This is a genomic window from Proteus faecis, assembly GCF_003144395.1.
GTDB classification, from domain to species: domain Bacteria; phylum Pseudomonadota; class Gammaproteobacteria; order Enterobacterales; family Enterobacteriaceae; genus Proteus; species Proteus faecis.
In genome coordinates, this window is record NZ_PENZ01000051.1 from 57,672 (window position 1) to 115,342 (window position 57,671).

The following is a 57,671-nucleotide window of genomic DNA, read 5'->3' on the forward strand; positions in this document are numbered from 1 at the left end:
CGCCTTTACTGAACAGAACCAAGGCATCACCATTATTGTTGATGATGATGGCCCTGGCGTTAGTCCTGAAGATAGAGAGCATATTTTCCGACCATTCTATCGCACTGATGAAGCTAGAGATCGTGAATCCGGTGGTACAGGCTTAGGATTAGCGATTGTTGAAACTGCCGTCAGTCAACACAGAGGCCATGTTAAAGCCGATGACAGTCCATTAGGTGGTTTAAGAGTAGAGATTTGGTTGCCAAGAGCGGGTGCAAGTAATAAATCACCAACGGCTTAATAGAGTAATTAAACTGTTGTATCAAAATATACTGCCATCTATTGAAGAATAGGTGGCATATTCTTTTTGCTAGCATCTAACGATGCAATTCAGAATGATCTGGCTGAATCGACCGCTATTCCGATATTTATATATCTACAATCAATGCTAAAATACCCAGCTATTACTTGACCGTCTGGTTTGAAGAGTCTACTCTCAGTGCGGTTTTTCGCATATTGTTTAAATATGCTTATATAACAAAACTCTTATATTACATATAGATAAGAGTTTTTCGAGATAAATTTTGGCGCTCTGGGGGCCGTAAACCCAGTGCGGTAGCTTTGTAATAAATATATTTTTCCTCCCTACATTAATAATTAATTTGTTCTTATTAAAGGATAAGTAATGCCTAGAAATATTGCAGTGATCTTAGCTTCAGGAACAGGTTCTCGCTTCGAATCCAAAATTCCAAAGCAGTTTGTAAAATTAGCAGGGAAGCCCGTCATTCAATATACTATCGAAGCTTTTGAGAATTGTTCAGCTATAGATGAAATTTATGTTGTCACTAAAGAAGATTATATCGACTTGGTTTATGAAATTACTAATAAAAACGAATTAAAGAAAATATCTAAAGTAATTTCAGGTGGTAAAGAACGTTATGATTCAACATGGGCTGCAATTAACGCTACACCTGAAGAAAATTGCAATTTAATTATTCATGATGCAGTTAGACCATTTATTTCAGAAAAAATTATTAATGACTGTATAGCGGCCTTAGTAAAATATAACGCTGTAGACGTTGTTGTAGATGCTGTAGACACAATTGTTGAAGTTGATGGTAATTTTATTTCTAATATTCCTGACAGAAGAAAATTAAAACGCGGACAAACTCCCCAAGCTTTTAAAAGAGATACATTAAAAGATGCCTACAATAAATTCTTTTTAGATCCACAAAAAGCAGCATCAGATGATTGTGGCATTGTACTAAAATACTTAAAAGAAGAAAAAATATATACAGTCAATGGCGCGGAGTCTAACTTCAAGTTAACACATCAACAAGATTTATATTTAGCTGATAATATTATAAAAGATGGCTTATATACTCGATTAAATGCTGATAGTAACTTAATAAAAGAGAAAATAGACAATAAAGTTGTAGTCGTTATTGGGGGTAGTAGTGGTATTGGGGAAGATATTGTCACTCAATGTAAAAAACTAAATAGCAGAGTTTACTCTTGTAGCCGAAGTCAAAATAACGTAGATGTAACAGATAAAAAAAGTATTGATTTATTTCTCCATGAAATTTTTCTTAAAGAAAATAGAATAGACTTTGTTATTAATACAACAGGTCTATTAATAAAAAAACCTCTTTTATCAATGAGTAATACAGAGATTACTGATAGCTATATGATTAATTATACTGGTGTAATTAATGTAGCACTTGCATCTTATAAATATCTAAAAGAATCTCAAGGCATGCTTATTAACTTTACTTCCAGCTCATTTACTAGAGGAAGACCTAATTATAGTATTTATTCATCAACAAAAGCTGCGATTGTTAATTTTACTCAAGCAATTGCAGAAGAATGGCTACCATTAGGTATTAAAGTAAACTGCATTAATCCTGAGAGAACAGATACGCCGATGAGACGGAGTAATTTTGGGATTGAGCCAGCTAATTCATTACTTAGTGCAGAAGCTGTTGCCAAATTTACGCTATCTGCGATGTCATTTGAACATACTGGACAAGTTTTTAGTATAAAGAATGATTTATAGCTAAATTATAAGGGCTTTTTAAAAGCCCTTATAATTAAAGATGATCAAATATCTTTAAATATTTTCTATAATAAAAAAATCTCAGATTAAATAGGGCATTTCCGTCTATCAAGATTCCATTTTTCTTAAGAAAGTAACACTTTGTTTTACTAAAAAAAATCTTCTTTTTGTAAGGTAACCTATTTATTAGTGGTATTATATTTTCAATATCACCATCGCGATCGCATAATTTAACAATTATATTTTCAACACCAAATTTATCTATGTAATTTTTAAGTCTATCTTTCCTTCTATTCCATTTTTCAACACATTCATTTATTGAATGATAATGCAAGAAATGAATTTCACAATCATGGAATTTTGCAATTGGATATAAATCACTTTCTTTAAAATCACTCATTTCTAAGTCATCATTGATAAATGAGTCTAAATTATTTAAAATAAAAAGGAAATCATTTGGTTTTATAAACAACCCAACAAATGGAGTGTTATAACTTTTATTTAAAATATTATATAATCTAAATCCCCAACAGTTATTAGAAATTATACATATCTCTTTATTTTTCAATAATATACTATCAATAAAATCACTTAAAAATAATTTAGATAAAATCGAACTTAAAGACATAAATACTCCTAATAAAGAAATAAAAAAGCACGACATATTATCATAAAAAAAAACAACAAATATAGATACGATTATATTATGAGCTTAAAAAAAAATATAGTAAACCTCTTTGGCACTCAGCTGATTAGTTATGTCATTCCTTTGCTTCAACTTCCGTATCTCAGTAGAGTATTAGATACAGATAATTTTGGTTTATACATTTTTTCATTATCATTATTATCCATATGTAATATTATTAGTAACTATGGATTTGAGCTATCCATCCCCAAAAGAATAGCCTCTGAGAAAATTAACATTAAAAAATTAAGTGTTTTTATTTCAGCAATAAATTATATAAAAACATTTCTAATCATATTTCTAATCTTAACGACCATACTAATTAACTTTCACAATAATTATTTTGATAAACTAACTTTATTTTTTATAATCATTAGTATTATATCTAATGGGTATAATTTAATTTGGCTTTATTTAGGAATAGAGAAAATATATATATATAGTAGAATAATTTTTCTTTCCAGACTAATAGCCTTAATTTCTATTTTTTTATTTATCAAAGAAAATTCAGACAGTAACATATTGTATATTATAATTGCCATGCAAAATTTTCTAAGTACGTTTATTTGTTACTATTATCTTAAAAAATGGAAATTAAAATACCTATCATTTAATTTAAAAAGAATAAAAGAACTAGCCAAAGAATCGACAGAGTACTTTATTTCTAGACTAGGAGTTTCATTATATTCAACATGTGGTAGCTTCTTTATCGGTATAATGAGTGGTTCAATGCACCAAGTTGCCATATATGGTGCAGCAGAGCAGCTATATAAAGCGGGAGTAATGGTTATATCTTCAATATCAACACCATTAACCCCATATATGGCTAGAACTAAGAATTTCAGTATCTTTTTTAAGGTTACATTCCTAAGTATATGTATGACAATTATAGGTGCAAGTATTGGTTTCTTTTGGGGTGATAAAATCATTTCTATTATTTATGGTGATGAACTTATAGATGCATTTCCTATTTTAAAAATATTTATGATTACAATCATTGTAAGTATACTAGGTATCCATTTTGGATATCCAGCATTAATACCACTAAATAAAGAAAAATGTGCAAATTACAGTGTTTTATATGCAGGTTTATTCCAATTACTTGCTATTTCCGTCTTCTACCTGTTAAATATGAATATAACAGCCGTATTAATAGCCATATCATATCTATTATGTGATAGTTTAATGTTTATATATAGAATAAGTATATTTTATGTTAATTATAAAAAAAGATAACTCTTTATTAAGAAGTGCTCAATTAAAAATGTTAACTGCATTAATTGAAATAGATAGATTATGCTCCCTGCATAATATAGAGTATTGGATTGATGCAGGGACATTACTTGGTGCAGTCCGGCATAATGGTTTTATACCCTGGGATGATGATATTGATATATGTATGACTAGAAATGATTTTAACAAATTCATTAATGTCGCCTCAAAAAGCTTAAATAATGATTTATTCTTTTTACAAACAACCCAAACAGATAAAAACTATTATACATACAATATTCCTTGCAAAATGAGAGTAAATAATACTGAAATCATAGAAGAAACTGAATTAAAATATGGGTATTATAATTCAAAATCTCATCATGGCTTATTTGTAGATATTTTCCCTTATGATAAATACTCTACTAACCCCTTTATAAGAACTAATATAGAGCGTTTCTTATCAAAGATATATCAACTAAAATCAATAAGTAAATTCAAAAAGATAAGCTTAAATAAAAAAATAATTGTATTTTTATTATCACCTATAATTCCTAAGATAATGTTAAATAAAATAAAAGAAGCTCAGCTTCGTATAATGAATAATAGAAAAACTAATTACGTATATAGTGCAGGTATTGAAACTCCCTTTCATAGAGCAATTTTTACTGAAGAAGAAATTTTTCCATTAAAAAAAATTAGCTTTGAAGGCTATTTTTTTAGTTGTCCTAATAATATAGAACAATATCTTACTAAAATGTTTGGCGCTAATTATATGTCATTACCATCAATAGAGAATAGAGTTTCTCATTATCATTCAATAAAGCTTTAATATTATGAATAACTTAACAATAATTATCCCAACATTTAATAGGCCAGATAAATTAAATAGAACATTAAATCTTCTAAATAAAAAAAATTATAAATTTAATATCATAGTCGTTGATGATGGCTCATCTTCAACAAACAGGAATAAAAATAAAAAAATTTGTCAAAACTTTATTAATGTTGCCTATTATTGGCAAAATAACTCTGGACCATCACAAGCCAGGCTATTAGGCTTATTAAAGTCTCAAACTAAATATATTTCTTTTCTTGACTGTGATGACTATATTTCTATCGATTGTATTAAGGAAGTATGTTTTCTTCTTGAAAAAGAAAATAAATATGACTATGTAACAATTCAAAGTCAGTATGTTACTGATATTGAAAAAAGTTTGTTATTAACATGTACTCAGGAAAAAACAATTTCAAGAAAAATTAAAAATAATTTATTAAATACAATAATTGAACTGATCGGTTTTCCTATTAATTTCATATCTGGATGGAATCAATCAAATAGCATATATAAAAGAGAAAAAATATTAAAAATTTATAAAGTAAGAAATTTATCTTGGGCTGAGGATATTCCATTAAAAATCATGGTTAATAGATTTTTAAATGGATTAAGTATTAAAAAAAACAATGCATCATTAATCGAAGTTTCACATGGCAGGGGCTATCAATATTCCTTTAAACAAATCATCAACCTAGCTAAAGAAATAAACAATAATGAAGACAAAAAGATTGTTAATTTAATTTTATCTATCATAACCATACTTAGATATATACCATCCATGCTAATAAAAAAACTAAAAGGGTAAATTAATGAATATTTCCGATATTGATATTTGTATAATCTCATTGGAATCTGACATAGCGAGAAGAGAAAAACTTCTGGACAATCTTTCTCATTATAAACTTAATCCAAGAGTAAGCATCGCAATTAATGGAAAAAAGCTTTCTGCAGAAGATTACTTCCTCAATGCTAAAGCCAAAACATCTAAATTTAACGGGAGAACGATGTTAACCCCATCTGAATTAGGATGCTTTCTTAGCCACAAAAAAGCCATCTATGAATTTTTAGAAAGTAAAAAAAAGTATTTGCTTATTCTCGAAGATGACGTAGCTATAGAACACGATATATTACACCTATTTTCTAATATTAACTCCTTAGAAGAAAACTCTATTTATATTTTAGGTGGCCAGGATGGTTTAAACAGCTTCAATCGAGTAATTTTATCTAAAAAAAATAAAATAGGCTTTAGCAAGGTTCGATTCAATACTCATAGATGGATTTATAGAACTTGTTGTTATTTAATTACACAAGAAACAGCCAAAAAAATATATAATTTTATGAAAGATAATACTTACATGGCTGATGACTGGAAACTTATTATAAAAAATACTTCTATTAAAAGTATTTACTATTCATACTTTTTTTCACATCCGATTGATTTAAACAATAGTCATATAGAAAAAGAAAGAGAGTATTTAAAATAAATGATATATTTGATTAGTAACTTTCTATCACTAACTTACTTCTATATATATAGTAAATTCAATTATTCTATTCACAATAGAATATTTTTATCTATTATATTAATAATATTAATGTCATTAATTCCAGGTTTACAATATAAAGTTGGAACAGACTATTTAAGTTATGAAAACATATTTAACAGTCCATCCACACTAGAATACTATTTTAATATAAAAGAATACTTATTTTATTATTTAACAAAATTAATATACAATCTTGAGTTAAGTAGCAAAGCTTATTTTTTTATTATAGCAATAATACAATCATTTCTTATTTTTTCTTTATTAACACTTTCTAAAACAAAAAACACTTCACTTCCTATTTTGTTTTTTTGTTTTTTTACAATAACTAATTTAATGCATACTCAAATGAATATAATTAGAGTATCATTTTCTTTTTATCTTTTCTCTATATCACTGTTACTTCATTTAAATAGAAAAAATATTCTATCGCTTATTATTTTTATACTTGCATTCTTTTTCCACAAGTCATCAATAATTGTTTTTCCATTATTATTAATTCCTAATAAAGTTTATTTGTTTTTTTATAGACATATTCTTTTTATTTACATTTCCACCTTTATTCTATTTCTATTCAATCCTTTTCATAATATTGTAAATACTATTATTATTGATTATTTCCCTCATTATTCTTCTTATCTTGAAGATGGTAATTTTGAAAAACATAGCATAGTAAATATACTTAGCAAATTATATTACATTCCGATACAGCTTCTATTTATCTATATTGTACGCAATGGGAAAATTATATTTTCTCTCATTGAGAAAAAAATGATTGGATTATGGGTTATTGTTTCAAATAGTTATTTATTAATTCTTCACTTTGATTTTTTCGCCCGCGTAAATGTTTTCTTAATCTTTTTTTATATTATACCTGCAATTTACTTATTATTTTTATATAGAAAAAACACTATACTTTTTACATTAATTTCAGCTTATTTAATATTTGCTTATTCATTAAAAGTATTATTTTTCCCTAATGCTGAGTTTTTATATAACACATATTTATTTAACTAAAAATGCATAAAATATCGATTATAATGCCTGCCTTTAATTCTGATTCTGTTATAACACAATCAATTGAATCGGTTTTAAATCAAACTTACGCTAATTTCGAGCTAATTATTTGTGATGATTTATCCACTGATAACACTAAAGAAATCATTAAAAAATATGTAGAAAAAGATTCAAGAATAAAATTAATAGGTAATGCAAATAAAAAAGGGGCAGCAGGAGCTAGAAATAGCTGTATACAAGCATCAACATCTAGATATATTTGTTTTTTAGATAGTGATGATTTATGGGCGCCTGAAAAGTTAGAAAAGCAAATAGATTTCATGAGAGAACATAATATTGCAATGTCACATAGTGATTATATTATGTTTGATATTGGAAAAAATAAAAAAATAATACACTCCCCTCAGGTAATTAGCTTTTCAAATATTATAAAAAAATGTGATATTGGTTGCCTAACTGTAATGCTAGATAAAAAACTAATTCCTTGTGATATTTTATTTCCTTATACACCAAAGGAAGACTATGCATTATGGGTATACTTAATGAAAAATGGCATCAAATCTTATAATTTTGGTGAATGCAGTTCATTTTATAGAAAGCAAAAACAATCATTATCATCGTCTAAATATAAAGAAATAAAAAAACAGTGGTTTGTTCTAAAACACATTGCTCAATTAAATTTCATAAATAGGATAAAATGTATTTCTTTTTATTCAATAAATGGATTTATAAAACATTTTTTATAAAACTAGTTTTTTAATTTAGATAAAATATTAAGCTAACCCTAATCAATTCTAGCATTCCTTAATGATATGCTACAACAAAGATCATATTATATAATTATTCTCATCTATAGCTGAATTTTATTTTTAAATTTACTACAAAATTTTAGATAAGAGAAACCATGAAAATCACCATCTCCGGTACCGGCTATGTCGGTCTATCTAACGGAATACTTCTTTCCCAACACAACAAAGTTGTTGCGTTAGATATCAATAAAGAAAAAGTTGAATTACTTAACAAAAAAATCTCGCCAATTACAGACAAAGAAATTGAAGAGTTTTTAGCAACCAAAACGCTCGACTTTACAGCAACATTAGATAAAGAATTCGCTTATAAAGATGCCGAATTCGTTATCATTGCTACACCAACCGATTATGATCCTAAAACGAACTATTTCAACACCTCTTCTGTAGAGTCTGTCATTCGTGATGTTTTAGAATATAATCCAAATACCACAATGATTATTAAATCAACTATTCCTGTTGGTTTTACTAAAGAGATGAGAGAGAAATATAATACGAACAATATTATTTTCTCCCCTGAGTTCTTACGTGAAGGTCGTGCGCTTTACGATAACTTATACCCTTCTCGTATTGTGATTGGCGAACAATCAGAAAGAGCACAAAAATTTGCTGATCTTTTACAACAAGGCGCATTAAAGAAAGATATTGATGTTCTTTTTACTGATTCCACAGAAGCCGAAGCAATTAAATTATTTGCTAATACTTATCTAGCACTGCGTGTTGCTTACTTTAATGAGCTAGATAGCTATGCCGAATCTTATGGACTGAACTCAAGACAAATCATTGAAGGTGTCTGTTTAGATCCGCGTATTGGTAATCACTATAACAATCCGTCATTCGGTTACGGCGGTTACTGCTTACCAAAAGATACTAAGCAACTCTTAGCAAACTACGACTCGGTGCCTAATAATATTATTAGTGCAATCGTGGAAGCAAACCGCACTCGTAAAGACTTTATTGCAGACTCTATTATTGCAAAATCGCCAAAAATCGTGGGTGTTTATCGCTTAATTATGAAATCAGGCTCTGATAATTTCCGCTCATCATCAATCCAAGGCATTATGAAACGCATTAAAGCCAAAGGAATTGAAGTGGTGATTTATGAGCCAGAAATGAAAGAAGAAACCTTCTTTAACTCAAAATTAGTTCGTGATTTAAATGAGTTTAAAGCGATGTCTGATGTCATTATTACCAATAGAATGTCATCAGCACTAAACGATGTTGAAGAAAAAGTTTATACTCGTGACCTCTTTGGTAACGATTAAATCGATTTTATATGCTCAATATAGTCTTATTTGAACCCGAAATTCCACCGAATACGGGTAATATTATCCGCCTGTGTGCCAACACAGGCTTTCATCTCCATTTGATCCAACCATTGGGTTTTACTTGGGATGATAAACGTCTACGTCGTGCAGGGCTTGATTATCGTGAGTTTGCTGATATTAAACAGCATCATGATTACTACGCTTTTTTAGAAAGTGAAGGTTTAAACCCTGATAATGCACAATCACCATCAGGTGCGCGTGTATTTGCCTTAACCACAAAAGGCACTCCAGCACATAGCAATGTCAGTTATCAGGATGGTGATTATCTCCTTTTTGGACCTGAAACACGTGGTTTGCCACCCTATGTATTAGATAATATGCCAACGCAACAGAAAATCAGAGTCCCAATGCTTGCAGATAGTCGCAGTATGAATCTGTCAAATACTGTTGCCGTTGTGGTTTTTGAGGCATGGCGCCAACTTGGTTATCCTGGTGCGTTATTAAGAGACTGAAATGCAAAAAGCGCTGATCATAAATAATGAGCCAGCGCTTTTTTAATTTCAAATGACTAAAAACTTAATTTATTACTCTATTTATTACTCTGGCGCCTGTCTAATTTCGGCAACCACTTTTGTAATATACCGACACCCTTTCCCCACATCCTTTAATACTAATGCGTGAGCACCAATTACCGCATTATCACCAATCTCTATCTCTCCGCCGATAATCGATGAGTTACAACCGATATAAACGTTATTTCCAACTCGAATATCCGCTTTGCCATTTTTTTCTTTTACTCCAATAGTCACACCTTGCATTAACGTCACATTCTCACCTAATTGACAGTAATTAGTCAGTACGATCCCTATGGGATGAGGTAATGAAAGGCCTTTACCGATACGAGTTCTTAGTGAGATATCGTTGCAATATTTACGGTTATTTTTAGAACCAATGCGAGTGCCTAATTTGTTAAGGAAACGATTTTTAGAGAAATAAAAGAATTGGGCGACACGCCACCAAAATAGATAACGAGAACGCTGGCAGAAAAAAACTCGGTGAAAAAGTCTTACCCAACTAAAAGGCTTGTTATCACCAATATACTCGGCGTGCAAACAAGCCTTTAGTTCAGAAAGAGTGACTTCAGTTAATGCCATTAAATGCCATCACCACATTCAAAACCGGGTACTACACCATTAAAGTGTTGATCCATATCGAGTGAAGGCTTATCACTAGTTGGTTTACCCACAATACGAGCAGGAACGCCCGCAACAGTGGTATGTGCAGGAACCTCATGTAATACCACAGAGCCGGCACCAATTTTAGCACCGCGACCAATCTCAATATTGCCGAGTATTTTAGCACCTGCACCAATCATGACGCCTTCACGAACTTTAGGATGGCGATCACCGCAAGTTTTACCTGTTCCCCCTAAGGTGACAGATTGTAAAATAGAGACATCGTTCTCTACGATAGCGGTTTCACCAATTACAATGCCTGTTGCGTGATCAAGCATAATACCGTGGCCAATACGGGCAGCTGGATGGATATCAACACCAAAAGTCACAGAAATCTGGTTTTGCAGATACACCGCTAACGCTTTGCGATCTTGATTCCATAACCAATGCGCGATGCGATAAGCCTGTAAGGCATGGAAACCTTTTAAATAAAGCAGTGGTGTAGAGTATTTATCAACGGCAGGATCACGTAAACGCACGGCCGAAATATCATAAGCAGCCGATTCAATCATAGAATTATCACTACGGTATGCCTCTTCAACAATCTCACGAACTGCAATCGCGGGCATTGTTTGAGTTGCTAGCTTATTTGCCAACATATAACTTAAAGCACTACCTAAGTTTTCATGTTTGAGTAATGTCGCATGGAAAAAACTCGCCAAAATAGGCTCGCAATCTGCCAAACATCTTGCTTCATCTTTAATATGATCCCAGACTCTTTTTAGTTCTTCTAGCGACATACTCACTCTCATTCTTTTTACATTGAAGCCTAAGTAAATACTTAGGCTTCTTATGTTTAAAACCGAAACAGATACCTTAAACTAATATCTTAAACCAAAACATTAAATGCATGGCGATAGCTAAAATAGACTTAGAATAGATTGCTGTCTATCTCATCTTTTGTTGCACGGCCTAATAAAGATAATGCCGCTTCTTTGGCATCTTTATGTTGATATAAAATCTGGTAGATCTGTTCAGTGATAGGCATTTCAACACCAACTTGTTCGGCTAATGCACGAACTTCTTTGGTATTACGATAACCTTCAACCACCTGCCCGATTTTCTCTTGGGCAGTATCCACATCAAGGCCTTGACCTAACATCATACCAAAGCGACGATTACGAGATTGGTTATCGGTACAGGTTAAAACTAAATCACCCAAACCTGCCATTCCCATAAAGGTTGCAGCATCTGCACCTAATGCCTTACCTAGACGACTCATCTCAGCAAGACCGCGAGTGATCAGTGCGGTACGCGCATTAGCACCAAATCCCATACCATCAGACATACCGGCACCAATAGCAATCACGTTTTTTACCGCGCCACCCAGTTGTACTCCGATAAAATCAGGGTTTTTATATACTCGGAAACTTTTGCCACAATGGAAAAGTTGCTGAAGCTCCTCAGAAAACGCATTATCTGTTGAAGCCACAGAAATCGCGGTAGGTAAACCAGCAGCAAGCTCTTTAGCAAAAGTAGGACCTGATAAAACTGCGAGCGGGATTTCATTACCTAATACTTCACGCGCTACATCTTGCAATAAGCGACCAGTATGAGCCTCAAGTCCTTTTGTCGCCCAAACAACACGTGCATCCTGACGTAAAAAGGGTTTGATCTGTTGCAATACGTCACCAAAAACATGACTTGGGATAACAACCAGAATATTACGGCTAGCTTCGATGGCTTTTTGTAAAGAAGCTTCCATGTATAAACTATCAGGAAAGGAAACATCGGGCAGAAAAGCCTGATTACAGCGAGCTTGCTCTAACGCAGCAACATGTTCAGGATCATGACCCCAAAGTACGACATCATGACCATTGCGCGCTAAAGTAATCGCTAAAGCGGTGCCGTATGAACCGGCACCGATAACTGTCATAGAAGCGTTCATTAAGCTTCTTCAGCCCCTTCATTAGCGGCATCAGTTTGTTGCTGTTGTAAATAGTTCATAAACAACGCATCAAAGTTAACTGGTGCTAAGTTCAGTTGTGGGAAAGTACCACGGCTAACTAAGTTAGTGATACATTCGCGAGCGTAAGGGAACAGAACGTTAGGGCAGTATGCACCTAAGCAATGTGCTAATTGAGTGCCTTCAATACCTTCAACGGTGAAGATACCTGCTTGTTGAACTTCACACAGGAATGCAGTTTCGTTATCCATTGTTGCGGTTACAGTAACACGCAAAATAACTTCATAGACGTTTTCAGCTAAAGTATTAGAAGAAGTATCCAGATCTAATTTAACTTCTGGTTGCCACTCTTTTTGGAAAACTTGTGGAGCATTAGGCGCTTCAAAAGAGATATCTTTTGTATAGATACGTTGAATTTGAAAAGTCATCTCTTGGTTTTGCTGTTCTGACATAATAATCTTACCTTTTTATATCCTTATTAATTGAATAGCAGTAAGTATAGAACTCAATCTGCCCGCTCGTTATTTTTTACCTTTAGCCAGTGGTAAATTCTCACCACTCCAGCCTGAAAGACCATCTTTTAAAATAAAGACTTTTTCAAAACCGAGTTTAATTAGGCTTTCTGCCGGTTTTGCACCTTCAATACCTGATGGTGACACAACAATAACTGGCTGTGATTTATATTTCTCCAGCTCAGCAATATTATTATTTTTGATTTCAGAAGGCGTTAAATTGATAGAATCAATGATGTGTCCTTTACGGAACTCATCACGGCTACGGATATCAACACACACCGCATTCTCTTTGTTTATCAAAGAAATCGCTTCTGTACGGGAAATATTTTTCGTCTTAGAAAAAAGCCCTTTAAAGGTCAATACAATGACCGCCACCAGCAACGCGACCCAAATAAAGCTTAACAGGGTGTGCCGGTTGAAAAATTGCATTACTTCTTGCAGCATAGGATGCAATCACTCTCGTTGGTTAAAAATAGTATCAAAGAGCCAAAGTATACCTTTGTCATGGCGCAATTACAGCCTATTCCTGCTTTTCTCTTTCTATTTTTGCGGAAAGTTTCTCAACAATCATTTTTTTTATTGACGGATTTATGTACCATTAGTGCCGGTTCCGTGAAAAATGATGAATTGAAAAGGCCTTACCTTTTTACTCTACAGGATCCCTCTTCAGGCAAGCTATTAATAAATCAACATCCCTAATAGTGGCTACTTACGTATAAAATCGCCCATATTACGTAAGATTTATACCTGTCTGAGATACAACAACTATCTGTTATTTATTTAAAAGTATTGAGAACACGAGCATGTCGCAAACAAATCAAGTGCCTAAAATTGGATTCGTTTCATTAGGTTGTCCTAAAAATTTAGTGGACTCTGAGCGTATCCTAACCGAACTGCGTACAGAAGGTTATCAAGTTGTTCCTACCTATAATGATGCTGATTTAGTCATCGTCAATACCTGTGGGTTTATTGACAGCGCAGTACAAGAATCGCTAGAAGCGATTGGTGAAGCACTCGATGAAAACGGTAAAGTTATTGTCACTGGTTGTTTAGGTGCAAAAGAGAACCAAATCCGTGAAGTGCACCCTAAAGTACTCGAGATCACAGGGCCTCATAGTTATGAACAAGTTTTATCTCATATTCATCACTATGTGCCCAAACCTGATCACAACCCTTTTCTCAGCCTTGTTCCTGAACAGGGTGTAAAATTAACGCCTCGTCATTATGCGTATTTAAAAATTTCTGAAGGCTGTAATCACCGTTGTACTTTCTGCATTATCCCATCAATGCGAGGCGATTTAGATAGCCGTCCAATCGGTGAAGTTTTAAGTGAAGCGAAAAGATTGGTTAATGCGGGCGTAAAAGAGTTACTGGTTATCTCTCAAGATACCTCAGCTTATGGTGTTGATACTAAACATCAAACAGGCTTTTGGGATGGAATGCCTGTCAAAACCAGTATGGTTAGTTTATGTGAACAACTGGCAAAATTAGGTATTTGGGTTCGCTTACATTATGTTTATCCATATCCACATGTTGATGATGTCATTCCTTTAATGGCTGAAGGTAAAATTTTGCCTTATTTGGATATTCCATTACAGCATGCCAGCCCTAAGATTTTAAAACTAATGAAACGCCCAGGTTCCGTTGAACGTACATTAGAGCGCGTAAAACGCTGGCGTGAAATTTGCCCAGAATTAACTTTACGTTCTACCTTTATTGTCGGTTTTCCGGGTGAAACAGAAGAAGATTTCCAAATGTTATTGGATTTCCTCACCGAAGCGCGTTTAGATCGCGTAGGTTGCTTTAAATACAGCCCTGTAGAGGGTGCAAAAGCAAATGAACTGGCAGATCAAGTGCCTGAAGAAGTGAAAGAAGAACGCTATCATCGCTTTATGCAATTACAGCAACAAATTTCGACTGAACGCCTGCAAGAGAAAATTGGCAAAGTGTTGCTTGTTATGATTGATGAAGTTGATGAAGAGGGGGCGATTGGTCGTAGTATGGCTGATGCACCTGAAATTGATGGTGCGGTTTATCTCAATGAGCAATTTGATGTAGAACCGGGGCAAATTGTTCGTGTTCTTATTGAGCATGCAGACGAATATGACCTTTGGGGTACTATCGTCGAATAATCTCACTCGTGGACAGCGTGATATTCTATTGCGCTGTCACACAGAATACCTCTTTTTTCCTCTCTCCGATTATTATTGCTTTATAATCTCTTATTAATTGAATAGATTACCTGTTAGGTATTATCTGAAATTTTGGCTTTATTTCGTGTTAGCTGGTCAGTTGTTTTATGGCATGGAATAATCTTACAAACTGTTATGAAAGGTACGTTGGTCAGATGGCAAAGAAAATGGATCTTCAAAAAAAAACACATCCGTCTTATCGTGTATTTTCTTTACCGTTAATCACGTTGCTCATTAGCACCTCTCTGTTTTCTGCATCCCCTGTTTTCGCTAACACATTAACGGATAACCGCAATCAGCTAAAAGATCTGCAAACCACGATTGCAGAAAAAGAAAAACAGGTTCAAGAACAACAAAAACAACGTACCGCCCTTCTTAATCAATTAAAAACACAAGAAACCCAAATTTCTAATGCGGGTCGCTCGGTGCATGAAACCCAAAACCGCTTACAAACATTAGGTAAAGAGATAAAAACCATTACCGCAAATATTGCACGCTTACAAAAACAGTATCAGTCTCAACAAGAATTATTAGCTCGCCAAATGGATGCGGCTTACCGCCAAGGTAAACATCAAGGTATAGAGCTTCTATTTCGTGGTGAAGAAGGTCAGCGTGAAGAGCGTATCTTAGCGTATTACAGCTATATTAATGATGCACGCAAAGAAACAATGGCAGAGCTTGCTCAAACCTCAAAAGAACTTGAGGCAGAAAAAGCCACACAACAAGCAAAACAGAATGAACAAAAACAGGTTCTCACCAAACAACAGCAAGAAAAACAAAAACTTGATAATGCCTTAGCCGCTCGACAAAAAACGCTGACTCAACTTGAATCAACCTTAAAAGCGGATCAGAAAAACTTAGCGACTATGCGAGCTAATGAAGCGCGATTAAGAAATAAAATTGCTCAAGCAGAGCGAGAAGCCAAAGCTCGTGCAGAACGTGAAGCCCGAGAAGCAGCACGCATTGCAGCCAAACAACGAGAAGCGCAACAGCGCGGTTCAACCTATAAACCAACAGCCGAAGAGCAATCATTGATGTCACGTACCGGTGGATTAGGAAAACCCGCTGGGCAAGCAATTTGGCCTATCAGAGGCTCTTTATTACACCGTTTTGGTGAATCAATTTCTGGCTCTGGTGAATTACGTTGGAAAGGTATTGTCATACCAGCTGCACAAGGCACAGAAGTAAAAGCTATTGCTGATGGGCGAGTGTTATTAGCCGATTGGCTTCAAGGCTATGGTTTAGTGGTTGTGGTTGAACACGGTAAAGGTGATATGAGCCTTTACGGTTATAACCAAAGTGCTTTAGTGAATGTTGGTCAACAGGTTAAAGCAGGCCAGCCTATTGCTTTAGTTGGTAACAGTGGTGGGCAAGAGCGTTCAGCACTCTATTTTGAAATCAGACGTCAAGGAAAAGCAGTGAACCCTGTTCCTTGGCTTGGGAGGTAGGCTTGAAATTACTTGGCACATTACAACGCAAGCGTCCGGTTTTACTTAGTTTAATGTTGCTAAGTCTGGTTGTAAGTACGCCTGCATTTGCAGCCAAATTAGCCATTGTGATTGATGACTTTGGTTATCGAAAAAAAGAAGATAACCAAATTTTACAACTTCCTACTGCGGTTTCTATCGCTATTTTGCCTGATTCTCCTCATGGAAAAGAAATCGCGACAAAAGCACATTCACAAGGGCGTGAAATTCTGATCCATATGCCAATGGCTCCCATTAGCAAACAACCTTTAGAGCGCGATACTCTAAAACCGTCCATGGATCAGGCTGAAATTAATCGCATTATTCAACATGCGATCAATAATGTGCCTTACGCTGTCGGTATGAATAACCATATGGGTAGTGCTATGACATCAGATAGGCAAGCAATGGATAGAGTCATTAAAGCGCTTAATCACTCAAACCTCTATTTTTTAGATAGTGTGACCATTGGTAATACACAAGCCGCTATTGCTGCCAAAGCCGCCGGTGTTCCCTCTTTGCGTCGCCATGTTTTTCTCGATAACGTACAAACAGAAGCAGAAACAAGACAACAACTCGCTCGCGCGATTGCTTTAGCGCGCAAAAATGGCGTAGCAATTGCTATCGGCCATCCTCATCCCTCGACTGTTAGAGCATTACAGCAACAGTTACCTTTATTACCTGCTGATATTCAACTGGTTGCACCAAGTACGCTATTAAAGCCACAGACAGAAAAACCAATACAACCTGAACCACCTAAAGTTGTCCCACCCACAGAACAACCGAAAGAGCCAAAACCTGCATCTTGGTTAAAACCCGCGCAAAAAGCGATTATTTCGATGAAAAAAAGTACACTGATTAATACGTTATCCAATGGATTTAGTTCATCAGAAAAAAAGAAAATACCGAATACGCCAACTCCGAACGAAATCGGTGAAGTTGAAAAATAACGTATAAAAACACAATAAAAAAGAGCCTTAAAAGGCTCTTTTTTAGCTTAATAATCACATATCACTGCCAATCTAAAATCACTTTACCTGATTGACCTGAACGCATGATATCAAAGCCTTTTTGGAATTCATCAATAGAAAATTGATGTGTAATAATAGGCGAGAGATCAAGGCCAGACTGGATAAGAGCTGCCATTTTATACCATGTTTCAAACATCTCACGGCCATAGATACCTTTAATAAACAGTCCCTTAAAGATAACTTGTCCCCAATCAATTGCCATATCAGAAGGTGGAATACCCAACAGCGCAATACGACCGCCATGATTCATGGTGTTAAGCATGGTACGAAATGCAGGAGGTGCCCCCGACATTTCTAGACCGACATCAAAACCTTCAGTCATACCTAACTCTTTCATCACATCAATTAAGTTTTCTTTGCTGACATTGACGGCTCGGGTAACCCCCATTTTTTTCGCAAGTTCAAGACGATATTCATTAACATCAGTGATCACCACATGACGAGCACCAACATGCTTACAAATTGCAGCCGCCATGATCCCAATAGGGCCTGCGCCGGAAACCAGCACATCTTCCCCCACTAAATCAAAAGATAATGCGGTATGTACAGCATTGCCAAATGGATCAAAAATAGCCGCTAATTCATCAGGAATATTGTCTGGAATTTTAAATGCATTAAAGGCAGGGATAACCAAATATTCAGCAAAACAGCCTGGGCGGTTTACACCCACACCAATAGTATTACGACATAAATGCGTACGACCACCGCGACAATTACGACAATGGCCACAAGTGATATGCCCTTCACCCGAGACACGATCACCAATATTAAAGCCTTTAACTTCTTGCCCTATCGCCACAATTTCACCGATATATTCATGACCGACAACCATAGGAACAGGAATTGTTTTTTGTGACCATTCATCCCAGTTATAAATATGAACATCAGTGCCACAAATTGCTGTTTTGCGAATTTTGATCATCACATCGTTATGACCAAGCTCAGGCACTGGAACATCGGTCATCCAGATACCTTCTTGTGCTTTTAATTTTGACAATGCTTTCATAGAGTAACCTTATGCAATCACATTAAGTTCTTTGCCAATTTTGATAAATGCCGCCACTGCACGCTCAATTTGTTCAGTAGTGTGTGCTGCTGACATTTGTGTACGAATACGTGCTTGCCCTTGAGGTACAACAGGATAGAAAAATCCTGTGACATAAATCCCTTCATCAAGTAAGCGTGTTGCAAATTCTTGGGCTAATTTAGCCTCTCCTAACATAACTGGAATAATGGCATGATCTGCGCCCGCCAATGTAAAACCCGCCACACTCATTTTTTCACGGAAAAGTGAAGCGTTACGCCATAAACGAGCACGAATTTCATCACCTGATTTCAGCATATCTAAAACAGCAATAGAGGCCGAAACAATCGCAGGCGCTAACGAGTTAGAGAATAAATAAGGGCGAGAACGTTGACGTAACCATTCAACCACTTCTTTACGGGCAGCAGTATAACCACCTGATGCACCACCTAATGCTTTACCTAACGTGCCCGTGATAATGTCAACTCTACCCATCACATCACAATATTCATGGGTTCCGCGACCTTGCGCTCCCACAAAACCCACGGCATGCGAATCATCGACCATCACTAATGCACCGAATTCATCCGCTAAATCACAGATAGATTTTAGGTCGGCAATCACGCCATCCATTGAAAATACACCGTCAGTGGCGATCATAATGTGGCGAGCATTATCTGCTTTAGCTTTTTCAAGTTGTGTGCGCAGTTCTGCCATATCGTTGTTCGCGTAGCGATAGCGTTTTGCTTTACATAAACGCACACCATCGATAATAGAAGCATGATTTAAGGCATCAGAAATAATGGCATCTTCAGGGCCCATTAATGTTTCAAATAATCCACCATTCGCATCAAAGCAAGATGAATACAGAATGGCATCTTCCATTCCTAAAAATTCAGCGATTTTATTTTCTAATATTTTATGTGAATCTTGTGTACCACAAATAAAACGCACAGAAGCCATACCAAATCCGTGGCTGTCCATACCTGCTTTTGCAGCTTCAATTAATTTTGGATGATTAGCCAAACCTAAATAGTTATTAGCACAAAAATTAATAACATGGCTTCCGTCAGCAACAGCGATATCTGCATTTTGTGAAGAAGTGATGATGCGCTCATTTTTAAACAGGCCATCTTGACGAGTTTGTTCGAGTTGTTGATTAATTTGTTGATAGAAAGAGTGGCTAGACATACTTTCTCCTGAACAGAGACAAAAAGAGACTATGGTTATAATTGATTTTAATACAATTACGCTGTTTCTTATTTTATGCCTTTATTCTATTAAAAACGACAAATGTAAATAAATAATGTTATTTGTGTAATTAAGATCACTAATACACACTGTGTTTTTCGAGAATTTCAGCCTGTTATTCCGTGATGAATACTACCGTTAACGCTGTTCAGTGTTATTATAGACCCAGAGCTAATTTTTAGATTTTTATATGAAGGGGTAGCCACATGATTATCGTCACGGGCGGTGCAGGTTTTATCGGCAGCAATATTGTTAAAGCATTAAATGATGAAGGTTATACCGATATATTGGTTGTTGATAACCTTAAAGATGGCACCAAGTTCGTGAATTTGGTTGATTTGAATATCACTGATTACATGGATAAAGAAGATTTTATTGCAAGCGTTGTTGCAGGTGATGATTTCGGTGATATTGATGCCGTTTTCCATGAGGGTGCTTGCTCATCTACCACAGAATGGGATGGCAAATATATGATGGATAATAACTATCAATATTCTAAAGAGCTACTCCACTACTGTTTAGATCGCCAAATTCCTTTCTTATATGCCTCTTCAGCTGCTACTTATGGTGGTCGCACAGATAACTTTATTGAAGAGAGAAAATACGAAGCACCTTTAAATGTCTACGGTTATTCAAAATTCTTATTCGATGAATATGTGCGTCAGATTTTACCTGAAGCAGAATCAATGATTTGTGGCTTCCGTTATTTTAATGTTTATGGCCCTCGTGAAGGACATAAAGGTGGCATGGCAAGTGTTGCATTCCATTTAAATAACCAAGTCAATGCAGGCCAGAATCCAAAACTATTTGAAGGTAGCGAAACCTTCCAACGCGACTTTATTTATGTAGGTGATGTGGCTGCGGTTAATTTATGGTTCTGGCGCAATAATGTATCCGGTATTTTTAACTGTGGTACAGGCCGTGCTGAATCATTCCAAGCTGTTGCAGATGCCGTTATTGCTCATCATAAAGATAAAGATCTTTCTATCGAACATATCGAGTTCCCAGAAAAATTAAAAGGTCGTTATCAAGCTTTTACTCAAGCCGATCTGACAAATTTACGTAAAGCAGGTTATACCGCACCATTTAAAACGGTTGCCGAAGGTGTCGAGCTTTATATGCAATGGTTAAATCAAGGTAAGTAATCGCTGTTTATGAAAATCTTTGTGGTAGGGCCTTCATGGGTCGGGGACATGATGATGTCCCAAAGTCTTTATCGTACATTGAAAGCATTACATCCTGCGGCAACGATTGATGTGATGGCACCAGCGTGGTGCCGTCCATTATTAGAAAAAATGCCGGAAGTTGATAACGCAATTCCAATGCCGTTAGGTCATGGAGCTTTAGCCATTGGTGAACGCCGTCGTTTAGGAAAACAACTAAGAGCGAATGGTTACACTCACGCTTATGTCTTACCTAACTCGTTTAAATCTGCCTTAGTCCCTTTCTTTGCAGATATTCCTAAGCGCACAGGCTGGCGTGGAGAGATGCGCTATGGATTATTAAATGATTTACGCCCTTTAGATAAAGACGCCTTCCCGCTGATGGTTGAGCGTTATGTGGCGCTGGCTTATGACAAACAGAAAGTCCAAAAAGCGACAGATTTACCTCAGCCTTTGTTATGGCCTAAGTTATCAGTGACTGAAAATGATATCTCTACTACATTGACCCAATTTTCATTATCTACCCAACGCCCTGCAATTGGTTTTTGCCCCGGTGCTGAATTTGGTCCTGCAAAACGTTGGCCTCATTATCATTATGCTACGTTGGCACAGAAACTCATTACAAAACAAGGGTATCAAATCTTCTTATTTGGCTCTCAAAAAGATAACGAAGCCGGTGAAGAGATAAAACAAGCTTTAACGCCAGAAGCCCGTGAAGCCTGTTTTAATCTTGCAGGTGAAACCAGCCTTGAACAAGCGGTGAATTTGATTGCATCTTGTAAAGCTGTCGTCAGTAATGACTCTGGTTTAATGCATGTGGCGGCGGCATTAGAGCGCCCGTTAGTTGCCCTTTATGGCCCAAGTAGCCCTGACTTTACGCCACCCTTATCCCATAAAGCGCGCGTGATCCGTTTGATTACGGGCTATCACAAAATACGTAAAGGGGATGCAGAACAAGGCTATCACCAAAGCTTAATAGATATTCAGCCAGAGAAGGTTTTTGCTGAATTAGAAAATTTACTGTCAACGGAGCCATCAGCGTGAAGCGGGTATTAATCGTTAAAACCTCTTCCATGGGCGATGTGTTACATACATTGCCCGCATTAACTGATGCAATCAATGCGTATCCTGATATTTGTTTTGATTGGGTAGTCGAAGAAGGTTTTGCACAGATCCCAAGCTGGCATCAAGCCGTTGATACCGTTATTCCAGTGGCAATACGTCGTTGGCGAAAAAACTGGTTTAGTGCACCTATTCGTGCTGAACGTACGCAATTTCGTCGCGCTATTCAAGCCCATCATTATGATGCTGTTATTGATGCGCAAGGTTTACTGAAAAGTGCATTTTTAGTGACTCGATACGCCAAAGGCACTAAACACGGCTATTCTCGTCAATGTGCCCGAGAGCCTTTAGCCAGTTTCTTTTACGATATTCGCCACGATGTTAGTAGAAAAATGCATGCGGTTGAACGTATTCGCCAACTATTTGCCTTAAGCTTAAATTACCCCATTCCACAATCTCAAGGTGATTATGGGATTGCACAGCATTTCCTCTCACTGCCATCCTTTGATAAACGCCCTTATTTAGTCTTTTTACACGCAACAACTCGTGATGAAAAACACTGGCCAGAATCCCATTGGCGAGAATTAATCGCCCTACTTGCTGATTCAGGGTTGCGCATTAAGTTACCTTGGGGTGCAGAGCATGAACATCAACGTGCCATTCGCTTAGCTGCAGATTTCGACTATGTTGATGTATTACCCAAAATGTCGCTAGCACAAGTAGCTCAGGTTATTGCAGGAGCGAAAAGTGTTGTATCTGTCGATACAGGGTTAAGCCACTTAACTGCAGCGCTGGATAAACCCAATATCACCCTCTTTGGCCCTACCGATCCCGGTTTAATCGGCGGTTATGGTAAGGCTCAAATGTCAGTGAAAGCAGAAGGTGGGGATATTGGTGAGATAAAGCCACAGCAAATATTCGACCTTCTTGATATCTAGTTTAATAAGCCTTAAAAGCGATTAGTCTTTTAGGGTTTTATTGACGGCATCAAAAACTTCATCAACTGTAATAAGATCCATTGATGCCGATATTCCCTCATTTGGACTAGGCTTCTTATTAATAATGGTATGTAAATGAAGATCTTGATAAGGCCCCGTCCATTTAGGATCTGCAGTCGCAAATAAACTTACAGTTGGACGCTGTAATGTAATTGCTAAATGCAGAGGCCCAGTATCTCCTGTGACTAATACATCCATTATTTTGATCTGACTTAGTAAATCAGGTAATGAAGTTTTACCTACTAAATTTTCAATATTTTTATGATATTGTTGTGGCAACAATACAAAAAATGCTTCTGGTAATTCTAGCTCTCTTGATGAGCCAATTAACTTAATCTGTAAAGATGAGTCTCTATCAATAAGTTTTTGAGCTAACTCTACAAAGTATTTAATAGGCCACCTACGCTCTTGCGTTGATGCCCCCATCTGAAATCCAACAATATGATAGTGTCCTTTATCTAATTGTTCTATTTCACAAGGAATTTCCATTCTTGTATCAGAACTATCTATTCCTAAATAACGAATAATATTAAGTTTACTTTGGACAACATGACAATTAGGAGGTTGATACTCAGCAATAATCCATTTCTGAAACCATTTAGGAATAACATGAAAAGTATTACGCAATATATACTGACAACCTGCCACCACTGCAAATAGCACATCATAAGGAAGATGAGAATGGAGAATAACCGCTAATTCAGGTTTATATTTTTTAGCCTGTAAAGCAATCGGTAGTAGATTTTTTATCTTATTATCCCAATAAACTACGCTATCTATTTGGTCATAGTTTTCAACTAATAACCTATTCTTCTCACTTGAAACCAATGTGATATGCGCATCAGGATAGTGAGCTCGGATCGCTCTTATTGCTGGGGTATTAAACATAAAATCTCCCAGCGCGGTCGTAGAAAAAATAAGAATACTGTTAAATTGAATATCAGATGAAAATGTATCCGTTTTTTTCATCTTGCCAAAAAGTGGGTTATAAATATTTAGGAAGTTATGTACCCATTTTAATTTCTTTAACTTCATCTTATTTTGCCTGCACCTTACTTTGATAATACTCAGCTAACGTCATTCCCTGCACTTTATCTGATAAGAAGCTAAATAAGGTTTCTAAGTCGTTATATAACCCTTCAATATCTTTTTCAGTACGAAATGTCGGGCTCCCCCCCGGCATAAATTCAGACGAGTGCAACATAAATTCAATATGAGAGTGGCCTTGAGCTAACGATTTTTCTGCTACTTCAATCATTTGCTGCGCATTGCCACCTTTAGGACGTAACCAATTTACAGAAGGGGCTCGCTGTTTGCCTCTTAATTTATCGTAACCCTGCTTAATTTTATTCATTAAAGGCGAGTGTTTATATTGAATACTCATCGGCACTTCTAGCAACGTAGAATTACCCGGTTTAGTGATATCCTCTAGATCCATAAAATAAGCATGACTTGGAAAATCAGTATAATTAGTGCCTCCTGATTGTTCAGGATCACCTTTAGTAAATCGCCAATCTACTTTAGGCGTAACAGAACAATCAACTTGATAACCAAATTCAACTAAAAGTTGAGCATAAACCTCATTGAAGGCCCAACGACCAGCACGATGACTTAACATTTTAGTTTGTAGTTTATCTTCAAGTAAGTCTGTCATTAATGCGATTTTTTCTCGCATTTGCGCTTTGGGGTATTCAATTAGATAAGGCTGATAATGTAAATCATCATTTGTTAAAGGCACTATTGGTGGGCTATTCCACGCATGTAAGTGCATACCAATTTCACCTGTATTACGGGCAATTACATCACGAGCAAACTCAATATAAGCTTCATCCATCACCATTTCATAGTTTGTTAGCCAAACGGGTTTAAAATAAAAGCGCTCACAAAGTTGCTGAAAACGGGGTAAAAAATGCGTATTTTGTGTAGTAATATCACGTTCATTTTCCCAAAGATTATCGCCTTCGGTATCTAATGTGATAATAAATGCTGGTTTAGTCATGCATTCCCCGCCAACTTATGGATTATAGGTTCATAATTGAATGAATTGTTCTATGTTACGCAGTAGAAAACGGCAATTCAATCAATATAAATGCAGTATGGTAGATGCATTCTGTGGATTTGTTTACAATTAGGGTATCTCACTAAAGCTAAAGTAATTATGACTAATATAAATCAATCATTTAATAGAATACTGGTTATTAAACTCCAACATCATGGAGATATGTTATTAACGACACCCGTTATATGCTCATTAAAATCAGCTTATCCTAATGCAACGATTGATGTTTTATTATACAAAGAAACATTACCTATGCTTGAGCACAACCCATTAATCAATAATATTTTTTATCTTGATCGTAATTGGAAACATCAAGGTAAGTTGACTCGATTAAAAAAAGAGTGGGAACTTGGCCGAACATTACAAAAACAGCAATACGACTTAGTGGTAAACTTAGCTGATCAATGGAAAGCAGCCATTTTTGCTTTACTTACCAAAGCAAAAACACGTTTAGGCTTTGAATTTGAAAAGCGTAAAGACAGCCAATTTTGGCAAACGTGCCATAACATCATTATTTCTACAGCAGATCATGGACAACTTCACACTGTTGAACAAAATCTGAGTATTCTGGCGCCACTTAATATTCCTATTATCTCGGATGTTATGATGGCTTATAGCGAAGCAGACAAACAGTGGTTAACTGAGACTATTGAAAAATATCATCTCCCTAAAAACTATATCGTTATACAACCAACATCTCGCTGGTTTTTCAAATGCTGGGATGAAGATAAAATAGCGACTTTAATTACAAAGCTTCAGCAAAGCCATTATTCCGTAGTTTTAACTTCAGGCCCAGAAGCAAAAGAATTAGAGATGATAGAAACTATTTTGACACAATGCCCTAACAAAGAAATGATAACGGTTTTAGCTGGGCAAACATCTTTATCTCAACTTGCTGTATTAATTGATAATGCAGGACTTTTTATTGGTGTTGATTCTGTTGCAATGCATATGGCTGCGGCATTAAAAACCCCTTTAGTTGCTCTTTTTGGTCCTTCTAAACTTGAGCATTGGCATCCTTGGCAAGCGATAGGCGAAACAATATGGGCTGGTGATTATGACGATATTCCACACCCAGATCATATAAAAACAGACACTCAACAACGCTATCTTTCCGCTATTCCTGTTGATGTAGTTTACAACACAGCTATAAGGCACTTATCTTAATGAATCACCCATTACGACTCGCCATTGTTCGACAAAAGTATCGCCCTGATGGTGGTGCTGAGCGCTTTATTGCCCGCGCATTAGATGCATTATCAAACGATGATCTTGAACTCAATGTGATCACGCGAGAATGGCAAGGTGAAACTAACCCAGATTGGCATATTCACTTATGTAACCCTCGAAAATTAGGCAGAATTAGCCGGGAATCGGGTTTCGCTAAAGCAGCCAGAGCATGTTGGCAAGAACATCATTTTGATATTGTTCAAAGTCATGAACGTATCGCAGGTTGTGATATTTTTCGTGCTGGCGATGGTGTGCATCGCCGATGGCTATTACAACGTCAAAGAATATTACCGAATTGGAAAGGTCGTTGGTTATTTTATGATAGATACCATCGCTATGTTATGAATGCAGAAAAGCAGATGTATGCTGATCCTGCTTTAAAACAAGTTATCTGTAATTCACAGATGGTAAAAAATGAAATTATTGAGGATTTTGGTGTCTCTGCCGATAAAATAACTGTCATTTATAATGCAATTGACCATAATGTTTTCGTACCTGCGACGAAGTCTCAAAAACAGAGATTAAAGACTCAATATGATATTCCACAAGATGTACCTTGTTTTATTTATGTGGGATCTGGTTTTGAACGCAAAGGATTAGCTGCTGCTATTTCAGCAATAGCAAAGACATCAGCTATATTGTTAGTTGTTGGAAGTGATAAAAATCAGCGAAAATACGAACAACTCGCAACACAATTAGGTTGTAAACAGCGTATTTTCTTTTTAGGTATGCAGAAAAAAACGCTCGATTTTTATCAAATGGCGGACGCATTGCTTCTTCCAACCCTTTACGATCCTTTCCCTAATGTTATTCTTGAGGCATTATCGTGCGGTTTACCCGTGATCACCTCAACAACTTGTGGTGGCGCGGAATTTATTCAAAATGGTAAAAATGGATTTGTTTGTGATGCATTAGATATTTCAGCATTAACTGATGCAATTGTGCAGATCCCCCAAAATACAGCGTGGACTGAAATGTCACAAGTGGCGAGAGAGACTATCCTTCCCTATACGCCGCAACGATTATCAGGCGAGCTTATTTCACTTTATAAACGGATATTAGCCTTGTGAGTCAACAACATATACTTTTTATTATTGATGGATTACCGGGCGGTGGTGCTGAAAATGTCACGCTCAGGCTAGCTAATGGTTTTCATCAAGCAGGATATCAAGTCACATTGCTATCCTTACATAATAAATTAGCGTATGAACTACCTGATTTTATTGATTATATTGTTGATCATGATAACTATCGTGGTATCTTCAGGAAATTGACTGAAATATCGCGTAGAGCAAAATCCCTTGATAAGGTACTAATACAACTTTTTGCAAAGAAAGGACGCCCTGCGCTTGTTCTTTCTAACTTACATAAAACAGACCGTATTGTTTGCCGATCCAAACAACTAAAAAGCTGTAATGTTTGGTACTGTATTCATGGCATTTACTCTCAATCTTATCTTGGGAATAAATCTGGCTTTTCATATTGGTTGAAAAAAACCAAAATTCAGCGAGTTTATAAAGATAAAAATCTCGTCTGTGTATCCAATGCAGTTAAAGATGATCTAATCAACGCCATTGGTATTCATGCTCGTCAATTAAAAACTATCTATAACCCTTTTAATATTGAAGAAATACAACAAAAAGCGACACAACCTAATGTATTTACTCAACAAGAGTATATTTTACATGTAGGTCGATTACATGAAGTAAAAAGACAAGATAGATTAATTGAAGCCTTTGCTAAAGCGGATTTACCTTGCCAACTCATTATATTAGGTGAAGGCACTCCCTCCGTTAAACAACGATTAGAAGCTCAAATTAAACAACTTAACTTAATAGAAAAAGTCACCCTTGCGGGTTTTACCCCAAACCCTCTCCCAGCAATCAAAGGTGCTAAAGTAGTTGCATTAAGCTCTGATAGTGAAGGGCTTCCTACTGTATTAATTGAAGCATTAATCTGTGGCGTACCTATCGTCAGTACTCGATGCCCTGGTGGGGTCAGCGAAATTATGACAGACGAACTTTCTGATTACCTTTCTACAATGGATAGTGACTCTCTCGCAGAAAAGCTTCGCCTTGCATATTATTCACCACCTCAAATATTGCCATCATCCTATGCAAAATTTGAACTAAACCATATTTTAAAGCAGTATATCGCTTTAATTCCTTAATCCGCGCTTACTTGTTTTACACACTTTATCCCACACAGTGTGATACTATAAGCGTTCGTCCAGATAAGTGAATTTGATAGCATGTTGTTGCGTTTATATCAGGTACTTCTTTACCTTATTCAACCTCTGATTTGGTTGCGTCTTTTATTACGTAGCCGTAAAGCACCCGCCTACCGTAAACGGTGGGGAGAACGCTATGGCTTTTGCAAAGGCAAAGTCGTACCTCAAGGGATATTATTGCATTCCGTTTCTGTCGGTGAAACACTTGCCGCAGTGCCACTTGTTCGTGCCCTTCGTCATCACTATCCTGATTTGCCTATTACTGTCACAACCATGACACCAACTGGCTCAGAACGGGTTCGCTCTGCATTTGGTGATGATGTTTACCATGTCTATCTTCCTTATGATTTACCCGGTTCAGTTAATCGTTTTCTTAAAACAGTTGACCCGAAATTGGTGATCATTATGGAAACCGAACTATGGCCTAACCTAATTTCAAAACTTCACCAACGAAAAATCCCATTGATTATCGCCAATGCCCGTTTATCAGAACGCTCTGCGGCCGGTTATCAGAAATTAGGCAGTTTCGTTAAAACAATGCTCCAAAAGATCACCTTAATTGCCGCGCAAAATCAGGAAGATGGTGAGCGTTTTATCGAACTTGGTTTAAAACGTTCACATTTACATGTCACGGGTAGCCTAAAATTTGATATCTCTGTTACCCCAGAATTAGCCGCCAGAGCTGTTGCTTTACGTCGTCAATGGGCTGCTCACCGCCCCGTTTGGATTGCAACAAGCACTCATGAAGGCGAAGAAACCATTATTTTAGAAACACATAAAAAGCTATTAACACAATTTCCTCAACTTTTGTTGATCTTAGTGCCTCGACACCCAGAACGTTTTCCTAAAGCAGAACAGTTAACTCGCGAAGCTGGGTTAAAATATACCTTACGAAGCACAGATGCTGTGCCTGATGCACAAACTCAGGTGGTTATTGGCGATACAATGGGCGAGCTAATGTTACTCTATGGTATTGCTGATCTGGCTTTTGTGGGGGGAAGTTTAGTTGAGCGTGGTGGTCATAATCCTTTAGAAGCCGCAGCGCACGCTATCCCTGTGATTATGGGACCACATACTTTTAATTTTAAAAATATCTGTGCCAAGCTTGATCAAGCTGAAGGATTAATTACCGTTACAGACAGTGAATCAATGGCAACCGCGATTGCCTCACTGCTTAATGATGAAGATTATCGCCGTTACTATGGTCGCCATGCCGTTGAAGTGCTTCATGAAAATCAAGGAGCGTTACTGCGTTTACTTACCTTACTTTCACCTTATCTTCCTCCTCGGAGTCACTAATGAGCCAAAGTAAGCGCCTTTCTGTGGTGATGATCAGTAAAAATGTTGCTGATGTTATTGGTGAATGTTTGGACTCCGTACAATGGGCTGATGAAATCATTGTATTAGATTCAGGTAGCCAAGATAACACCTGCCATATTGCCAAAGAAAAAGGCGCTAAAGTCTTTATCAACAGTGAATGGCCGGGATTTGGTAAACAGCGCCAACTGGCACAACAGTATGCCACTGGCGATTATATTTTTATGATCGATAGTGACGAGCGCGTCACACCTGAACTCAAAACCAGTATCCTCGCAGTATTACATCAACCTGAAGAAAATGTGGTCTATAACTGTGCTCGCCGTAACTTATTTATGGGGCGCTTTATGAAACACAGTGGTTGGTATCCCGATAAAGTGACCCGTTTATATGCTCGTGAACATTATCAATATAATAATAATTTAGTTCATGAGTCATTAGAAACCCAAGGTGCAATGGTCAAAACGCTACAAGGTGATCTCTTACATCTTACCTGCCGTGATTTAATAGAATTTCAGCAAAAACAGCTAAAATATGCCTCCGACTGGGCAAAAGAGCGCCATCAACAAGGTAAAAAAGCCAGTTTTGGCTCAATCTTAACTCATACGTTAGGCGCCTTTTTTAAGACTTGGTTATTAAGAGCGGGGTTTCTAGACGGAAAACAGGGGTTGATATTGGCATTTGTTAACGCACAATATACTTTTAATAAATACGCCTCTTTATGGGAACTTAGCCAGAAGACTATCAATCATGAAAAATAAAGCTATCTACCCCGGAACCTTTGATCCTATCACTTATGGTCATATCGATATATTAACTCGTGCAGCGGGTATGTTTGATACCATTTTATTAGCAATTGCTGATAGTGCTCGTAAAAATCCTATGTTCACCTTAGAAGAGCGGGTAAATTTAGCTAGAGAGGTAACAAGTCACTTACCTAATGTTGAAGTGATGGGGTTTAGTGAACTAATGGCTAACTTTGCTAAACAACAGCAAGCGACTATTTTAATTCGCGGTGTCCGCAGTGTTTCTGACTTTGAATATGAATGGCAACTCGCCAATATGAATCGTCATTTCGCACCCGATCTTGATAGCGTATTTTTATTACCTTCCCAAAATCTTTCATTTGTCTCTTCATCTTTAATTAAAGATGTAGCGCGCCATGACGGTGATGTCTCTACGTTTTTACCTGACGTTGTCACCACCGCCATGCTAAAAAAACTCGGTAAGATTTAACGCTGGTTCTCACCATGTTGGCAATGTCGGCAGAAAAATGTGCTACGTTGCCCTTGCTTTATACTTTCTATCAGTTGCCCACAAATCAAGCAAGGTTTATCTTTACGTCCATAAACAAATAGCTCTTGCGCAAAATAACCCGGTTTACCATCTGATTGCAGAAAATCTTTTAGCGTTGTGCCACCTTGCTCAATGGAGCGGGTTAAGACTCGTTTAATCGCCGTTACCAGCACCGAGCACTCTTCTGATGTCAAACTATTGGCTTTTCTATCTGGCATAATCCCCGATGAGAATAGGGCTTCATTAGCATAAATATTCCCCACACCAACCACTAATTTATTATCCATCAACCACGGCTTTATGGCTGTTTTTTTATTTTTCGATTGTTGATAGAGATATTCAGCATTAAATTCATCCGAAAGCGGCTCTGGCCCTAAATGGGCTAATACTGTGCTTGTGGCTAAATCTTCGCACCATAGCCAAGCACCAAAGCGTCGAGGATCGGTATAACGCAGTACCTTGCCATCACGAAAAACCAAATCGATATGATCATGTTTTTCTTCAGGTTGTTCCTCTAATAAAATACGTACACTTCCTGACATCCCTAAATGGATAATGATCCATCCTGTATTAAGCTCGACTAGTAAATATTTAGCGCGTCGCTTTACACTTAAGATAGGCTCATCCAATAAGGTTTTTATTTTTTCTGAGACAGGCCAGCGTAATTTACTATTGCGCACAATGGCGTAGTGCAACACATTACCCACAAGATGAGGCTCAATACCTCGACGACTGGTTTCGACTTCTGGCAATTCTGGCACAGGTGACTCCATGATTATCAGATAAGAGATACAGCGATAGCATCATTTTTATTGTATGATCAGCATCCCCAAAAGTATAAAGGACGATAGCAGATTATTATGATGTTGTTTAAAGACTATAGTAAAAAATCCCTATGGAATTTATCCATTATTGGGCTTTACATTATATTGATCTACTTACCGGATATCACCCGTTATAAAAATATTGTGATGGGATTGATTGGTGCAACAGCACTGTGGTATCTGGTACGTGATTTTAAAACTATCTGTAAAATTTTTAAAAATAATCTGGCCTTCTCGCTACTTTTTTTATTACTGACTATTGGTTATTCCATACTAATCTCAGTTGATCCAAGTATCAGCATCAAAGAGATTAATAAACCCATTTTAAATGGCTTACTGCTTTTTGCTGTTACCTTTCCGATTGTATTATATAAAGAAAAACCAACTGATATTGCCAAGATGGTAATGGTAGCTTTTGCCATTGGATTGTTGGTAATTATGGCTAAGGAACTGGTGCAGTATTATTTGGAATATCAGAAAGGTATTTGGCCTTTTACAATAAAAAGTCAGTTAATTCATAGGGAAATATCCTACGCTCTTCTTTTTTTCTTTCCTATTATATTGGCATTATGGGCTCTAAAAAAACGTAACTCGATTATTAATTGGTTACTGTTAGCTATTATTAGCTTATCATTTGTTTTTATTATGTTAGGAACCTTAGCACGTGGTGCATGGGTGGCATTAGTAATTAGTACGCTACTTATCTTGGTCATTAATCGTCAATGGCTACTGATGATAATAAGTGCGTTAGCCTGTACTCTGTTATTTATTGGGTCAACAAATTTACCGATAACTCCCGCTATTGGTAAATTACTTCAATATAAATTAACCCAAACCAATAGTGGACTACGATTTGATAATGGTACCCAAGGCTCAGCGTTAGATCTTATTTTTGAACAACCGATAAAAGGCTATGGCTATGGTAATCAGCTTTACCATAATGTTTATAATGAGCGCGTTAAAGATCACAAAAGTTGGATATTCAAAAAATCCATTGGTCCCCATAACGTCTTTTTAGCTTTTTGGTTTGCTGGCGGTATTTTAGGGCTATTGGGTATTCTCTATTTTTGTTCCTCAATTATTGCGCAAGGTATTCAACTAATAAGAAAAAACTCAGGGATTATTCGCCAAGCGGCTTTAGTACTACTGATGTCATTTTTAGGGGTATATGTACTGCGAGGACTATTTGAAAATGCCTATATTAATCAGGTGGGTATTTTGGTGGGACTAATGTTGGCATTGCGCCACGCTTTACTCAATAATCAATCCGTCACACCATCAGGTAAACAACAATAGGTTACTTAATTAACGTCTTTATTGTTTTTAGAATAATCTCTGCCCGTTTATCCCAGTTGTAATAATTTTCAACCAGAGAACGGGCATGAGAGGTTTTTTCTTTAGCTCGTTGAGGGTTTTCTCTTAACTGTATTATCTGTTTTGCAAAACTCTGCGCATCGCCACTATCTGCAAAACTTACCGCTTTTTCATCTACAACATCACGGATTGAAGGAAAATCTGAAATTACCACAGGTTTTTCCATCGCCATATATTCAAATAACTTAAGTGGTGAAGTATAGCGACTTCCAATACTGGTTAACGTAAGCGGCAGTACACAGATATCGTGTTGAGCAATCGCTCTAAAGCGTTTTTTCGGATCAACAAACCCCAAAAAGTTGACCTTATCTTTTACGTCCATTTCTTGAGCTAATAAGGTTAATCCGCTAATCTGCTCCGGCGTTCCCCCTGCGATATTTAACCGTGCATTATCAAGATATTTCATTGCTCGCATCATGGTAGGAATACCTTTCCATTTATGCAAACTTCCTAAATAGAGCACTTCAGTAGTCGTTGTATTTAATTTAGAGGAAACAGCCTGATGCTCCGCCACTGCATGTAAATCCACACCATCAGGAACGACAGTTATTGGTGTAACAACTTGATACTGTGAAACAATATCATCTCTTAATAATGAAGTAAGAACGAAAATCCCCGTCGCTTGGCTATAAACTAATTTCTCCATTTTTAATAGTTTATGGTATTTTGCACGATTCTTTTTTTTCTCAAATGAATGAGACTCAGCAAAAGATTGAGCAAAAATTTCATGGCTTTCAAAAAAGAGGGGGATTTCTGGATAATTTTCACAAAGATAACACGCTAACTTTAAGTTACGGGTAAACAACGCATCCACATCATTTTGCTTTATCCAACGAGCAATTTGTAATGAGAAAAGTTTTTGTGAATTAAATGGAAAATACCATTTACGTCGAATATCTCTTAAAGCAACTAAACTCGCATTAGTGTGAATTGAACGACCTAATATATCGCTATCTTGATATTGTCCTTTTGGTGTGACTAAAGTGACTTCTGCACCCGCTCGAGCAAATGCATCCACATTTTGCAAGATTTGCAAGGAAGCAACACGTAAGTCAGGAACCGGGTAAGGATCAAGATAGGCAATCTTCATTATTATAACGCCAATGCCTGTAATAAACGTTGCGCAGAATGTTGCCAAGTATAACGCGTCTCTATACGCAAACGTGCATTCTCACCCATGGCTTTTCCTCTATCGGGTAATTGGCGAAGATGATTAATCGCCATTACAATTTCATCTGCACTACCTGGGGCGACTAATAACCCAGCAGTGCCTTCATTACCGACAACTTCAGGGATCCCCCCGATATGGCTCGCAATCACTGGTTTAGCACACGCCATTGCTTCTGCAATCGTAATACCAAAGGCTTCATCTCCAGTACTTGGGAAAATGCCTGCATCACTGGCCGCATAAAATTCAGGTAGTTGATTATGCTCAACAGGTTGATGAAAAATGACTTGTTCAGCAATACCTTTCGCCACCGCTTTACTTTTCAATCTATCTAAATCATCACCGGTGCCGATAATCAAGAGCTTAACATCTTCACCTTTTAGCTTTTCAATGGCGTCAATCGCCACACTTAAGCCTTTCCAACCCACTAATCGCCCTGCAAATGAGAGTAAAAATGTAGACTGACTGATCCCTAATTGCTCACGTAATGAGGTACTCATTGGCTTAAATTTTACAATATCCACACCATTATAAATCACACTCGGGAATTGCTTAAAATGGTGTTGGATTTGCCAAGCATTAAAATGGCTACATGCAACCCATGCTGAGATTTTCTTACCTAACCGACGATCACCTTTAAAGAAGCTGGTGCCTCCACTCATATAGCAAAAACGCGTTGAGGATGATTTAGGCATCATAAAAGGCCAAAAAAAATCAAACGGTTTGGTTAAAATCACCCAATCAAAATGTTGGTTGATAACATCTTTTTTAGCATGCCGTGCAAAAGTGTAACGCTCAACAATACGGCGAAAACGTCCACCAAGATCAATAACTTTATCTCGCGGTGTATAAGGGTAAGTGTGTACTTGTATTTGGCGTCCTGCCAGATTGTGCCTAATATCGCCATTGCCACCATAAAGATGAACTTCATGCCCAGCATCATGCAATTGCTTAGCGAGCTCCCAAACAGCTGTTTGGATCCCGCCATAAGACATGGTGATTGTGACATCAATTATACCGATCTTCATGGATTACTTTTTCACCTTCATTCCATTCATGATTTTATGCACAGCATTCCACACTTCTTCGACTGATATTTCAGCCATATTGTCTTCACGGTGAGCATTTTCCAACGATGTTGGATGTTGGATAACCTGACAACAAGAATGTTGTAATGGTGCTAAATAACATCCTGGGTGATAGCTATGATATAGCGCCACCATTGGGATATCTAAAGCCCCTGCTAAATGTGTGGGTCCTGTATCTACCCCTACATAGAGCGATAAATTTGCCATAATTGCCGCATTTTGTCGCATTGAAACTTGACCCGCTAAGGCTAAACAATGCGCTTCACCGATTTTTTTAGCTAAATCAATGGATAATTGTTCGCTTTCCTTACTACCTAATAGCAAAAAGTACGTACTCTCGTCATGGGTAATAATCTGTTTTGCTAATTGCAGAAAATTTTCCGCAGGCCAATCTCGATAGGCTTTAGCCGGAAAACTTTGCAGTTGAAAACCAACAATATTCTTATTAATTAAGGCATTATCTTTTAAAAACTGTTGTGCAAAAGCCGTTTCTTCCTCATTGATAAAGTAACGTAATTGCCAATAACTCGGATAAATCCCTAATGCATTAATTAATAAGGCACGCTCTTTTTGTGCAACCATCGGCGACGTGGGACGCGCAACCCAAGTCGTATTACCTTGTTGCTGAGAAATATCAGCAAAAGCAACGGTATGATGAGATTGACGACGAGCATAGTTCACCAATTCACTATCATTACCGTAAACCAAAGCCAAGTCATAAGGCTTATGGGGTAACCACCCAGACCAAACCGCTCTTTTTTTAGAAAAAGGCCTAATACAATCAATATCAGGATTATGCTCAAGAATGCATGCACTACGTTTATGTGCAAACACATGAATATGAGCATTGGGCCAGCGCTGTTTTAAAGCATGAAGAACGGGTGTGATAAGTAATGTATCACCAAAACGCGCTACCGCTATAACCAATATATTTTTTGGATCCATATGCTTTTTATTTGGTTTAAATGATACATTTACTTTTCAGACTATACACTAAAAAGTATTACAAATATTCATCAATTAGATGAATACACCAAGTTAATAATAGAGATAATCGTTTCACGACTTTATTATCAACATTAATCATACTGATTTATTTTTATCGTTGATTGCCTGAATAAAGATCCTTTCCATCTTATCTAACATGTTATCTAAACCAAATCGTGAAACGGCATGTTCAAGCGATGCATTTCCCATCTGTTCACGCAATTTATCTGAGCTCATTAATTTAGCTAAATGACTGGTCAATAATTCTTGTACTTGCGGTACTAATGTAAAACCGGTTTTACCATCAATAACGGCTTCACTAATCGCGCCCACTGTCGTCGATACGACAGGTAAACCACATGCCATCGCCTGCATAATACCTTGCGGTACACCCTCATTACCAAAAGAGGGTAACGCAAAGAGATCCATTGCATTTAAACAATCAGGCACATCATTACGATTACCAAGGAAGAAGATACTTTGTTCTAGTCCCGCCTCTTTCACCATCGGTTCTAAATTCTTACGTTGAGGCCCATCACCAACAAAAATTAATTGCCAATCCGGAAACTGCTGATGCAATGATTTCCATGCTTCTACTAAATATTTATGTCCTTTCCACACACGCATGGTTGCAACAATACCTAATGTCGGTTTATTCGGTATTCCAATTTTCTCTCTAGCTTGTTGTTTATCTTGTGGAAAAAAACGTTGCAAATCGATTCCTGTAGGTACCGATGTCATTTTTTCTAATGGAAATTTATTATGCTGATGGAGCGTCTGGCGTAATTTCTCACCTGTTGTCACAACATGGGCACAGGATGAAAGATAAAGCCATCGTGTTGGTAATGAGCGTGAAACATCCGTAGAAACATGACGAGTTCGAACCACCACGGGTGAATGGCGTAATGTGGCACAAGAAGCAGCAACTAGCCATGCATCAGTTGAACTATGAGTATTGATAACATCAAATTGGTGATGATGTAATTTCAGCCATTGGCGAAGTGCTTTTAATGATGAAATACGTTTTTTTTCAATGGGTAATGTGAAAACTTCAATACCATAATCAGGTGCTGCTTTAGCAATTTTAGATGTGGGGCAACACACCAATACCACTCGGTGTCCTCTGCGGATCATACCTTGAGATTCCGTCAGTATACGAATTTCCTGACCACCCCATCCACAAGATGATTCTGTATGTAATATTGATAGTGCTGACTTACTCATCCGCAATCCATTCACCTGATGATTCAAAAAGAGCCATAGTATAACTAAAGAGCACGCTAAGATCACAATAGCTTTACTTTGTTATACTTAGCAGGCTCCAGATAACAAAAAACCCGACACTAAGGTCGGGTTTTTTAAGAAAACTAAAATTATTTAATTTTAGCTTCTTTATAAAGCACATGTTGACGAACAACTGGATCGAATTTTTTCATTTCCAGTTTTTCTGGCATAGTGCGTTTGTTCTTCGTAGTGGTATAGAAGTGACCTGTACCAGCAGAAGAAACGAGTTTAATTTTCTCGCGAATACCTTTAGCCATTTTTCAGCTCCTTAGAACTTCTCACCACGGGCACGTAAATCTGCTAATACAGATTCGATGCCTTTCTTATCAATCACACGCATACCTTTAGCAGATACACGCAGAGTTACGAAACGTTTCTCAGACTCAACCCAGAAACGGTGAGAGTGCAGGTTTGGCAGAAAACGGCGTTTAGTCGCGTTTAATGCGTGAGAGCGGTTGTTTCCACTCACAGGACGCTTGCCGGTAACTTGGCAGACTCGGGACATGTCTATTCTCCAAAAATCTAATCAGCTCGAGCTTTAATATCAGGTTTGACCGCCTCGTCAGGCTTTGGAGCCCATCTCAGCAACTTTTAACGATTGAAAAACTGTGTAAACACCTCAGAAAAAACTTGCTGAGATAGGCTCTTCTCGCCAAACCCAAGATCCTCAAAGGTGGCGTAGTATACGCCCAATGGCCTCAACGCTCAAGACCCGTACAAATAAAGATTGACAATAATTACAAAAATATTTGCTATAACCAACCCCGTTCTGCAAAAGAAACACAATCATCATGCCCTATCACAAGGTGATCGAGTACATTTACGCCCACTAATTGGCAAGCAAGAAAAATTTTTTCTGTTATTTCTTTATCTGCGAGACTCGGTTCGCAAACACCAGAAGGGTGATTATGAGCAAGAATAATAGATGTTGCATTCTTTTTTATTGATTGACGGACAATTTCTCTAGGATGGACCTCTACTCGGTTAATTGTTCCTTTGAACATCTCTTCAAATGCAATCAATTGATTTTGATTATCAAGAAAAAGAACCACAAAGACTTCTCTATCTCGCCAATGCAATAATTTTTGTAAGTAATACTTTGTATCTTTTGAAGAAGATAAGACATTTTTATACATAAATTGTGTTGTGGAAAAACGCTGTGCCATTTCATTGATAGCTTGCAATTGGGTAAACTTTCCCACACCGACACCTTTAAAGCGCCCTAATGTTTCATAATCAGCATTAATAACGTGATAAAGAGAACCACACTCTTTAAGTAGAAAAGCTGCCAATTCTAATACAGATTTTTCATAAGTGCCGGTGCGTAAAAAGAGCGCCAATAACTCAATATCAGTGAGTGATTCCACGCCATAAAGTAACAATTTTTCTCTAGGTAACAGTTCACTAACCGATTGATTTTCCATCCGTGGACTCCTTAATACATAAAAGCAGTGGAATTAATGATCTATTTTATTTATTCACATAAATATTAAAATTTAGGTGAAGTATCACTCATCATTAAATGCTAATCGCAAAACAACTGTTGTTTTATACAGTTAACTTACTATAAACTGCTAATCTTGTATAAAAAAGACACATATTAAATTTATGCGAGATAAATCGCATAAATTTGATCTATAAAACATGAAGTTACATAGAATTCCGAATTCACGATTACCTTGTGGTAAAATTATGGGCAATTATTTATGTACTTAGGCATTTCATCATGACTACACTTCACGACAAAAAGATCCTTCTTGGTATCAGTGGTGGTATTGCGGCCTATAAAGCACCTGAACTTGTACGCCGTTTACGTGATAAAGGCGCGATTGTACGAGTTGTAATGACACCCGCCGCTCATGCGTTTGTGACGCCGTTGTCACTACAAGCCGTTTCTGGTTTTCCTGTTGCTGATGATTTACTTGATCCAGCAGCAGAAGCTGCTATGGGGCATATTGAATTAGGCAAATGGGCTGATTTAATTCTACTTGCACCCGCTACCGCCGATCTTATTGCACGTTTACGAGTGGGGATGGCAAATGATTTACTTACCACACTCTGTTTAGCGAGTAGCGCACCTATCGCTATTGCGCCAGCAATGAATCAGCAAATGTACAGAGCCACCATTACACAAGAAAATTTATCAGCTTTAGAGCAGCGAGGCTGTTTAATTTGGGGGCCTGACTCTGGTAGCCAAGCTTGTGGTGATGTAGGACCAGGGCGAATGTTAGATCCTCTCGCACTCGTCTCATTAGCTGAAAAACAACTTGCTTTACAACCACAAGATTTTGCAGGTAAAAAAATCACAATAACCGCAGGGCCGACTCGTGAAGCCTTAGATCCCGTGCGTTTTATCAGTAATCATAGCTCAGGAAAAATGGGATTTGCTATTGCACACGCAGCCGCATTACGAGGGGCGGATGTCACGCTTATTGCCGGGCCTGTCACATTACCGACACCCGCTTGTGTTAAACGTATTGACGTTGAAAGCGCACAAGAAATGTATGAACAAGTGATGTTAATTGCACCTTCACAAGATATTTTTATTGGTTGCGCTGCAGTTGCAGATTACCGCGCTAAACTTATCGCGGTTGAAAAAATAAAAAAACAAGGTGATGAAGTCACCATCACTATGGTAAAAAACCCCGACATTGTCGCGAGTGTCGGAAAAATGGTTGAACACCGTCCTTTTGTTGTTGGATTTGCAGCCGAAACCCAGAATGTGGAAGAATATGCCCGCAAAAAACGAGAACAAAAGCAGCTCGATTTAATCTGTGCCAATGATGTTTCAGCAGAAAATCAAGGCTTTAACAGTGACAACAATGCATTACACCTTATTTGGGCTAATGGAGAAACGCGCTTACCACACAGTAGTAAAGCACAACTTAGCCATCGCCTACTTGACGAGATAGCCAAACATTATGATGAAAAAAATTGATGTTAAAATCCTTGATGCACGTATTGGTCAAGAATATCCACTTCCTGCTTATGCCACAACAGGCTCTGCTGGTTTAGATTTACGCGCTTGCCTTGATGCACCATTGGTTCTTAAACCAGGGCAAACCGAATTATTACCTACAGGTCTTGCTGTACATATTGCCGATGAAGGATTGGCAGCAATGGTGCTTCCTCGTTCAGGATTAGGTCATAAACATGGTGTTGTATTGGGTAATTTAGTGGGACTGATAGATTCTGACTACCAAGGTCAACTGATGGTATCAGTTTGGAATCGCGGTCAAACAGCATTCACTATCGAACCGGGTGAACGTATCGCTCAAATGATTATCGTACCTGTAGTTCAAGCTGAATTTAATATTGTTGAAGATTTTACCGCAACGGAACGTGGTAGCGGTGGCTTTGGTCACTCCGGCCGCCAATAATAAAGACGTCTTGCATTAATTATATCAATGACGATATCACTCCCTTTGCACTAAAAACCTTAGTGCAAAGGTTTACTGATTTGTTTTGCTTTTAGCAGGGGCCTTATCAGTCATGGCAGAAGAAAAAGAAACCAAAAAGAAAAGAAATAGACGGGATGAAATCTTACAGTCACTTGCCCAAATGTTGGAATCAAGTGATGGTAGTCAGCGCATCACAACGGCAAAACTTGCCGCCACTGTTGGTGTATCCGAAGCTGCTCTCTATCGACATTTTCCAAGTAAAACCAAAATGTTTGATAGCCTAATTGAATTTATCGAAGATAGCTTAGTCTCCCGTATTAATTTGATTTTAAAAGACGAAAAAGACGCTGTTGCAAGAATTCGCTTAATTCTTATCTTGATCCTCGGCTTTGCTGAGAAAAACCCAGGGCTATCTCGTATTTTGACTGGCCATGCATTGATGTTTGAACAAGACAGATTGCAAGGGCGAATAAACCAACTTTATGAGCGCATTGAGGTTCAACTACGACAAGTCATTAAAGAGCGTAAAATTCGTGAAGGTAGTGCTTTCTTGCATGATGAAGCGTTACTTGCGTCGCAACTACTCGCTTTTTGTGAAGGTATGCTAGCGCGCTTTGTTCGCACAGAATTTCGCTATCAGCCCACTCAAGAATTTGAAGCCCGATGGCCATTAATCTTGGCACAGCTACAATGAAATGATGGACTCGTGATTTAACTCAACAATTTGAAATTTACAGATATGCCGTTTTTTTCTTATTTGTGTTAACATGCGTCTTCTAGCTCATAGTTACCTAAATGTATTTATCAGGAATGGCACTCGTGCAGTTCCTACATTGTGGCATTAGCAACTCGCTTTGCCCCTGCAGTAAAAGTCCTTTTTATATTTCAATATCTGTGATATTTGTCACAGAAGATTCATTGTACTACTCACCCCGCCCATAATTGGGCGAGGGCTTTTTTTTATCTATAATCGACCAACTCATTTATCGCGTATTAACTTTATTAATTCACGCCATAGCGCTCACGATAAGCTTTAACTGCAGGTAAATACTCAGACAAAGTCTCGCTCTCACTTAGATAGTTAATTAAATCATCCAAAGTAATAATCGAATACACTTGGCATTGATAGTCTCGTTTTAACTCTTGTATTGCAGAGAGTTCTTCTCGCCCTTTCTCTTGTCTATCCAAACTTAATAATACGGCAGAAAGCGTTGCATCATGCTGTTTGATGATTTCCATTGATTCACGAATTGCAGTACCTGCTGTAATAACATCATCGACAATCACAACATTACCTTTCAATGGGCTTCCTACTAATGTTCCTCCTTCACCATGATCTTTAGCCTCTTTACGGTTAAAGCAGTAAGGGATATCGATATCATGATGCTCAACCAATGCGACTGCCGTTGTAGTTGCAATAGGGATCCCTTTATAAGCGGGTCCAAACAACACATCACAAGACACATTATTATCTAATAATGTTTGCGCATAGAACTGCCCCAGTAAAGCCAAATCACGCCCTGTATTAAATAAACCGGCATTAAAAAAATAAGGACTCACCCTTCCCGATTTCAGTGTGAACTCACCAAATTTCAGGACATTTTTTGCTAATGCTAGTTCGATAAAGCGGCGTTGGTAGGCTTTCATTTATTTCTCCTCTCTACGTTACTTGATGACAAATTTTAGACATAAAAAAGGCGACTTCTCAGTCGCCTTAAAAATAAAATTTATTGCTTCAGCGCCTCTTTTTGCGCTTCAAATATTTTCTCTAATCCCCCTTTTGCAAGGGCGAGTAAAGCAAGTAATTCTTCATGGCTAAATGGTGCACCTTCTGCCGTACCTTGAACTTCAATCATACGGCCATCATCGATCATCACCACATTCATATCTGTTTCTGCAGCTGAATCTTCAACATATTCAAGATCACATAATGGTTCACCATCAACAATCCCCACTGACACAGCAGCGACCATTGATTTAAGAGGACTCTTTTTCAGTTTGCCTTCTTCAACCATTTTATTTAAAGCATCAACTAATGCGACGCAAGCACCAGAGATAGAAGCAGTACGTGTACCACCATCGGCTTGAATAACATCACAATCGACGGTGATGGTAAATTCACCTAACGCTTTTAAATCAACCGCGGCACGTAATGAACGAGCGATTAAACGCTGGATCTCCATAGTACGCCCCGTTTGTTTACCACGAGCCGCTTCACGAGCATTACGACTATTTGTTGCACGAGGAAGCATGCCATATTCTGCGGTCACCCATCCTTGCCCTTGTCCTTTCAGAAAACGTGGTACACCGTCTTCTACAGTGGCATTACACAAGACTTTAGTATCACCAAATTCAACTAATACAGAACCTTCAGCATGTTTTGTATAGTGGCGAGTAATGGTAATAGGACGTACTTGGTTTGCTTGTCTGTCTGCTGGACGCATGGTGTTATCTCCGCTTTCTCTGACATATTGGGGGCGCATTATACGACCTAAAATGGCTTATGCCTATCCTTGTATTGATGCATAGGGTTATAATCGTATCATCTTTTACATTATTGAGACCCTATTATGATCCGTAGCATGACCGCTTTTGCTCGCCGAGACATTAAAAAAGACTGGGGTAGCGCTGCATGGGAACTGCGTTCCGTAAACCAACGTTACCTTGAAACTTATATTCGTTTGCCTGAACAATTACGTAGTTTAGAGCCTGTAATTCGTGAACGTCTACGTAATCGCTTAACGCGTGGTAAAATTGAATGTAACTTACGTTTTGATCTTAATGCTCGCTTTCAAGGCGAACTAAATCTTGATGAAAATCTAGCAAAAAAATTGATTGTTTCCGCTAACTGGGTAAAAAGCCACAGCCATGAAGGCACTATTAGCCCATTTGATATTTTACGTTGGCCGGGTGTTATTTCAGCACAAGAGCAAGATTTAGATGCTATTGGTACAGAGCTTTTAGCGGAATTAGATTTGGCAATTGATGCTTTTATTGCTAGCCGTGAAACCGAAGGTCAAGCACTTAAAGCGCTAATTGAACAGCGTTTAGACGCAGTTAACGAAGAAGTCATTAAAGTAAGAGCACAAATGCCAGAAATTTTACAATGGCAACGTGAACGCTTAACAAGCAAATTAGAAGAAGCGCAAGTTCAAATTGATAATAATCGTTTAGAACAAGAGTTAGTGATGTTAGCGCAACGCTTAGACGTTGCTGAAGAGCTGGATAGATTAGAAGCTCACGTTAAAGAAACACGCAAAATTCTCGTTAAAAAAGAGGCGGTAGGTCGTCGTCTTGATTTTATGATGCAAGAATTTAACCGTGAATCTAATACATTAGCGTCAAAATCAATTAATACTGAAGTCACCAATTCAGCCATTGAATTGAAAGTTTTAATTGAACAAATGCGTGAGCAGATCCAAAATATTGAGTAAGATTTCTTAGCTGTTTACAGCCCATCATTAAGCCAGTAGATACCTTGTATTTGCTGGCTTTTTTGTTATACCAATTTTCTAATTTTAGTTAGTTTCATTTTTATAAATTGAAAATTGTACACTTGAAATGTACAACTCAAATGCACATTAAATAATGTGAGAAAACATTATGCATACTATACCTCGGCTCAAGCTCGGGCTAATATTTCTGAAGTTTTAGGCACCGCTATTTATGGTGAGCCAGTAAAAATACCCCGCACAGATGGTACATCAGCTGTAGTTATTAGTAAGGTTGAATTTGAAGCATACCAAAACGCAAAACTGGATGCTGAATTCGATATAATAATGCAACGTCATGGGCATACAATAAAGGCATTAACAAACCGATGAATTGGGTAAGTGCAAAAGAAGTCATTGCTTTTCATGATAAGATCTTAAAACAACTTCCTAGTGTTGCAGGAATGCCAGATCCAGAAAGAGCCGAGGCACTTATTTACCAAGTACAAAATCGTACTCATTATGAAGGAATAACAGATAGTTATGAGCTAGCTGTAACCTATTGGATCGCCATTTCTCGAGGCCGTATTTTTAATGACGGTAATAAACGAACTGCATTTTTTGTCACTATGGTTTTTCTTTATTGCAATGGTATAAAAATAATAGATGTTGATGATGTATTGGAAAATTTAACTGTTGATACAGCCACAGGAGCTAAAAATAGCCAACAGTTAGCACAACACCTAAGAAAATTAAGTGATAAAAACTAAAACTATTTCATCATTCACCCAACGCCTTTCTAATAAACCCTTTATTTTGATTAAGCATCTGCGTGGCTTGACGTGCATCTACCCCTGCTAAAATCATCAAAATTGCCGTTTTACAGTGACGCTGACATTGTGATAACGCTTGTTCAGCAATGGCTCTTTCACACTCTGTGGCTTGCATCACAATACGAACTTGGCGCTCAACAAGCTTAGCGTTGGTAGCTTCAACATCCACCATTAAATTACCAAACACTTTGCCGATTTTGATCATCGCACCTGTCGTGATCATATTAAGAATAAGTTTTTGTGCCGTGCCTGCTTTCAGACGTGATGAACCAGTAATAACTTCAGCACCAACAATCGGTGTAATAGCGATATCCGCAATTTGTGCAATAGGGCTTTCAGGATTACAGCTAATGGCACCCGTTGTAGCCCCTAATGATTTAGCATAATTTAAAGCACCAATCACATAAGGCGTTCGACCGCTTGCCGCAATACCCACCAGCACATCTTTCTGATTAAATTTAAGCTGACGTAGATCTTGTTCACCCAGTTCTTGGTTATCTTCAGCATTTTCGACAGCCTGTAAAATGGCTTTATGTCCACCCGCAATTAAACCAATTACCATTTCATGAGGTGTACCATAAGTTGGAGGGCATTCACTAGCATCTAAAATCCCTAATCGTCCCGAGGTGCCTGCTCCGCAATAAATAAGACGACCACCTTGAGAAAACGCAATTGCAACTTTATCAATTAATTGAGCAATTTCAGGTAACACATCTTCGACTGCTAATGGCACTTTTTTATCTTCATTATTAATGACTTTTAGCATGTCTAATGTTGAAAGTGTGTCTATATTTTCACTGTTATGATTTCTACTTTCAGTGACAAGATTGCTAAGGTCAATCGCCATTATCTCGCTCCCAATATTATTATTTATTTGATTAACTCGAAGAAATAAACTGCTTTTATACCATTATTATTGGTAAGATTTTCAAAATCATTACAAACGGTACTCTAAATGACATTTATGAAATATATTTCAACCTTTATCAGCCTACTGACACTTTTTTTCTCCTTCTCTTTGCATGCAAATTTTGAAGAACAAGACAAAAGAAAATTTGAAGATACTCGCAAAGAAGCCCTCAATCACAATGCACAAGCTCAATATCAATTGGCCGAAATGTATTTAATGGGAACAGGTGTAGAAAAAAACTTACTTAATGCACAATTGTGGGCAAATGAGTCCATAAAAAACGACTATGCAGACGCCTATGCATTACTTGCTGATCTCTATTTATTTAATGCTGATCCTTATTTTAAAAACCATTATGTTGAAGCGAGAAAGTTAGCAACAATCGCCGCAAATAAAGGAAGTATAAGAGGAAAAATAAGTCTAGCAACAACGCTGATAGCACCTTTATCTGGTGAAACAGATTACAAAAAAGCAATTGTATTATTAGAAGAAGCAGCTACAACTCATCAACCCGAACTTGTTTATGCTCCGATTTGGTTAGGTGTGCTTTATAGTGGTGTTGGTAATGTGCCTGTAGATACTGAAAAAGCAAATAAGTGGTTCGCAAAAGCGAATGAAATGACTTTTGAAGGTTTTGCTCAAGCAATGGCTTCTTTTATGTTCTCTGGTCAATATCATATTATCGAACCCAATAAACAAAAAGCTGACGAATTGATGAAACAGGCTTGTGAAGAGGCAAAAAAAGTTGGCAATGAGTTTTATTGCCAACAGGAATTTAATTAACCCAAATTAAATCGAATAAATAACCCTAACTCAGAAAAGAGAGGGCAAGTCTTGCCATCTCTTTTATATCCTATCTGTTCTACCTAACGCTCTTTTACAACGCCATACGGTATTCAATCACTCCCGGTTTTTCTGCCACCCAGTTATATAAGCGTTGCCCTCGTAAATTGGTTTCCTGCGTATGCCAATATAAACGAGCACAATTGCGCTGTTTTGCCTGTTGATTCACAAACTCAATAAGTTGCTTACCCACCTGGCGACCACGTGTCTCTGGTGAAACAAATAAGTCCTCTAAATAACAAAAATCACTTTCAGCCCATGTTGAGCGATGAAAAAGATAATGAACAAAACCCAATACCTTTTCACCTTCCATCGCGACAGCACAATAAACTGGCTCTTTTTCATCAAAAAAGCGAGCCCAGGTTTTTAATGTTATCTCTTCTGATAATTCAACTTTATAAAATGCTTGGTAATTTAACCAATGTGGCAACCATTGAGCATAATGCTCTTGTTCAACAAACTGAATTGAAACAGTTATGGGTGTTGTGCTCATCTCTTCACTTCCTTTCATAAATGCTATAAAAAAGTATCACCTGCCTTTAATCGTGGTCATAGTACGTTTAATTTTGGTTCTCAATAAGGTACACTTTTTGTGTTTTTATAGGATCCACTTTATGAAACAGAAAAAAACAGCTTATTTTCCTAACCTTGTTTTAGAAGAAGGTCCTATTGGTTCTCAGGTTTATCACGCGATTAGAGCGGCTATTTTAGATGGGCGCTTAACATCAGGTAGTCGTCTCCCATCAAGCCGTACCCTAGCTGAAATGATGTCAATATCCCGTAATTCTGTTATTGCAGGATTTGAACGTTTAATTGATGAAGGTTATTTATTTACTCGGCGCGGTGCAGGTACTTTTGTTGCAAGCACCATCCCTGATGCCATTATTTCAGATAAGTGGATCAAAACAGCCCGCTCTACTTCTTCACCACCACTTGAAAACCCATTAGAAACGCTAAATCCCAACATGCAAAAAGCACAAGCTTTTTGGCAACAAACACAACCGAATATCAATAGTAATCCGATATTTCATGTTGGTGTTGGATGTGTCGATCTGTTTCCACATGAGCTTTGGGGAAGATTATTAGGGCGAGTTTGGCGACAATCAAAAAGAGCACTCGCAACATTTAATTCGCCAACAGGCTATACACCATTAAAAGAGATGATATGCCAATACATGCAATCAACTCGTGGCCTTTATTGCCAACCTAAACAAATCATTATTGTAAATGGAACACAGCAAGCAATTAATCTCACTACTAGAGTATTATTAAAAGAAGGTGATGCTATTTGGTTAGATGATCCTGGTTATGATAGCGCACGAGGGATCTTCACATCTTATGGTATAAAATCACACCCAATAAATTCAGATATTGATGGAATGGATATTTCTCAAGGAATAAGGCAGTATCCTGAAGCAAAACTTGTTTTTACAACGCCTTCACATCAATTTCCTTTAGGTAATACACTCTCACTTTCACGCCGTATTGCATTATTAGAATGGGCATCATCCAACAATGTGTGGATCTTCGAAGATGATTACAATAGCGAATTTCGCTATCACTCTAAACCCATTCAATCTCTACAAGGTTTAGATAAATACCAGCGCGTTATTTATGCTGGCACATTCTCAAAAATGATGTATCCCGGATTTCGTTTAGGCTTTTTAGTGGTTCCTCTACCTTTAGTTGATGCATTTAAAGTCGCTAAATACTACACCGATTCACATTCTGGCTTTTTAGAGCAAGCAACATTAGCGCTGTTTATTTCTCAAGGACATTATGCACGACATGTTAGGCGAATACGAAAAGCCTGTTATGAACGCTATCAAATGTTAATTCACGCCATAAAAACACATTTATCTCATGTTTTCTGTGTTGAACCAACAGACTCTGGCATCCATATTGTCTGCTGGCTACAGGCTGGTTATACAGAAGAATATATTGTGAAGAAATCACGAGAAATTGGATTAGCCATACAGCCTTTATCACGTTACTGCATGCAAACTTACCCAAAACAAGGCGTATTATTAGGATATGCAGCTCATGATCCACTTGAAATTGAAAAGAGTATTATTTTGCTGGCAAAAACATTATCTCAATAAATAACATCTATTCTTAATTGTCATTTACAATATAAATGTCGAGCAAGCTTTGCATTTAACCTATTTTATTTTTGGGCGTACAATAATAAACCCAAGCGGGAGGAACATTCCGCATCACTAATTTTTTTTCTAAATGAAAATAACGAGATAACGTTTTTTCATATCGAGTTGTATATTGGAATAATACAAAACACCCCTGAGTTTTTAATAATTCTTTATGTACTCGTTTTAAAACTCTTAACCCTGTTTTTTTAGGAATAGATAAAAAAGGAAGCCCTGAAATAATCATATTATAATGACTATTTAGTTTCTCTGCCGATGCGGTATAAACCCTTAATCGATGATCATTAATTTTATCTAATTCTGTTGCAAAACTGGGTTCTATTTCAAATACATCTAATGATGAATTCACCGACATTCTTTTTAAAATTTGTTGAGTAATAACACCTGTACCAGCACCTAACTCAGCAACTTGAAGATCCTGTTGCCAATTGAGTTTATCTAACATTTCATAACATAACCAACGAGATGAAGGCGCGATAGTACCCATCGTGGTTGGTGAGATCACAAACCGCTTTAAATATGAGTAGTATGTAGATAATGGAATGAATGTGGATATATCCATCTTCGCCTCCTAGTGCCTTTTAATTAAGGTAAAATAAAAATTAGATTAAATGAAGAACATTCATCATTATTTTTATTTATGAAAATACATCATCTATTGAATGCTGACTTTCAGTATAAAGCTTGGAGTCACCTCAAAGTAAATACGTTTTTCTTATATATTACACTATTTTACATTTTTCTATTTTTACTCTATTTTCTTAAATAAGAATATATTTTTATTTATCCTAAAAAAGAAAATAAGATATAGCAGAATATTCTTACACTTTTATGGTGAATTCATTTTCTTTTTTAACAACTCATTGATATTTGTTCGTTCTGTAGCTTTCTTTTGTTAACTCTACGAAGACTATAAGAAACTCTTCTAATTCTTTGGTAAATAATCAATAAATTAACTTGCACCTATCTCTATATTTTGTCAGGTTAGTGTGAGGTCTCTCACTATTCCTACAGATAAAGACAGGGTAATTACAATGAAAAATGTTGGTTTTGTGGGCTGGCGTGGTATGGTCGGCTCCGTTTTAATGCAAAGAATGGTTGAAGAACACGATTTTGATGGGATAAACCCTGTTTTCTTCACCACATCTCAATTAGGTGAAGCAGCACCCGCTTATGGTAATCACCGTAGCACTCTGCAAGATGCTTATGACATTGATACCTTAGCATCACTCGATATTATTATTAGTTGCCAAGGTGGTGACTACACTAATGAAATCTATCCAAAACTGCGCCAAGCTGGTTGGCAAGGTTACTGGATTGATGCCGCATCAGCACTACGTATGAATGATGATGCAGTGATTATTCTCGATCCTGTTAATGGACAGCATATCCAAGATAGCTTAAATAAAGGCATTAAAGCCTTTGTTGGCGGTAACTGTACCGTGAGTTTAATGCTAATGTCATTAGGTGGCTTGTTTGCTAACAATTTAGTGGAATGGGCAAGCGTATCGACTTATCAAGCCGCTTCTGGTGCAGGAGCTCGCCATATGAGAGAGTTACTGTCACAGATGGGCTCATTACATAATCAAGTGGTTAAAGAGCTAGAAAACCCAGCATCTGCAATCTTAGATATTGAACGTAAAGTCACTCACTTTACACGTAGTGGCGCAATGCCGACTGAACAATTTGGTGTTCCTCTTGCTGGTAGCTTGATCCCTTGGATTGATAAACAATTAGAAAACGGCCAAAGCCGTGAAGAGTGGAAAGGACAAGCTGAGACTAACAAGATCCTAAATACAGGTTCAAATATCATTCCTGTCGATGGTCTTTGCGTTCGTATTGGTGCATTACGTTGCCATAGCCAAGCATTCACCTTAAAACTGAAGAAAGACTTACCCGTTGCAGAGATTGAACAGTTACTCGCAAGCCATAATGATTGGGTAAAAGTCATTCCTAATGATCGTGAATTAACTATGCGTGAATTAACACCCGCCGCAGTCACAGGTACATTGAGCACACCAGTAGGGCGTATTCGTAAACTGAATATGGGTCCTGAATTTATTTCAGCCTTTACGGTCGGTGACCAACTACTATGGGGTGCTGCAGAGCCTTTACGTCGTATGTTGAATATTCTGCGTTAATCTTAAAACATCCCCCATAAATAAAAAAGCCAGCTAATTCAATTAGCTGGCTTTTTTTACTTAGCGACATTACACATCATTAAATATCAATATTTGCCGCTTTCAACGCATTCTCTTCGATAAAGGCACGGCGAGGTTCAACCGAATCACCCATTAAGGTGGTAAATAACTCATCGGTTGCGATCGCATCTTTCACAGTGACTTGCATCATACGACGTGTATCTGGATTCATGGTGGTTTCCCATAATTGTTCTGGGTTCATTTCACCAAGACCTTTATAACGCTGTACAGCAAGACCACGACGTGATTCTTTTGTTAACCACTCAAGTGCTTCTTCAAAGCTTGAAATTGACTGACGACGCTCTCCACGCTCAATAAACGCACCCTCTTCAATTAGGTTACCGATAATGTCACCTAAATGCGTAATACGTTGATATTCGCTACTGTGGATAAAGTCATAATCCAATTTGTAGTCTGTATCTACACCATAAGTACGAATACGCAATACTGGTTCGAACAGACGATTTTCATCGTTTTGGACAATGGTGTAACTATAAGTACTGCCTTGCTCTTCTGCTTCGTTTAAGCGGTTAACCAAACCACTCATCCACTCTTCAACCTGAGCTTTATCAGATAACGCATCTTCTGTCAGCGTTGAGTGATATACCAAGCTGTTTAACATGCTAAGTGGATAGATACGCTCCATACGACGAATGATCTTGTGCGCTGCATGGTAATCAACAACCAGTTTTTCAAGTTGTTGACCGTGCATTGCTGGCGCATGTTCACTAATATAAAGTGCCGCACCATCAAGCGCGATAGACATCAGATATTCATCCATTGCATCATCATCTTTGATGTATTGCTCTTGTTTACCTTTCTTCACTTTGTAAAGTGGTGGCTGAGCAATAAAGATATGACCACGTTCGATAATTTCTGGCATTTGACGATAGAAGAATGTCAGTAACAGCGTACGAATGTGAGAACCATCGACATCCGCATCCGTCATGATGATAATGCTGTGGTAACGCAGTTTATCTGGGTTATATTCATCACGACCAATACCACAACCTAATGCAGTAATTAACGTTGCAACTTCTTGAGAAGCCAACATCTTATCAAAGCGCGCTTTTTCAACGTTGAGGATTTTACCTTTTAACGGAAGAATTGCCTGTGTTTTACGGTTACGCCCTTGTTTTGCAGAGCCACCCGCAGAGTCCCCTTCCACTAAATACAGTTCAGAGAAAGCGGGATCACGTTCAGAACAGTCCGCTAACTTACCTGGTAAGCCACCTAAATCTAATGCGCCTTTACGACGTGTCATCTCACGTGCTTTACGCGCTGCTTCACGAGCACGAGCAGCATCAATAATTTTGCCGACAACAATTTTCGCATCGTTTGGGTTTTCTAACAGATATTCCACCAGTTTCTCATTCATCAGCGTTTCTACCGCTGTTTTCACTTCTGAAGAAACCAGTTTATCTTTTGTTTGTGATGAGAATTTAGGATCTGGAACTTTAACAGAGATAACCGCAATCAATCCTTCACGGGCATCATCACCCGTCGCGCTGATTTTCGATTTCTTATTAAACCCTTCTTTATCCATATAGTTGTTTAACGTACGTGTCATTGCAGTACGGAAACCAACTAAGTGTGTACCACCATCACGCTGTGGAATATTGTTGGTAAAGCAATAAACATTCTCTTGGAAACCATCATTCCATAGCATTGCCACTTCAACACCAATACCATCTTTTTCAGTTGAGAAATAGAATACATTTTGGTGAATTGGCGTTTTATTACGGCTTAAGTATTCAACAAACGCCTTAATACCGCCTTCATAGTGGAAATGATCTTCACGGTTGTCACGTTTATCAATTAAACGGATAGAAACACCCGAGTTTAGAAATGACAACTCACGAAGACGTTTTGCTAAAATGTCATACTGGAATTCAGTTTCGCCTTTAAAGGTTTCAAGGCTTGGCCAGAAGCGTACAAATGTCCCTGATTTTTCAGTATCGCCAATCACTTTTAAGCGATCATCAGGCACACCATGACGATAAATTTGCTGATGGATATTTCCATCACGGTGGATTGTCAGTTCAAGTTTTTCAGACAACGCATTAACAACAGAAACCCCTACACCATGAAGTCCACCAGAGACTTTATAGGAGTTATCATCGAATTTACCCCCCGCATGCAGAACGGTCATAATAACCTCTGCCGCTGAGACACCCTCTTCTGGGTGAATGCCGGTTGGAATTCCACGACCATCATCTCGAACAGAGACGGAGTTATCTGAATGGATAGTGACAATTATCTCATCACAGAAACCCGCGAGGGCTTCGTCGATTGCGTTGTCGACCACCTCGAAGACCATGTGATGCAGACCGGTTCCATCATCTGTATCCCCGATATACATCCCCGGGCGCTTACGCACCGCATCCAGCCCTTTTAATACTTTGATACTTGAGGAGTCATATGTATTCGACATCAACGTTTCTCGCTTTATTCCTATGGTTTAACCTCTATTTTGCCACGTTCTACGCTAAATAGCCTGCTATTTACATCTAGCATATCTTTCACTTGCCCTTGTGTTATCGCACTGACAAACACTTGAGCTTGCGTAGACTTTAGACGCTCGGCTAACAACTGACGCCGACTTGCATCTAATTCGGAAGCAAAATCATCGAGCAGATACAGGCATCTTTGCCCATTCTTACGAGTGAAATATTCACCTTGTGCCAGCCTCAATGCACACATCAGCAACTTGAGCTGGCCTCGTGACAACATATCTTCTACTGGCGTGCCATTTGCTCTAATACGTAAATCCGCTTTATGAGCACCAAGTGAGGTATATGCTAACATTTTATCACGTTCAAATTGACGTGCTAGCAACTCACCGTAATCTGTTTCTTTATCCCATCCCCGTTGGAAGCTCACTTTCAACGAAAACTCTGGCAAAAACAGACGACACGTTTCTTCAATGTCTTTAGCGATATCTTCGGTATATTGAGTTCGCCATTCACTTATCTGTTCTGTTAATAAGATAAGTTCTTTATCCCAAGGCATCAGCTGCCGATAAGACGTTGCTTGCCTCAGTGCTGCATTACGTTGTTTTAATACGCGTTTTAAATCTGACCATACAGCAAAAAATCGAGGTTCATTATGAAAACAACCCCAATCAATAAAAGCGCGACGATATTTAGGCCCACCATTTAGTAGTGTAAAACCTTCAGGTGTTATTAATTGCATAGGTAACAATTTTGCTAACTCTGCAATTTTATGGCCATCGCTACCATCAATACGAACTGTACTATTCCCTTCGCGATCTTTACTTAATCCAATCGCATAACCACGGCTCTCTTCATTTAGAGCACTTAAACGGCCATGAAGAGTAAATGCATTTTCATCATGCTGGATCACGCGATTAGTTTGAGAACTACGAAATGCGCGTCCATGGCCTAACGTGTAAATCGCTTCAAGTATACTTGTTTTACCACTCCCGTTAGGCCCAACAAGGAAATTAAAGCCATCCGCTAATGGCAGATCCGCTTGTTCAATATTTCTAAAATGACGGATCAATAAACGGGATAAAATCATGTTAGTGACTATTATAAACGCATTGGCATAACAACATAAGCAGCCGCAGAACTTGCCACATTCTCCACTTGAACACTTGAAACAGCATCTGTTAGCAGAAGCTTAACTTCTTCACATTTCAATGTATTTAGTACATCAAGGAGATAACTGACATTAAAGCCAATTTCCATTTCTTCGCCTTGATATTGAACATCAACAATCTCTTCTGCTTCTTCTTGCTCAGGATTATTAGCTGTAATCTTCAATTGACCGTTAGTGAGGTTTATACGCACACCACGGAATTTTTCATTAGATAAAATTGCAGCTCGAGAAAATGCCTGTTTAAGAATATCACAACCCGCCGTTACTGTTTTCGTTGGGTTTTTCGGTAATACTCGGCGATAGTCAGGAAAACGACCATCAACTAACTTCGAAGTGAAAATAAAATCACCCACATGTGCACGTATATTGTTACTACCGATTTGCAATTGCAGTAAACTTTCACCACCACCATCGAGTAAACGCATCAATTCAATGACACCTTTACGAGGAACAATAACAGAATGCCCTGGTAAAGATTGTCCAATATCCATTGAACATACCGCTAAACGGTGTCCATCTGTTGCAACTGTGCGTAACTCTGTATTTTCAGTTTCAAACAACATACCATTGAGGTAATAGCGCACATCTTGATGCGCCATTGAAAATTGTGTGGACTCAATTAGACGTTTTAATGTTGCTTGAGGTAAAGTGAATTCAACCTCACTTTGCCAGTCATCTAAATTAGGAAAATCAGATGCGGGTAATGTTGATAAGGAGAAACGGCTACGACCAGAACGCACTAATAGGCGATCACCATCGAGTTCAACACTAATTTCAGCACCTTCTGGTAACCCACGCCAAATATCAAAAAACTTACGCGCAGGAACAGTTGTAGCGCCAATTTCATGAGATTGGCTAAGATTAACTCTTGCCACCATCTCCATTTCAAGGTCAGTCCCCGTTAACGATAAGGTATTTTCAGTTACCTTAAGCAATAAGTTACCTAAAATAGGTAATGTTGGACGACCACCTAAAGGGCCACTTACTTGTTGTAGCGGCTTAAGAAGCTGTTCACGTTCAATGATAAATTTCATAGCGCTAGGATGATAATGTTCTGATTAGGTTAGAAAAATCTTCTTTGATGTCATGACTCTCTTCACGCAATTGCTCTATCTTTCGGCATGCATGAAGTACAGTTGTATGATCACGACCCCCAAAGGCATCCCCGATTTCAGGCAAGCTGTGGTTTGTTAATTCCTTCGCCAGCGCCATTGCCATTTGCCTCGGACGGGCAACCGATCGAGATCGCCGCTTTGACAGTAAATCAGCGACTTTAATTTTATAATACTCAGCAACCGTTTTTTGAATATTATCGATAGTGACTAATTTTTCTTGTAAGGCCAGCAGATCACGTAATGCTTCACGTACAAAGTCGATAGTAATCGCACGACCTGTAAAGTTTGCGTTAGCAATCACTCGGTTTAATGCACCTTCAAGCTCACGGACGTTAGAACGAAGTCTTTTTGCAATAAAAAAAGCCACTTCGTCAGGTAACTGAATTTGGTTTTCATCCGCTTTTTTCATCAAAATCGCGACTCGGGTTTCAAGTTCAGGTGGCTCAATAGCAACCGTTAATCCCCAACCAAAGCGCGATTTTAATCTATCTTCAACACCATTTATCTCTTTAGGATAACGGTCTGACGTTAAAATAATTTGCTGATTACCCTCTAACAATGCATTAAAGGTATGAAAAAATTCTTCTTGTGAACGCTCTTTATTGGCGAAAAATTGAATATCATCAATTAAGAGTGCATCCACAGAACGGTAATAGCGTTTAAAGTCTTCTATCGCATTATTTTGTAACGCTTTTACCATATCTTGTACGAAACGTTCAGAATGCATATAAACCACTTTTGCATTCGCTTTACGCTCCATAATGCTGTTACCCACTGCGTGCAACAAGTGTGTTTTACCAAGTCCTGTTCCACCATATAAAAAGAGTGGGTTATAAGCGCCACCTGGGTTATCAGCAACTTGTCTTGCTGCCGCCCTTGCTAACTGGTTTGATTTACCCTCAACGAAGTTATCAAACTTATGTTTAGGGTTAACGTTAGAGCGATAATTGAGTTCAGGCAGTTGAGACGCCGGTTGATTATCCCAACTAGGGCGAACAGGCTGGCTATGTGTTGGCGTTGTATTCACCGTTGGATGTACAACA

General features: G+C 37.6%; 60 protein-coding genes (2 of these 60 cut by a window edge). 33 read left to right on the forward strand and 27 right to left on the reverse strand.

Annotation, left to right across the window (positions count from 1 at the left end):
* Together cpxA and ispD are read left to right on the forward strand one after the other, a co-directional pair.
* Positions 1–280 carry the final stretch of an envelope stress sensor histidine kinase CpxA gene (gene cpxA / locus DK858_RS17370; RefSeq protein ID WP_109398474.1) on the forward strand. It extends 1,112 nt beyond the left edge of the window, so only the last 280 of its 1,392 coding nucleotides appear in the window; its start codon lies beyond the left edge, outside the window; it ends in the stop codon at positions 278–280.
* A gap of 384 nt (positions 281–664) precedes the next feature.
* Positions 665–2,035 (forward strand): 2-C-methyl-D-erythritol 4-phosphate cytidylyltransferase, encoded by a 1,371-nt coding sequence (gene ispD, locus DK858_RS17375; protein ID WP_109398475.1) that lies wholly within the window; start codon positions 665–667, stop codon positions 2,033–2,035.
* A 34-nt stretch (positions 2,036–2,069) separates the two neighbouring features.
* Here the strand turns inward: ispD and DK858_RS17380 are convergent, their stop codons facing one another.
* Complete coding sequence (locus DK858_RS17380; protein WP_162556677.1) at positions 2,070–2,663, reverse strand: DUF1919 domain-containing protein; 594 nt, start codon at positions 2,661–2,663, stop codon at positions 2,070–2,072.
* Between the two features lie 78 nt (positions 2,664–2,741).
* Between DK858_RS17380 and DK858_RS17385 the strand changes: the two genes are divergently transcribed.
* The 8 genes from DK858_RS17385 to trmL all read left to right on the forward strand — a co-directional run bounded on the left by DK858_RS17385 (position 2,742) and on the right by trmL (position 9,917).
* The gene (locus tag DK858_RS17385; RefSeq protein WP_109398477.1) at positions 2,742–3,956 is read left to right on the forward strand and encodes an oligosaccharide flippase family protein; all 1,215 of its coding nucleotides are present in this window, start codon (positions 2,742–2,744) and stop codon (positions 3,954–3,956) included.
* Positions 3,934–4,764 (forward strand): LicD family protein, encoded by an 831-nt coding sequence (locus DK858_RS17390; protein WP_109398478.1) that lies wholly within the window; start codon positions 3,934–3,936, stop codon positions 4,762–4,764. The genes DK858_RS17385 and DK858_RS17390 overlap by 23 nt, the downstream gene beginning before the upstream one ends.
* Before the next feature lie 4 nt (positions 4,765–4,768).
* Positions 4,769–5,575: a glycosyltransferase family 2 protein gene (locus DK858_RS17395; RefSeq protein WP_109398479.1), complete on the forward strand. Its 807-nt coding sequence runs from the start codon at positions 4,769–4,771 to the stop codon at positions 5,573–5,575.
* Positions 5,576–5,579: 4 nt separating this feature from the next.
* Entirely contained in the window at positions 5,580–6,254 is a 675-nt protein-coding gene (locus DK858_RS17400) for a glycosyltransferase family 25 protein (RefSeq protein WP_109398480.1), read from the forward strand.
* Positions 6,255–7,331, forward strand: a complete 1,077-nt coding sequence (locus tag DK858_RS18525) for an EpsG family protein (RefSeq protein WP_109398481.1) — start codon at positions 6,255–6,257, stop codon at positions 7,329–7,331.
* A 2-nt stretch (positions 7,332–7,333) separates the two neighbouring features.
* Positions 7,334–8,077: a glycosyltransferase family 2 protein gene (locus DK858_RS17410; RefSeq protein ID WP_109398482.1), complete on the forward strand. Its 744-nt coding sequence runs from the start codon at positions 7,334–7,336 to the stop codon at positions 8,075–8,077.
* A 158-nt stretch (positions 8,078–8,235) separates the two neighbouring features.
* Positions 8,236–9,402, forward strand: a complete 1,167-nt coding sequence (locus tag DK858_RS17415; protein ID WP_109398483.1) for a nucleotide sugar dehydrogenase — start codon at positions 8,236–8,238, stop codon at positions 9,400–9,402.
* Between the two features lie 11 nt (positions 9,403–9,413).
* On the forward strand, positions 9,414–9,917 hold the full coding sequence (trmL, locus tag DK858_RS17420; protein ID WP_006534201.1) for a tRNA (uridine(34)/cytosine(34)/5-carboxymethylaminomethyluridine(34)-2'-O)-methyltransferase TrmL: 504 nt from the start codon (positions 9,414–9,416) through the stop codon (positions 9,915–9,917).
* Positions 9,918–10,001: 84 nt separating this feature from the next.
* Here the strand turns inward: trmL and DK858_RS17425 are convergent, their stop codons facing one another.
* The 5 genes from DK858_RS17425 to DK858_RS17445 form a co-directional block, all read right to left on the reverse strand.
* Positions 10,002–10,559 (reverse strand): serine acetyltransferase, encoded by a 558-nt coding sequence (locus DK858_RS17425; protein ID WP_109398484.1) that lies wholly within the window; start codon positions 10,557–10,559, stop codon positions 10,002–10,004.
* Positions 10,559–11,380: a serine O-acetyltransferase gene (gene cysE / locus DK858_RS17430; protein ID WP_075674083.1), complete on the reverse strand. Its 822-nt coding sequence runs from the start codon at positions 11,378–11,380 to the stop codon at positions 10,559–10,561. The genes DK858_RS17425 and cysE overlap by 1 nt, the downstream gene beginning before the upstream one ends.
* Before the next feature lie 131 nt (positions 11,381–11,511).
* On the reverse strand, positions 11,512–12,528 hold the full coding sequence (gene gpsA / locus DK858_RS17435) for an NAD(P)H-dependent glycerol-3-phosphate dehydrogenase (RefSeq protein WP_109398485.1): 1,017 nt from the start codon (positions 12,526–12,528) through the stop codon (positions 11,512–11,514).
* On the reverse strand, positions 12,528–12,998 hold the full coding sequence (gene secB / locus DK858_RS17440) for a protein-export chaperone SecB (RefSeq protein ID WP_006534205.1): 471 nt from the start codon (positions 12,996–12,998) through the stop codon (positions 12,528–12,530). Before secB ends, gpsA begins: the two co-directional genes overlap by 1 nt.
* A gap of 69 nt (positions 12,999–13,067) precedes the next feature.
* Positions 13,068–13,505 (reverse strand): rhodanese-like domain-containing protein, encoded by a 438-nt coding sequence (locus tag DK858_RS17445; protein WP_109398486.1) that lies wholly within the window; start codon positions 13,503–13,505, stop codon positions 13,068–13,070.
* A 3-nt stretch (positions 13,506–13,508) separates the two neighbouring features.
* Between DK858_RS17445 and DK858_RS17450 the strand changes: the two genes are divergently transcribed.
* From DK858_RS17450 to DK858_RS17465, 4 genes are all read left to right on the forward strand, one after another.
* Complete coding sequence (locus DK858_RS17450) at positions 13,509–13,760, forward strand: hypothetical protein (RefSeq protein ID WP_109398487.1); 252 nt, start codon at positions 13,509–13,511, stop codon at positions 13,758–13,760.
* 104 nt (positions 13,761–13,864) lie between these two features.
* On the forward strand, positions 13,865–15,193 hold the full coding sequence (gene rimO, locus DK858_RS17455) for a 30S ribosomal protein S12 methylthiotransferase RimO (RefSeq protein WP_109398488.1): 1,329 nt from the start codon (positions 13,865–13,867) through the stop codon (positions 15,191–15,193).
* A gap of 215 nt (positions 15,194–15,408) precedes the next feature.
* Positions 15,409–16,701: a murein hydrolase activator EnvC gene (envC, locus tag DK858_RS17460; protein WP_109398489.1), complete on the forward strand. Its 1,293-nt coding sequence runs from the start codon at positions 15,409–15,411 to the stop codon at positions 16,699–16,701.
* A gap of 2 nt (positions 16,702–16,703) precedes the next feature.
* Positions 16,704–17,669, forward strand: coding sequence for a divergent polysaccharide deacetylase family protein (locus DK858_RS17465; RefSeq protein ID WP_109398490.1), 966 nt, complete (start codon positions 16,704–16,706; stop codon positions 17,667–17,669).
* A 61-nt stretch (positions 17,670–17,730) separates the two neighbouring features.
* On the opposite strand, the gene tdh is transcribed toward DK858_RS17465, so the two are convergent.
* On the reverse strand, positions 17,731–18,756 hold the full coding sequence (gene tdh / locus DK858_RS17470; RefSeq protein ID WP_109398491.1) for an L-threonine 3-dehydrogenase: 1,026 nt from the start codon (positions 18,754–18,756) through the stop codon (positions 17,731–17,733).
* 9 nt (positions 18,757–18,765) lie between these two features.
* Positions 18,766–19,965 (reverse strand): glycine C-acetyltransferase, encoded by a 1,200-nt coding sequence (locus DK858_RS17475; RefSeq protein WP_109398492.1) that lies wholly within the window; start codon positions 19,963–19,965, stop codon positions 18,766–18,768.
* A 266-nt stretch (positions 19,966–20,231) separates the two neighbouring features.
* Here DK858_RS17475 and rfaD point away from each other — a divergent pair, with 266 nt between their 5' ends.
* The 3 genes from rfaD to rfaC are packed head-to-tail and all read left to right on the forward strand — an operon-like array spanning position 20,232 to position 23,188.
* Positions 20,232–21,170, forward strand: a complete 939-nt coding sequence (gene rfaD / locus DK858_RS17480; protein WP_109398493.1) for an ADP-glyceromanno-heptose 6-epimerase — start codon at positions 20,232–20,234, stop codon at positions 21,168–21,170.
* A 9-nt stretch (positions 21,171–21,179) separates the two neighbouring features.
* Complete coding sequence (gene rfaF / locus DK858_RS17485) at positions 21,180–22,232, forward strand: ADP-heptose--LPS heptosyltransferase RfaF (protein ID WP_109398494.1); 1,053 nt, start codon at positions 21,180–21,182, stop codon at positions 22,230–22,232.
* Positions 22,229–23,188, forward strand: coding sequence for a lipopolysaccharide heptosyltransferase RfaC (gene rfaC / locus DK858_RS17490; RefSeq protein WP_109398495.1), 960 nt, complete (start codon positions 22,229–22,231; stop codon positions 23,186–23,188). Before rfaF ends, rfaC begins: the two co-directional genes overlap by 4 nt.
* A gap of 21 nt (positions 23,189–23,209) precedes the next feature.
* Here the strand turns inward: rfaC and DK858_RS17495 are convergent, their stop codons facing one another.
* The gene (locus DK858_RS17495; protein WP_109398496.1) at positions 23,210–24,283 is read right to left on the reverse strand and encodes a glycosyltransferase family 9 protein; all 1,074 of its coding nucleotides are present in this window, start codon (positions 24,281–24,283) and stop codon (positions 23,210–23,212) included.
* Between the two features lies 1 nt (position 24,284).
* A complete protein-coding gene (locus DK858_RS17500) occupies positions 24,285–25,247 on the reverse strand; it encodes a polysaccharide deacetylase family protein (protein WP_109398497.1) in 963 nt (320 codons plus the stop codon).
* Between the two features lie 159 nt (positions 25,248–25,406).
* Between DK858_RS17500 and rfaQ the strand changes: the two genes are divergently transcribed.
* From rfaQ to coaD, 6 genes are all read left to right on the forward strand, one after another.
* The gene (rfaQ, locus tag DK858_RS17505; protein ID WP_109398498.1) at positions 25,407–26,474 is read left to right on the forward strand and encodes a putative lipopolysaccharide heptosyltransferase III; all 1,068 of its coding nucleotides are present in this window, start codon (positions 25,407–25,409) and stop codon (positions 26,472–26,474) included.
* Positions 26,474–27,607: a glycosyltransferase family 4 protein gene (locus DK858_RS17510; protein ID WP_109398499.1), complete on the forward strand. Its 1,134-nt coding sequence runs from the start codon at positions 26,474–26,476 to the stop codon at positions 27,605–27,607. Before rfaQ ends, DK858_RS17510 begins: the two co-directional genes overlap by 1 nt.
* Positions 27,604–28,707: a glycosyltransferase gene (locus tag DK858_RS17515; RefSeq protein ID WP_109398500.1), complete on the forward strand. Its 1,104-nt coding sequence runs from the start codon at positions 27,604–27,606 to the stop codon at positions 28,705–28,707. Before DK858_RS17510 ends, DK858_RS17515 begins: the two co-directional genes overlap by 4 nt.
* 81 nt (positions 28,708–28,788) lie before the next feature.
* The gene (gene waaA / locus DK858_RS17520; protein WP_075673244.1) at positions 28,789–30,066 is read left to right on the forward strand and encodes a lipid IV(A) 3-deoxy-D-manno-octulosonic acid transferase; all 1,278 of its coding nucleotides are present in this window, start codon (positions 28,789–28,791) and stop codon (positions 30,064–30,066) included.
* Positions 30,066–30,845, forward strand: coding sequence for a glycosyltransferase family 2 protein (locus DK858_RS17525; RefSeq protein WP_109398501.1), 780 nt, complete (start codon positions 30,066–30,068; stop codon positions 30,843–30,845). Before waaA ends, DK858_RS17525 begins: the two co-directional genes overlap by 1 nt.
* Entirely contained in the window at positions 30,835–31,320 is a 486-nt protein-coding gene (gene coaD / locus DK858_RS17530) for a pantetheine-phosphate adenylyltransferase (RefSeq protein WP_109398502.1), read from the forward strand. The genes DK858_RS17525 and coaD overlap by 11 nt, the downstream gene beginning before the upstream one ends.
* On the opposite strand, the gene mutM is transcribed toward coaD, so the two are convergent.
* Positions 31,317–32,141 carry a bifunctional DNA-formamidopyrimidine glycosylase/DNA-(apurinic or apyrimidinic site) lyase gene (mutM, locus tag DK858_RS17535; RefSeq protein WP_109398503.1) on the reverse strand — a complete coding sequence of 275 codons (825 nt, stop codon included), beginning with the start codon at positions 32,139–32,141 and terminating at the stop codon, positions 31,317–31,319. The genes coaD and mutM overlap by 4 nt on opposite strands.
* A 99-nt stretch (positions 32,142–32,240) precedes the next feature.
* Between mutM and rfaL the strand changes: the two genes are divergently transcribed.
* Positions 32,241–33,500, forward strand: a complete 1,260-nt coding sequence (rfaL, locus tag DK858_RS17540) for an O-antigen ligase RfaL (RefSeq protein WP_109398504.1) — start codon at positions 32,241–32,243, stop codon at positions 33,498–33,500.
* Between the two features lies 1 nt (position 33,501).
* On the opposite strand, the gene DK858_RS17545 is transcribed toward rfaL, so the two are convergent.
* From DK858_RS17545 to radC, 7 genes are all read right to left on the reverse strand, one after another.
* The gene (locus DK858_RS17545; protein ID WP_109398574.1) at positions 33,502–34,671 is read right to left on the reverse strand and encodes a glycosyltransferase family 4 protein; all 1,170 of its coding nucleotides are present in this window, start codon (positions 34,669–34,671) and stop codon (positions 33,502–33,504) included.
* Positions 34,671–35,774 carry a glycosyltransferase family 4 protein gene (locus tag DK858_RS17550; RefSeq protein WP_109398505.1) on the reverse strand — a complete coding sequence of 368 codons (1,104 nt, stop codon included), beginning with the start codon at positions 35,772–35,774 and terminating at the stop codon, positions 34,671–34,673. The genes DK858_RS17545 and DK858_RS17550 overlap by 1 nt, the downstream gene beginning before the upstream one ends.
* 3 nt (positions 35,775–35,777) lie before the next feature.
* Positions 35,778–36,779, reverse strand: a complete 1,002-nt coding sequence (locus DK858_RS17555) for a glycosyltransferase family 9 protein (RefSeq protein ID WP_109398506.1) — start codon at positions 36,777–36,779, stop codon at positions 35,778–35,780.
* A gap of 138 nt (positions 36,780–36,917) precedes the next feature.
* On the reverse strand, positions 36,918–38,045 hold the full coding sequence (locus tag DK858_RS17560) for a glycosyltransferase family 4 protein (protein ID WP_109398507.1): 1,128 nt from the start codon (positions 38,043–38,045) through the stop codon (positions 36,918–36,920).
* A gap of 149 nt (positions 38,046–38,194) precedes the next feature.
* Complete coding sequence (gene rpmG / locus DK858_RS17565) at positions 38,195–38,362, reverse strand: 50S ribosomal protein L33 (protein ID WP_006534250.1); 168 nt, start codon at positions 38,360–38,362, stop codon at positions 38,195–38,197.
* A gap of 11 nt (positions 38,363–38,373) precedes the next feature.
* Entirely contained in the window at positions 38,374–38,610 is a 237-nt protein-coding gene (rpmB, locus tag DK858_RS17570; RefSeq protein ID WP_036914542.1) for a 50S ribosomal protein L28, read from the reverse strand.
* A 247-nt stretch (positions 38,611–38,857) separates the two neighbouring features.
* Positions 38,858–39,529, reverse strand: coding sequence for a RadC family protein (gene radC / locus DK858_RS17580; protein WP_109398508.1), 672 nt, complete (start codon positions 39,527–39,529; stop codon positions 38,858–38,860).
* Between the two features lie 302 nt (positions 39,530–39,831).
* Here radC and coaBC point away from each other — a divergent pair, with 302 nt between their 5' ends.
* The 3 genes from coaBC (at position 39,832) to slmA (ending at position 42,200) form a co-directional block, all read left to right on the forward strand.
* Entirely contained in the window at positions 39,832–41,043 is a 1,212-nt protein-coding gene (gene coaBC / locus DK858_RS17585) for a bifunctional phosphopantothenoylcysteine decarboxylase/phosphopantothenate--cysteine ligase CoaBC (protein WP_109398509.1), read from the forward strand.
* Complete coding sequence (gene dut / locus DK858_RS17590; RefSeq protein WP_109398510.1) at positions 41,027–41,485, forward strand: dUTP diphosphatase; 459 nt, start codon at positions 41,027–41,029, stop codon at positions 41,483–41,485. The genes coaBC and dut overlap by 17 nt, the downstream gene beginning before the upstream one ends.
* 112 nt (positions 41,486–41,597) lie before the next feature.
* Positions 41,598–42,200, forward strand: coding sequence for a nucleoid occlusion factor SlmA (gene slmA, locus DK858_RS17595; protein ID WP_023583381.1), 603 nt, complete (start codon positions 41,598–41,600; stop codon positions 42,198–42,200).
* Positions 42,201–42,508: 308 nt separating this feature from the next.
* Here the strand turns inward: slmA and pyrE are convergent, their stop codons facing one another.
* Entirely contained in the window at positions 42,509–43,153 is a 645-nt protein-coding gene (pyrE, locus tag DK858_RS17600) for an orotate phosphoribosyltransferase (RefSeq protein ID WP_109398511.1), read from the reverse strand.
* An 80-nt stretch (positions 43,154–43,233) separates the two neighbouring features.
* Positions 43,234–43,950, reverse strand: a complete 717-nt coding sequence (gene rph, locus DK858_RS17605; protein WP_072064701.1) for a ribonuclease PH — start codon at positions 43,948–43,950, stop codon at positions 43,234–43,236.
* 126 nt (positions 43,951–44,076) lie between these two features.
* Between rph and DK858_RS17610 the strand changes: the two genes are divergently transcribed.
* The 3 genes from DK858_RS17610 to DK858_RS17620 all read left to right on the forward strand — a co-directional run bounded on the left by DK858_RS17610 (position 44,077) and on the right by DK858_RS17620 (position 45,707).
* Entirely contained in the window at positions 44,077–44,940 is an 864-nt protein-coding gene (locus tag DK858_RS17610; protein WP_109398512.1) for a YicC/YloC family endoribonuclease, read from the forward strand.
* Positions 44,941–45,096: 156 nt separating this feature from the next.
* The gene (locus tag DK858_RS17615; RefSeq protein WP_109398513.1) at positions 45,097–45,330 is read left to right on the forward strand and encodes a type II toxin-antitoxin system Phd/YefM family antitoxin; all 234 of its coding nucleotides are present in this window, start codon (positions 45,097–45,099) and stop codon (positions 45,328–45,330) included.
* A complete protein-coding gene (locus DK858_RS17620; RefSeq protein WP_109398514.1) occupies positions 45,327–45,707 on the forward strand; it encodes a type II toxin-antitoxin system death-on-curing family toxin in 381 nt (126 codons plus the stop codon). The genes DK858_RS17615 and DK858_RS17620 overlap by 4 nt, the downstream gene beginning before the upstream one ends.
* A gap of 10 nt (positions 45,708–45,717) precedes the next feature.
* Here DK858_RS17620 and murQ read toward each other — a convergent pair whose 3' ends face one another.
* On the reverse strand, positions 45,718–46,617 hold the full coding sequence (gene murQ / locus DK858_RS17625; RefSeq protein WP_109398515.1) for an N-acetylmuramic acid 6-phosphate etherase: 900 nt from the start codon (positions 46,615–46,617) through the stop codon (positions 45,718–45,720).
* A gap of 108 nt (positions 46,618–46,725) precedes the next feature.
* Between murQ and DK858_RS17630 the strand changes: the two genes are divergently transcribed.
* Positions 46,726–47,463 (forward strand): tetratricopeptide repeat protein, encoded by a 738-nt coding sequence (locus DK858_RS17630; RefSeq protein ID WP_109398516.1) that lies wholly within the window; start codon positions 46,726–46,728, stop codon positions 47,461–47,463.
* 94 nt (positions 47,464–47,557) lie between these two features.
* On the opposite strand, the gene DK858_RS17635 is transcribed toward DK858_RS17630, so the two are convergent.
* A complete protein-coding gene (locus DK858_RS17635) occupies positions 47,558–48,016 on the reverse strand; it encodes a GNAT family N-acetyltransferase (protein WP_109398517.1) in 459 nt (152 codons plus the stop codon).
* Between the two features lie 121 nt (positions 48,017–48,137).
* Here DK858_RS17635 and pdxR point away from each other — a divergent pair, with 121 nt between their 5' ends.
* A complete protein-coding gene (pdxR, locus tag DK858_RS17640) occupies positions 48,138–49,625 on the forward strand; it encodes a MocR-like pyridoxine biosynthesis transcription factor PdxR (RefSeq protein WP_109398518.1) in 1,488 nt (495 codons plus the stop codon).
* A 55-nt stretch (positions 49,626–49,680) separates the two neighbouring features.
* Here the strand turns inward: pdxR and DK858_RS17645 are convergent, their stop codons facing one another.
* Complete coding sequence (locus tag DK858_RS17645) at positions 49,681–50,250, reverse strand: class I SAM-dependent methyltransferase (protein ID WP_109398519.1); 570 nt, start codon at positions 50,248–50,250, stop codon at positions 49,681–49,683.
* A 472-nt stretch (positions 50,251–50,722) separates the two neighbouring features.
* Here DK858_RS17645 and asd point away from each other — a divergent pair, with 472 nt between their 5' ends.
* Positions 50,723–51,829, forward strand: a complete 1,107-nt coding sequence (gene asd / locus DK858_RS17650) for an aspartate-semialdehyde dehydrogenase (protein WP_109398520.1) — start codon at positions 50,723–50,725, stop codon at positions 51,827–51,829.
* Positions 51,830–51,908: 79 nt separating this feature from the next.
* Here the strand turns inward: asd and gyrB are convergent, their stop codons facing one another.
* The 4 genes in view from gyrB to dnaA are tightly spaced (at most 20 nt apart) and all read right to left on the reverse strand, a layout consistent with a single transcriptional unit that may run on beyond the window.
* Positions 51,909–54,323, reverse strand: a complete 2,415-nt coding sequence (gene gyrB, locus DK858_RS17655) for a DNA topoisomerase (ATP-hydrolyzing) subunit B (protein WP_109398521.1) — start codon at positions 54,321–54,323, stop codon at positions 51,909–51,911.
* A gap of 20 nt (positions 54,324–54,343) precedes the next feature.
* Positions 54,344–55,432, reverse strand: a complete 1,089-nt coding sequence (recF, locus tag DK858_RS17660) for a DNA replication/repair protein RecF (RefSeq protein ID WP_109398522.1) — start codon at positions 55,430–55,432, stop codon at positions 54,344–54,346.
* Between the two features lie 11 nt (positions 55,433–55,443).
* Complete coding sequence (dnaN, locus tag DK858_RS17665) at positions 55,444–56,547, reverse strand: DNA polymerase III subunit beta (protein ID WP_109398523.1); 1,104 nt, start codon at positions 56,545–56,547, stop codon at positions 55,444–55,446.
* Positions 56,548–56,551: 4 nt separating this feature from the next.
* Positions 56,552–57,671: the 3' portion of a chromosomal replication initiator protein DnaA gene (gene dnaA, locus DK858_RS17670; RefSeq protein ID WP_109398524.1), read on the reverse strand. Its footprint extends 281 nt past the window's final position; the window shows 1,120 of its 1,401 coding nt (coding positions 282–1,401); its start codon lies off the right edge, out of view; the stop codon is at positions 56,552–56,554.

Excerpts from the sequence above, each read along its gene's own strand:
- DK858_RS17400 (WP_109398480.1), top strand. The coding sequence starts at position 5,580 with ATGAATATTTCCGATATTGATATTTGTATAATCTCATTGGAATCTGAC.
- DK858_RS17500 (WP_109398497.1), bottom strand. The coding sequence starts at position 25,247 with ATGACTAAACCAGCATTTATTATCACATTAGATACCGAAGGCGATAAT.
- waaA (WP_075673244.1), top strand. The coding sequence starts at position 28,789 with ATGTTGTTGCGTTTATATCAGGTACTTCTTTACCTTATTCAACCTCTG.
- rimO (WP_109398488.1), top strand. The coding sequence starts at position 13,865 with ATGTCGCAAACAAATCAAGTGCCTAAAATTGGATTCGTTTCATTAGGT.
- DK858_RS17395 (WP_109398479.1), top strand. The coding sequence starts at position 4,769 with ATGAATAACTTAACAATAATTATCCCAACATTTAATAGGCCAGATAAA.
- murQ (WP_109398515.1), bottom strand. The coding sequence starts at position 46,617 with ATGGCGATTGACCTTAGCAATCTTGTCACTGAAAGTAGAAATCATAAC.
- DK858_RS17380 (WP_162556677.1), bottom strand. The coding sequence starts at position 2,663 with ATGTCTTTAAGTTCGATTTTATCTAAATTATTTTTAAGTGATTTTATT.
- DK858_RS17475 (WP_109398492.1), bottom strand. The coding sequence starts at position 19,965 with ATGTCTAGCCACTCTTTCTATCAACAAATTAATCAACAACTCGAACAA.
- DK858_RS17445 (WP_109398486.1), bottom strand. The coding sequence starts at position 13,505 with ATGCTGCAAGAAGTAATGCAATTTTTCAACCGGCACACCCTGTTAAGC.
- dnaN (WP_109398523.1), bottom strand. The coding sequence starts at position 56,547 with ATGAAATTTATCATTGAACGTGAACAGCTTCTTAAGCCGCTACAACAA.
- slmA (WP_023583381.1), top strand. The coding sequence starts at position 41,598 with ATGGCAGAAGAAAAAGAAACCAAAAAGAAAAGAAATAGACGGGATGAA.
- rpmB (WP_036914542.1), bottom strand. The coding sequence starts at position 38,610 with ATGTCCCGAGTCTGCCAAGTTACCGGCAAGCGTCCTGTGAGTGGAAAC.
- DK858_RS17425 (WP_109398484.1), bottom strand. The coding sequence starts at position 10,559 with ATGGCATTAACTGAAGTCACTCTTTCTGAACTAAAGGCTTGTTTGCAC.
- DK858_RS17610 (WP_109398512.1), top strand. The coding sequence starts at position 44,077 with ATGATCCGTAGCATGACCGCTTTTGCTCGCCGAGACATTAAAAAAGAC.
- pdxR (WP_109398518.1), top strand. The coding sequence starts at position 48,138 with ATGAAACAGAAAAAAACAGCTTATTTTCCTAACCTTGTTTTAGAAGAA.
- rfaL (WP_109398504.1), top strand. The coding sequence starts at position 32,241 with ATGATGTTGTTTAAAGACTATAGTAAAAAATCCCTATGGAATTTATCC.
- coaD (WP_109398502.1), top strand. The coding sequence starts at position 30,835 with ATGAAAAATAAAGCTATCTACCCCGGAACCTTTGATCCTATCACTTAT.
- tdh (WP_109398491.1), bottom strand. The coding sequence starts at position 18,756 with ATGAAAGCATTGTCAAAATTAAAAGCACAAGAAGGTATCTGGATGACC.
- DK858_RS17525 (WP_109398501.1), top strand. The coding sequence starts at position 30,066 with ATGAGCCAAAGTAAGCGCCTTTCTGTGGTGATGATCAGTAAAAATGTT.
- secB (WP_006534205.1), bottom strand. The coding sequence starts at position 12,998 with ATGTCAGAACAGCAAAACCAAGAGATGACTTTTCAAATTCAACGTATC.
- envC (WP_109398489.1), top strand. The coding sequence starts at position 15,409 with ATGGCAAAGAAAATGGATCTTCAAAAAAAAACACATCCGTCTTATCGT.
- DK858_RS17450 (WP_109398487.1), top strand. The coding sequence starts at position 13,509 with ATGCAATCACTCTCGTTGGTTAAAAATAGTATCAAAGAGCCAAAGTAT.
- DK858_RS17415 (WP_109398483.1), top strand. The coding sequence starts at position 8,236 with ATGAAAATCACCATCTCCGGTACCGGCTATGTCGGTCTATCTAACGGA.
- ispD (WP_109398475.1), top strand. The coding sequence starts at position 665 with ATGCCTAGAAATATTGCAGTGATCTTAGCTTCAGGAACAGGTTCTCGC.
- gpsA (WP_109398485.1), bottom strand. The coding sequence starts at position 12,528 with ATGAACGCTTCTATGACAGTTATCGGTGCCGGTTCATACGGCACCGCT.
- DK858_RS17560 (WP_109398507.1), bottom strand. The coding sequence starts at position 38,045 with ATGAGTAAGTCAGCACTATCAATATTACATACAGAATCATCTTGTGGA.
- rfaD (WP_109398493.1), top strand. The coding sequence starts at position 20,232 with ATGATTATCGTCACGGGCGGTGCAGGTTTTATCGGCAGCAATATTGTT.
- radC (WP_109398508.1), bottom strand. The coding sequence starts at position 39,529 with ATGGAAAATCAATCGGTTAGTGAACTGTTACCTAGAGAAAAATTGTTA.
- DK858_RS17510 (WP_109398499.1), top strand. The coding sequence starts at position 26,474 with ATGAATCACCCATTACGACTCGCCATTGTTCGACAAAAGTATCGCCCT.
- DK858_RS17385 (WP_109398477.1), top strand. The coding sequence starts at position 2,742 with ATGAGCTTAAAAAAAAATATAGTAAACCTCTTTGGCACTCAGCTGATT.
- recF (WP_109398522.1), bottom strand. The coding sequence starts at position 55,432 with ATGATTTTATCCCGTTTATTGATCCGTCATTTTAGAAATATTGAACAA.
- coaBC (WP_109398509.1), top strand. The coding sequence starts at position 39,832 with ATGACTACACTTCACGACAAAAAGATCCTTCTTGGTATCAGTGGTGGT.
- DK858_RS17620 (WP_109398514.1), top strand. The coding sequence starts at position 45,327 with ATGAATTGGGTAAGTGCAAAAGAAGTCATTGCTTTTCATGATAAGATC.
- gyrB (WP_109398521.1), bottom strand. The coding sequence starts at position 54,323 with ATGTCGAATACATATGACTCCTCAAGTATCAAAGTATTAAAAGGGCTG.
- DK858_RS17555 (WP_109398506.1), bottom strand. The coding sequence starts at position 36,779 with ATGGATCCAAAAAATATATTGGTTATAGCGGTAGCGCGTTTTGGTGAT.
- DK858_RS17410 (WP_109398482.1), top strand. The coding sequence starts at position 7,334 with ATGCATAAAATATCGATTATAATGCCTGCCTTTAATTCTGATTCTGTT.
- dut (WP_109398510.1), top strand. The coding sequence starts at position 41,027 with ATGATGAAAAAAATTGATGTTAAAATCCTTGATGCACGTATTGGTCAA.
- DK858_RS17635 (WP_109398517.1), bottom strand. The coding sequence starts at position 48,016 with ATGAGCACAACACCCATAACTGTTTCAATTCAGTTTGTTGAACAAGAG.
- DK858_RS17390 (WP_109398478.1), top strand. The coding sequence starts at position 3,934 with ATGTTAATTATAAAAAAAGATAACTCTTTATTAAGAAGTGCTCAATTA.
- DK858_RS18525 (WP_109398481.1), top strand. The coding sequence starts at position 6,255 with ATGATATATTTGATTAGTAACTTTCTATCACTAACTTACTTCTATATA.
- asd (WP_109398520.1), top strand. The coding sequence starts at position 50,723 with ATGAAAAATGTTGGTTTTGTGGGCTGGCGTGGTATGGTCGGCTCCGTT.
- rfaF (WP_109398494.1), top strand. The coding sequence starts at position 21,180 with ATGAAAATCTTTGTGGTAGGGCCTTCATGGGTCGGGGACATGATGATG.
- DK858_RS17630 (WP_109398516.1), top strand. The coding sequence starts at position 46,726 with ATGACATTTATGAAATATATTTCAACCTTTATCAGCCTACTGACACTT.
- cysE (WP_075674083.1), bottom strand. The coding sequence starts at position 11,380 with ATGTCGCTAGAAGAACTAAAAAGAGTCTGGGATCATATTAAAGATGAA.
- DK858_RS17550 (WP_109398505.1), bottom strand. The coding sequence starts at position 35,774 with ATGAAGATCGGTATAATTGATGTCACAATCACCATGTCTTATGGCGGG.
- trmL (WP_006534201.1), top strand. The coding sequence starts at position 9,414 with ATGCTCAATATAGTCTTATTTGAACCCGAAATTCCACCGAATACGGGT.
- rph (WP_072064701.1), bottom strand. The coding sequence starts at position 43,950 with ATGCGTCCAGCAGACAGACAAGCAAACCAAGTACGTCCTATTACCATT.
- rfaQ (WP_109398498.1), top strand. The coding sequence starts at position 25,407 with ATGACTAATATAAATCAATCATTTAATAGAATACTGGTTATTAAACTC.
- rpmG (WP_006534250.1), bottom strand. The coding sequence starts at position 38,362 with ATGGCTAAAGGTATTCGCGAGAAAATTAAACTCGTTTCTTCTGCTGGT.
- DK858_RS17495 (WP_109398496.1), bottom strand. The coding sequence starts at position 24,283 with ATGAAGTTAAAGAAATTAAAATGGGTACATAACTTCCTAAATATTTAT.
- pyrE (WP_109398511.1), bottom strand. The coding sequence starts at position 43,153 with ATGAAAGCCTACCAACGCCGCTTTATCGAACTAGCATTAGCAAAAAAT.
- DK858_RS17645 (WP_109398519.1), bottom strand. The coding sequence starts at position 50,250 with ATGGATATATCCACATTCATTCCATTATCTACATACTACTCATATTTA.